At 67.8% G+C, this 55,093-nt stretch carries 51 protein-coding genes and 1 tRNA gene; 40 read left to right on the top strand and 12 right to left on the bottom strand.

Translation table 11 applies throughout. The features are described 5' to 3' along the window. The 23 genes from G6016_RS07905 to G6016_RS07795 form a co-directional block, all read left to right on the top strand. Positions 1-236: ATP-binding cassette domain-containing protein (locus G6016_RS07905; RefSeq protein WP_182632120.1), on the top strand; the 236-nt coding region annotated here is incomplete at its 5' end. Positions 237-352: 116 nt separating this feature from the next. Beyond that, entirely contained in the window at positions 353-1,726 is a 1,374-nt protein-coding gene (gene hisD / locus G6016_RS07900; protein WP_182632119.1) for a histidinol dehydrogenase, read from the top strand. Then, positions 1,723-2,862: a histidinol-phosphate transaminase gene (locus tag G6016_RS07895; protein WP_182632118.1), complete on the top strand. Its 1,140-nt coding sequence runs from the start codon at positions 1,723-1,725 to the stop codon at positions 2,860-2,862. Before hisD ends, G6016_RS07895 begins: the two co-directional genes overlap by 4 nt. Continuing rightward, complete coding sequence (gene hisB / locus G6016_RS07890) at positions 2,859-3,482, top strand: imidazoleglycerol-phosphate dehydratase HisB (RefSeq protein ID WP_182632117.1); 624 nt, start codon at positions 2,859-2,861, stop codon at positions 3,480-3,482. The genes G6016_RS07895 and hisB overlap by 4 nt, the downstream gene beginning before the upstream one ends. A 7-nt stretch (positions 3,483-3,489) precedes the next feature. Further along, positions 3,490-4,737: an MFS transporter gene (locus G6016_RS07885; protein WP_182632116.1), complete on the top strand. Its 1,248-nt coding sequence runs from the start codon at positions 3,490-3,492 to the stop codon at positions 4,735-4,737. Next, positions 4,734-5,399 carry an imidazole glycerol phosphate synthase subunit HisH gene (gene hisH / locus G6016_RS07880; RefSeq protein WP_182632115.1) on the top strand — a complete coding sequence of 222 codons (666 nt, stop codon included), beginning with the start codon at positions 4,734-4,736 and terminating at the stop codon, positions 5,397-5,399. The genes G6016_RS07885 and hisH overlap by 4 nt, the downstream gene beginning before the upstream one ends. A 130-nt stretch (positions 5,400-5,529) precedes the next feature. Beyond that, positions 5,530-5,682, top strand: coding sequence for a hypothetical protein (locus G6016_RS17210; protein ID WP_241729937.1), 153 nt, complete (start codon positions 5,530-5,532; stop codon positions 5,680-5,682). Between the two features lie 5 nt (positions 5,683-5,687). Further along, positions 5,688-6,437 carry a bifunctional 1-(5-phosphoribosyl)-5-((5-phosphoribosylamino)methylideneamino)imidazole-4-carboxamide isomerase/phosphoribosylanthranilate isomerase PriA gene (gene priA, locus G6016_RS07870; RefSeq protein ID WP_182632113.1) on the top strand — a complete coding sequence of 250 codons (750 nt, stop codon included), beginning with the start codon at positions 5,688-5,690 and terminating at the stop codon, positions 6,435-6,437. A 55-nt stretch (positions 6,438-6,492) separates the two neighbouring features. After that, positions 6,493-7,407, top strand: coding sequence for an inositol monophosphatase family protein (locus G6016_RS07865; protein WP_182632112.1), 915 nt, complete (start codon positions 6,493-6,495; stop codon positions 7,405-7,407). Positions 7,408-7,414: 7 nt separating this feature from the next. Continuing rightward, positions 7,415-8,188 carry an imidazole glycerol phosphate synthase subunit HisF gene (gene hisF / locus G6016_RS07860; protein ID WP_182632111.1) on the top strand — a complete coding sequence of 258 codons (774 nt, stop codon included), beginning with the start codon at positions 7,415-7,417 and terminating at the stop codon, positions 8,186-8,188. Then, positions 8,185-8,538 carry a phosphoribosyl-AMP cyclohydrolase gene (gene hisI, locus G6016_RS07855; protein WP_182632110.1) on the top strand — a complete coding sequence of 118 codons (354 nt, stop codon included), beginning with the start codon at positions 8,185-8,187 and terminating at the stop codon, positions 8,536-8,538. The genes hisF and hisI overlap by 4 nt, the downstream gene beginning before the upstream one ends. A gap of 6 nt (positions 8,539-8,544) precedes the next feature. Continuing rightward, positions 8,545-8,724, top strand: a complete 180-nt coding sequence (locus G6016_RS07850; protein WP_182632109.1) for a tautomerase family protein — start codon at positions 8,545-8,547, stop codon at positions 8,722-8,724. Then, complete coding sequence (locus tag G6016_RS07845; protein ID WP_182632108.1) at positions 8,721-10,265, top strand: anthranilate synthase component I; 1,545 nt, start codon at positions 8,721-8,723, stop codon at positions 10,263-10,265. The genes G6016_RS07850 and G6016_RS07845 overlap by 4 nt, the downstream gene beginning before the upstream one ends. 2 nt (positions 10,266-10,267) lie before the next feature. Then, positions 10,268-10,915, top strand: a complete 648-nt coding sequence (locus G6016_RS07840; protein ID WP_338403549.1) for a TIGR02234 family membrane protein — start codon at positions 10,268-10,270, stop codon at positions 10,913-10,915. 99 nt (positions 10,916-11,014) lie between these two features. Then, entirely contained in the window at positions 11,015-11,827 is an 813-nt protein-coding gene (trpC, locus tag G6016_RS07835; RefSeq protein ID WP_182632107.1) for an indole-3-glycerol phosphate synthase TrpC, read from the top strand. A 67-nt stretch (positions 11,828-11,894) separates the two neighbouring features. After that, positions 11,895-13,190: a tryptophan synthase subunit beta gene (gene trpB / locus G6016_RS07830; protein WP_182632122.1), complete on the top strand. Its 1,296-nt coding sequence runs from the start codon at positions 11,895-11,897 to the stop codon at positions 13,188-13,190. Beyond that, positions 13,187-13,978 carry a tryptophan synthase subunit alpha gene (trpA, locus tag G6016_RS07825; RefSeq protein WP_182632106.1) on the top strand — a complete coding sequence of 264 codons (792 nt, stop codon included), beginning with the start codon at positions 13,187-13,189 and terminating at the stop codon, positions 13,976-13,978. The genes trpB and trpA overlap by 4 nt, the downstream gene beginning before the upstream one ends. After that, positions 13,975-14,961 carry a prolipoprotein diacylglyceryl transferase gene (gene lgt / locus G6016_RS07820; RefSeq protein ID WP_182632105.1) on the top strand — a complete coding sequence of 329 codons (987 nt, stop codon included), beginning with the start codon at positions 13,975-13,977 and terminating at the stop codon, positions 14,959-14,961. The genes trpA and lgt overlap by 4 nt, the downstream gene beginning before the upstream one ends. Positions 14,962-15,073: 112 nt before the next feature. Then, the gene (gene pyk / locus G6016_RS07815) at positions 15,074-16,492 is read left to right on the top strand and encodes a pyruvate kinase (RefSeq protein WP_182632104.1); all 1,419 of its coding nucleotides are present in this window, start codon (positions 15,074-15,076) and stop codon (positions 16,490-16,492) included. A 176-nt stretch (positions 16,493-16,668) separates the two neighbouring features. Continuing rightward, a complete protein-coding gene (locus tag G6016_RS07810) occupies positions 16,669-17,397 on the top strand; it encodes a M23 family metallopeptidase (RefSeq protein WP_182632103.1) in 729 nt (242 codons plus the stop codon). A gap of 170 nt (positions 17,398-17,567) precedes the next feature. Further along, positions 17,568-18,653: an S-(hydroxymethyl)mycothiol dehydrogenase gene (locus G6016_RS07805; protein WP_182632102.1), complete on the top strand. Its 1,086-nt coding sequence runs from the start codon at positions 17,568-17,570 to the stop codon at positions 18,651-18,653. Beyond that, a complete protein-coding gene (locus G6016_RS07800; protein WP_182632101.1) occupies positions 18,650-19,309 on the top strand; it encodes an MBL fold metallo-hydrolase in 660 nt (219 codons plus the stop codon). The genes G6016_RS07805 and G6016_RS07800 overlap by 4 nt, the downstream gene beginning before the upstream one ends. Before the next feature lie 141 nt (positions 19,310-19,450). Beyond that, on the top strand, positions 19,451-19,900 hold the full coding sequence (locus G6016_RS07795; RefSeq protein ID WP_182632100.1) for an SRPBCC family protein: 450 nt from the start codon (positions 19,451-19,453) through the stop codon (positions 19,898-19,900). Positions 19,901-20,074: 174 nt separating this feature from the next. Here the strand turns inward: G6016_RS07795 and G6016_RS07790 are convergent. Continuing rightward, positions 20,075-20,148, bottom strand: a tRNA-Leu gene (locus tag G6016_RS07790). 161 nt (positions 20,149-20,309) lie between these two features. Between G6016_RS07790 and polA the strand changes: the two genes are divergently transcribed. From polA to G6016_RS07770, 4 genes are all read left to right on the top strand, one after another. Then, complete coding sequence (gene polA / locus G6016_RS07785) at positions 20,310-23,072, top strand: DNA polymerase I (RefSeq protein WP_182632121.1); 2,763 nt, start codon at positions 20,310-20,312, stop codon at positions 23,070-23,072. Between the two features lie 121 nt (positions 23,073-23,193). Continuing rightward, positions 23,194-24,093, top strand: a complete 900-nt coding sequence (locus tag G6016_RS07780; protein ID WP_182632099.1) for an ABC transporter substrate-binding protein — start codon at positions 23,194-23,196, stop codon at positions 24,091-24,093. A 7-nt stretch (positions 24,094-24,100) separates the two neighbouring features. Beyond that, positions 24,101-25,096 carry an ABC transporter permease subunit gene (locus tag G6016_RS07775; RefSeq protein WP_182632098.1) on the top strand — a complete coding sequence of 332 codons (996 nt, stop codon included), beginning with the start codon at positions 24,101-24,103 and terminating at the stop codon, positions 25,094-25,096. Further along, positions 25,093-25,854 (top strand): amino acid ABC transporter ATP-binding protein, encoded by a 762-nt coding sequence (locus tag G6016_RS07770; RefSeq protein WP_277815126.1) that lies wholly within the window; start codon positions 25,093-25,095, stop codon positions 25,852-25,854. The genes G6016_RS07775 and G6016_RS07770 overlap by 4 nt, the downstream gene beginning before the upstream one ends. A gap of 49 nt (positions 25,855-25,903) precedes the next feature. Here the strand turns inward: G6016_RS07770 and G6016_RS07765 are convergent, their stop codons facing one another. Continuing rightward, entirely contained in the window at positions 25,904-26,725 is an 822-nt protein-coding gene (locus G6016_RS07765; RefSeq protein WP_241729942.1) for a class I SAM-dependent methyltransferase, read from the bottom strand. Positions 26,726-26,801: 76 nt separating this feature from the next. Between G6016_RS07765 and rpsA the strand changes: the two genes are divergently transcribed. Further along, positions 26,802-28,274: a 30S ribosomal protein S1 gene (rpsA, locus tag G6016_RS07760; RefSeq protein WP_182632095.1), complete on the top strand. Its 1,473-nt coding sequence runs from the start codon at positions 26,802-26,804 to the stop codon at positions 28,272-28,274. A 294-nt stretch (positions 28,275-28,568) separates the two neighbouring features. Here the strand turns inward: rpsA and G6016_RS07755 are convergent, their stop codons facing one another. After that, positions 28,569-30,113, bottom strand: a complete 1,545-nt coding sequence (locus G6016_RS07755) for a glycoside hydrolase family 183 protein (RefSeq protein WP_182632094.1) — start codon at positions 30,111-30,113, stop codon at positions 28,569-28,571. Between the two features lie 62 nt (positions 30,114-30,175). On the opposite strand from G6016_RS07755, the gene coaE reads away from it, so the two are divergent. Next, entirely contained in the window at positions 30,176-31,258 is a 1,083-nt protein-coding gene (gene coaE, locus G6016_RS07750; protein ID WP_182632093.1) for a dephospho-CoA kinase, read from the top strand. A 98-nt stretch (positions 31,259-31,356) separates the two neighbouring features. Here coaE and G6016_RS07745 read toward each other — a convergent pair whose 3' ends face one another. Together G6016_RS07745 and G6016_RS07740 are read right to left on the bottom strand one after the other, a co-directional pair. After that, positions 31,357-32,958: a glycoside hydrolase family 183 protein gene (locus G6016_RS07745; protein ID WP_182632092.1), complete on the bottom strand. Its 1,602-nt coding sequence runs from the start codon at positions 32,956-32,958 to the stop codon at positions 31,357-31,359. A gap of 3 nt (positions 32,959-32,961) precedes the next feature. After that, on the bottom strand, positions 32,962-34,401 hold the full coding sequence (locus G6016_RS07740; protein ID WP_182632091.1) for a glycoside hydrolase family 183 protein: 1,440 nt from the start codon (positions 34,399-34,401) through the stop codon (positions 32,962-32,964). Positions 34,402-34,520: 119 nt separating this feature from the next. Here G6016_RS07740 and uvrB point away from each other — a divergent pair, with 119 nt between their 5' ends. Together uvrB and G6016_RS07730 are read left to right on the top strand one after the other, a co-directional pair. Then, complete coding sequence (gene uvrB, locus G6016_RS07735; RefSeq protein WP_182632090.1) at positions 34,521-36,650, top strand: excinuclease ABC subunit UvrB; 2,130 nt, start codon at positions 34,521-34,523, stop codon at positions 36,648-36,650. Between the two features lie 92 nt (positions 36,651-36,742). Next, entirely contained in the window at positions 36,743-37,192 is a 450-nt protein-coding gene (locus tag G6016_RS07730) for a universal stress protein (protein WP_182632089.1), read from the top strand. Positions 37,193-37,229: 37 nt separating this feature from the next. On the opposite strand, the gene G6016_RS07725 is transcribed toward G6016_RS07730, so the two are convergent. The 4 genes from G6016_RS07725 to G6016_RS07710 form a co-directional block, all read right to left on the bottom strand. Beyond that, complete coding sequence (locus tag G6016_RS07725) at positions 37,230-37,652, bottom strand: DUF732 domain-containing protein (protein ID WP_241729935.1); 423 nt, start codon at positions 37,650-37,652, stop codon at positions 37,230-37,232. A 23-nt stretch (positions 37,653-37,675) separates the two neighbouring features. Then, positions 37,676-40,162 (bottom strand): ATP-binding domain-containing protein, encoded by a 2,487-nt coding sequence (locus G6016_RS07720; RefSeq protein WP_182632087.1) that lies wholly within the window; start codon positions 40,160-40,162, stop codon positions 37,676-37,678. A gap of 150 nt (positions 40,163-40,312) precedes the next feature. Next, positions 40,313-41,461: a DoxX family protein gene (locus G6016_RS07715; RefSeq protein WP_182632086.1), complete on the bottom strand. Its 1,149-nt coding sequence runs from the start codon at positions 41,459-41,461 to the stop codon at positions 40,313-40,315. Positions 41,462-41,659: 198 nt separating this feature from the next. Further along, entirely contained in the window at positions 41,660-42,361 is a 702-nt protein-coding gene (locus tag G6016_RS07710; protein WP_182632085.1) for an MBL fold metallo-hydrolase, read from the bottom strand. Positions 42,362-42,496: 135 nt separating this feature from the next. On the opposite strand from G6016_RS07710, the gene uvrA reads away from it, so the two are divergent. Then, positions 42,497-45,556: an excinuclease ABC subunit UvrA gene (gene uvrA, locus G6016_RS07705; RefSeq protein WP_182632084.1), complete on the top strand. Its 3,060-nt coding sequence runs from the start codon at positions 42,497-42,499 to the stop codon at positions 45,554-45,556. A gap of 24 nt (positions 45,557-45,580) precedes the next feature. On the opposite strand, the gene G6016_RS07700 is transcribed toward uvrA, so the two are convergent. Then, the gene (locus G6016_RS07700; RefSeq protein ID WP_182632083.1) at positions 45,581-45,979 is read right to left on the bottom strand and encodes a DUF1844 domain-containing protein; all 399 of its coding nucleotides are present in this window, start codon (positions 45,977-45,979) and stop codon (positions 45,581-45,583) included. 322 nt (positions 45,980-46,301) lie between these two features. Between G6016_RS07700 and infC the strand changes: the two genes are divergently transcribed. The 5 genes from infC (at position 46,302) to G6016_RS07675 (ending at position 50,256) form a co-directional block, all read left to right on the top strand. Next, positions 46,302-46,928: a translation initiation factor IF-3 gene (infC, locus tag G6016_RS07695; protein ID WP_182632082.1), complete on the top strand. Its 627-nt coding sequence runs from the start codon at positions 46,302-46,304 to the stop codon at positions 46,926-46,928. Between the two features lie 100 nt (positions 46,929-47,028). Continuing rightward, a complete protein-coding gene (rpmI, locus tag G6016_RS07690) occupies positions 47,029-47,223 on the top strand; it encodes a 50S ribosomal protein L35 (protein WP_182632081.1) in 195 nt (64 codons plus the stop codon). A gap of 69 nt (positions 47,224-47,292) precedes the next feature. Continuing rightward, positions 47,293-47,673: a 50S ribosomal protein L20 gene (rplT, locus tag G6016_RS07685; RefSeq protein WP_182632080.1), complete on the top strand. Its 381-nt coding sequence runs from the start codon at positions 47,293-47,295 to the stop codon at positions 47,671-47,673. 10 nt (positions 47,674-47,683) lie between these two features. Then, positions 47,684-48,598 (top strand): TrmH family RNA methyltransferase, encoded by a 915-nt coding sequence (locus tag G6016_RS07680; RefSeq protein ID WP_182632079.1) that lies wholly within the window; start codon positions 47,684-47,686, stop codon positions 48,596-48,598. Then, positions 48,595-50,256 (top strand): ABC-F family ATP-binding cassette domain-containing protein, encoded by a 1,662-nt coding sequence (locus G6016_RS07675; protein WP_182632078.1) that lies wholly within the window; start codon positions 48,595-48,597, stop codon positions 50,254-50,256. Before G6016_RS07680 ends, G6016_RS07675 begins: the two co-directional genes overlap by 4 nt. A 5-nt stretch (positions 50,257-50,261) precedes the next feature. Here G6016_RS07675 and G6016_RS07670 read toward each other — a convergent pair whose 3' ends face one another. Together G6016_RS07670 and G6016_RS07665 are read right to left on the bottom strand one after the other, a co-directional pair. Then, a complete protein-coding gene (locus G6016_RS07670) occupies positions 50,262-51,068 on the bottom strand; it encodes an alpha/beta-hydrolase family protein (RefSeq protein ID WP_182632077.1) in 807 nt (268 codons plus the stop codon). After that, positions 51,062-51,607 carry a phospholipase A2 family protein gene (locus G6016_RS07665; protein WP_182632076.1) on the bottom strand — a complete coding sequence of 182 codons (546 nt, stop codon included), beginning with the start codon at positions 51,605-51,607 and terminating at the stop codon, positions 51,062-51,064. Before G6016_RS07665 ends, G6016_RS07670 begins: the two co-directional genes overlap by 7 nt. A 150-nt stretch (positions 51,608-51,757) precedes the next feature. Here G6016_RS07665 and G6016_RS07660 point away from each other — a divergent pair, with 150 nt between their 5' ends. Genes G6016_RS07660 through pheS form a run of 3 tightly spaced genes read left to right on the top strand, consistent with a single transcriptional unit; the run spans position 51,758 to position 54,881 of the window. After that, positions 51,758-53,065 carry a sensor histidine kinase gene (locus G6016_RS07660; protein ID WP_182632075.1) on the top strand — a complete coding sequence of 436 codons (1,308 nt, stop codon included), beginning with the start codon at positions 51,758-51,760 and terminating at the stop codon, positions 53,063-53,065. A 5-nt stretch (positions 53,066-53,070) separates the two neighbouring features. Then, a complete protein-coding gene (locus G6016_RS07655) occupies positions 53,071-53,724 on the top strand; it encodes a response regulator (RefSeq protein ID WP_182632074.1) in 654 nt (217 codons plus the stop codon). A 50-nt stretch (positions 53,725-53,774) separates the two neighbouring features. Next, positions 53,775-54,881: a phenylalanine--tRNA ligase subunit alpha gene (pheS, locus tag G6016_RS07650; protein WP_187354423.1), complete on the top strand. Its 1,107-nt coding sequence runs from the start codon at positions 53,775-53,777 to the stop codon at positions 54,879-54,881. Positions 54,882-55,093 lie beyond the last annotated feature (212 nt).

The following is a 55,093-nucleotide window of genomic DNA, read 5'->3' as shown; positions in this document are numbered from 1 at the left end:
CCGGTGGGCAGCGGCAGCGCGTCGCGGTCGCCCGCGCGCTGATGGGCCAGCCGTCGCTGCTGCTGGCGGACGAGCCGACCAGCGCGCTCGACTCCGAGTCCGGCGCCGCCGTGATGGACCTGCTGATCGGCACCGCGCGCGAGGAGGGCGTAGCGCTGATGCTCATCACCCACGACGCGGGGATCGCGGACCGCGCCGACGCGCGGATCCACCTCGTCGACGGGGCCGTGGTCTGACCGGTTCACAGGCTGGCCGGGTGCGCGCGCCCGCACCCGCTCAGGTGTGCCGGATCGCTCAGGAGTTCTGCGCAACTAGACTGTCCCGCGGTACACCCCGAGGAAAGGCCACACCCATGCTGACCCGCATCGACCTGCGCGGTCGTACGCTCGGTACCGCCGAGCTGCGACGCACACTCCCGCGCGGCGCCGCCGATGTCGACTCCGTCGTCGACACGGTGCGCCCTGTGGTCGAGGCGGTTCGCGACCACGGAATCGGCGCCGCACTGGACTACGGGGAGAAGTTCGACGGCGTCCGGCCGGCATCGGTGCGGGTGCCCGCCGAGGTGATCGAGCGCGCGGCGCGGGAGCTCGATTCCGACATCCGCGACGCGCTTTCCGAGGCGATCCGTCGCGCCCGCATCGTCCACTCCGCGCAGCGGCGCAGCGACACGGTCACCGAGGTCGCCCCCGGCGGCTTCGTCACAGAACGCTGGGTTCCCGTGGAGCGTGTGGGCCTCTACGTTCCGGGCGGCAAGGCGGTCTACCCGTCCAGCGTCATCATGAACGTCGTCCCCGCGCAGGTCGCCGGCGTCGGATCACTCGTGGTGGCGTCGCCGCCCCAGGCCGACTTCGGTGGCTGGCCGCACCCCACGATCCTCGCGGCATGCTCTCTGCTCGGGGTCGACGAGGTGTGGGCCGTCGGCGGCGCCCAGGCCGTCGCACTGATGGCCTACGGCGGGCAGGAAGCGGGCCGGGACGTGGACAGCGGCGGCGCTGACGGCGACGTCGTGGAACTGGAGCCGGTCGACATGGTGACCGGACCCGGAAACGTCTTTGTGACGGCCGCCAAGCGACTGTGCCGCAGCGTCGTGGGCATCGACTCCGAGGCGGGTCCGACCGAGATCGCGGTGCTGGCCGACGACACCGCCGATCCGGTTCACGTGGCCTACGACCTCATCAGCCAGGCCGAGCACGACCCGAACGCGGCGAGCGTCCTGGTCACCGACTCCGAATCCTTCGCCGACTCCGTCGACGCGGAGATCGACGTCCGCTACGAGGTCACCCTCAACGCCGACCGAGTGCGCGAGGCCCTGGAGGGGCCGCAGTCCGCGATCGTCCTGGTCGACGACATCGATGCCGGGCTGCGGGTGGTTGACGCCTACGCCGCCGAGCACCTGGAGGTCCAAACCCGCAACTCCGCCGCTGATGCCGCGCGCGTGCGCAACGCCGGCGCGATCTTCGTCGGCGCCTACTCGCCGGTGCCGCTCGGCGACTACGCCGCCGGATCCAATCACGTCCTGCCAACCTCGGGTACCGCCCGGCACTCGTCCGGGCTGAGCGTGCAGACCTTCCTGCGCGGAATCCACGTGGTGGACTATGACGAGGCCGCGCTCAAGGAGATCGCACCGACCGTGATCGCACTCGCCGATGCCGAGCGCCTGCCCGCACACGGCGAGGCGATCAGGGCCCGGTTCGAGGATCTCGCGGCAGGGGAGGGCCAGCAGTGACCGCCGCCCCGCGTCCCGGTGTGGGACTCGATGCTCTCCCGCTGCGTGAGAACCTCCGGGGTCGCAGTGCCTATGGCGCGCCACAGCTCGAGGTTCCGGTGCAACTCAACACCAACGAGAACCCGCACCCGCCCAGCCCGGAGCTGGTGGCGGACATCGCCGCCGCGGTGTCCGACGCCGCCGCCGACCTGAACCGCTACCCCGACCGTGACGCCGTCGCCCTGCGGACTGAACTGGCCGCATACCTGACGGGTCAGACCGGGGTGTCACTTGACGTCGACATGCTGTGGGCTGCCAACGGGTCCAACGAGATCCTGCAGCAGCTCCTTCAGGCGTTCGGTGGCCCGGGCCGTAGTGCGATGGGATTCGTGCCCAGTTACTCGATGCACCCGCTTCTCGCAGCCGGGACCGACACCGAGTGGATCCCCGTCGAGAGGGCGTCGGACCTGTCGATCGACATCGACGCCGCCCTGGCCGCGATCGCCGAGCACCGACCCGACGTGCTGTTCGTCACCACCCCCAACAATCCGACCGGACACGCGGTCGATCACGATGACCTCCGACGGTTGCTCGATGCGGCTTCCGGGATCGTGGTGGTGGATGAGGCCTACGCCGAGTTCTCCCCGTCACCGAGTGCCTGCGTGCTGCTGGCCGAGTACCCCACGAAGCTCGTGGTGAGCCGGACCATGAGCAAGGCCTTCGCCTTTGCCGGAGGGCGGCTCGGGTACTTCGCCGCAGATCCCTCGTTCGTGGAGGCCGTGCTTCTGGTGCGGTTGCCGTACCACTTGTCGATGGTCACGCAGGCAGCCGCGCGGGCCGCTCTGCGCCACGCCGAGGAGACTCTCGCGTCGGTTGCGCTGCTGGCGGATGAGCGTAAGCGGGTGACCGCCGTGCTCGAGGAACAGGGGTACGAGGTCCTTCCGAGTGAGGCCAACTTCGTCCTGTACGGGCCCTTTGTCGACGCGCCGCGAGCCTGGCAGCGGTATCTCGACGCCGGCGTGCTCATCCGTGACGTGGGCATCCCGGGGCGGCTTCGTGCGACCATCGGACTCGAGCACGAGAATGATCGGCTACTGCAGGTGAGCGCTGAACTGGCGGCCGAGGAGATCGGGCCACAACTTGAGGAGAAGCGATGAGTGAGCAGACCACGCGGCGCGGCCGGGTCGAACGGACCACCAAAGAGTCCTCGATCGTGGTCGAGATCGACCTCGACGGGACCGGTCAGACCGACATCGACACCGGTGTGCCGTTCTTGGATCACATGCTCACCGCCTTCGGGCAGCACGGCGCATTCGATCTGACCGTCCGGGCCACCGGCGATATCGAGATCGAGGCACACCACACGGTGGAGGACACGGCCATCGTGCTCGGACAGGCCCTCGGCCAGGCGCTCGGTGACAAGCGCGGAATCCGTCGATTCGGACAGTGCTCACTGCCGATGGACGAGACGCTCGCCGAAGCCGTCGTCGACGTGTCGGGTCGTCCGTACTGCGTCCACACCGGTGAGCCCGACATGATGATCGGCTATGTCGTGGTGGGTCACGACAGCGCGCCGTACGGAACCGTGCTCAACAAGCATGTCTTCGAGACCCTGGCCTACAACGCACGGATCGCCCTGCACGTGATCGTGCATTACGGGCGCGACCCGCACCACATCACCGAAGCCGAGTACAAGGCGGTCGCGCGGGCGCTGCGCGCGGCCGTCGAGCCGGATCCGCGTATCACCGGGATCCCCTCGACCAAGGGCGCACTGTGATGTCGGCGTGACCCGCGGTGGCACCGAGCCCGGGGCGCTCTCCCAGCTGACCCGAACGCCGGGCATCCTCGCCGCCTTCGCACTGGTCCTGCTCGCCTTCGGCGGGTTCTCCCTGCTCCTTCCCGTCGTGCCGCTCGCGGTCGTGCGCGGTGGTGGCAGCGAGTTCGTCGCCGGGGCGACCACCGGTGTGTTCATGACGGTCACCGTCCTGTTCCAGCTGGCGACCCCTCGGATCACTGCGGCGATCGGATATCGCTGGGTCCTGGCGGTCGGCAGTGCACTGCTCGGCCTGCCGTCCGGCCTTCTCGCCGTGTTCGACGTGTCGTTCGGTGTGCTCGCGATCAGTGCCGTTCGCGGTGCCGGATTCGGCATGATGACCGTCGCCGGTTCGGCACTGGTGGCCGAGCTCGCGCCTGCGGGAATGCTCGGCCGGGCCACCTCCCTGATCGGCCTGGCGATCGGAATCTCCGAGGCGCTGTTCCTACCGGCGGGACTGTGGCTCCTCGAGGCGTTCGGACTGCCGGTGGTGGCGTGGAGCGCGACAGCATTCGGCGTCGTGGGACTGTTCGCGGCCGCACGTCTACCGAATGTGTATCCGACCCCGACCAAGCCGGCGGACAGGGCCGCGCTGAGTACGAAACAAGTGCTCATCCTGCTGGTGGGTCCGTTCCTGGTGATGCTGGCCGTGTCACTTCCGTACGGCGCGGCCGCCTCGTTCCTGTCTCCCGCGCTCGATGAGATCGTCCACGGCAGCGGCGCCGTGGTGGCGGGTGTCGGGCTCGGACTACTCGGCGCGGGCGTCATCGTGGGCCGAACCTTTGCAGGCAACATCTCCGATCGCCGGGGGCCCGGTGCCATGGTGTGGCCGGGTCTGGGACTGGCGGCACTCGGCATGATCGGCATCGCGGTGCTGCTGACAGTGGAAGTGAATCCCTGGTGGTTCCTCGTTCCCACCATGGTGTTCGGCCTGGGATTCGGCGCTGTGCAAAACGACGCCCTGGTGGCATCGTTCGAGAGAATGCCACGGTCACGACTGGGGACGGCGTCAGCGTCGTGGAACATTTCCTTCGACACCGGCACAGGACTCGGTTCGATCGTCATGGGCGGACTGGCCGGATTCGGATACGTGGTGCTGTTCGCCGTGTCCGCGGCAATCGTCCTCGTCGTGGGAGCGCCGGCGGCGATCTACGCCCGCCGCACCAGGCCCCCACGCGATCTGACTCAACTACAAACCGGCGATAAGGTGGACGGATGACGAAAGCGGCCACGCGGGTGGCAATTCTGGACTACGGATCAGGCAACCTGCGATCGGCGCAACGGGCATTGGAGCGCGTGGGGGCGAGTGTCGAGGTGACCTCGGATCCCCGCGAGGCCACAGAGTCCGAGGCTCTCGTGGTGCCCGGGGTCGGCGCCTTCGCCGCGTGCATGCAGGGACTCGAGGCCGTCAAGGGTCCTCGGATCATCGGCGAGCGTCTCGCGGGATCCCGGCCCGTCTTCGGGATCTGTGTGGGGATGCAGGTGATGTTTGACCGAGGGCTGGAGTTTGCCGACGGCGAGCACTCGGGCTCCGCCGGCGTCAAAGGATGCGGGGAGTGGCCCGGAGTCGTTGAACGACTCGAGGCGCCTGTCCTTCCGCACATGGGATGGAACACCGTCGAGGCGGCAGAACAGTCGGTGATTTTCGCCGGCATGCCGGCTGACGAACGTTTCTACTTCGTCCACTCCTACGGCGTTCGCGACTGGACGATGGAACCCTCCGATCACCTGCGTGCACCGGATGTGACCTGGGCGTCGCACGGTACGAGATTCGTGGCGGCGGTGGAGAATGGGCCGCTGACCGCAACCCAGTTCCACCCGGAGAAGTCCGGGGACGCGGGGCTGCAGCTGCTCGAGAACTGGATCCGGTCCCTTGGCTAGGCGGGACGGTGCTCCGGCTCCGGTGTCGTTCGCGACCCTCGCACTCTGGGTTGCGGGCGCCGGAGTTCTCGGACTGGCACTCACGGCGGTCCTGGTGGGCGTTCTACCGCTAAGCCCGGCAGGACGAGCCGTGGCGGCTTTCGTCGGAATCGTGCTGACCATTGTCGCCATGGGGGTGGCCTCAAACCGGATCACAGACCGCGCCATTCGGGCGGAGTACGGGGACGAGCCGGCGGACGGCGTGGGCGATGACGATGACACCGGCCGTGACGGACTAGGGTGACCACCGTGAGCAACGCTTCTTACCTCGAACTCCTTCCCGCCGTCGACATCGCCGATGGCCAGGCCGTCCGGCTCGTCCAGGGAGAGGCGGGGACCGAAACCTCCTACGGTTCCCCGCTGGAGGCCGCGCTGCAGTGGCAGCGCGACGGCGCCGAATGGGTCCACCTCGTCGATCTCGATGCCGCATTTGGACGAGGCAGCAACCGCGAGCTCCTCGCCGAGGTCGTGGGCACTCTCGACATCAAGGTCGAGATGTCCGGCGGGCTCCGCGATGACGAGTCTCTCGAGGCCGCACTGTCCGCCGGATGTGCACGCGTGAACCTGGGCACTGCCGCCCTGGAGAACCCCGAGTGGTGCCGCTCCGCGATCGCTCGTCACGGTGACCGAATCGCGGTGGGGCTGGACGTCCGCGTGGTCGATGGCGACCCCCGACTGCGTGGCCGGGGATGGGTGTCTGACGGTGGAAACCTGTGGGAGGTGCTCGAGCGTCTCGATCGTGACGGGTGCGCCCGCTACGTCGTGACCGACGTGTCCAAGGACGGCATGCTCGGCGGTCCGAACCTCGACATGTTGTCGCAGGTGTGTGCCGCCACCGATGCTCCCGTGGTCGCCTCGGGTGGCGTGTCCTCCGTCGCGGACCTCGAGGCCATCGCCTCTCTGGTGCCCCAGGGCATCGAGGGCGCGATCATCGGCAAGGCGCTGTACGCGGGGCGTTTCACCCTTCCGGAGGCGCTCGCCGCCGTGAGCAGCCGCTGAGTGCAGTGACCCTCTGGTAGTCACCCGCTGCATGACCTCGAGCAGGAGGCCCGAGATGACATTTTCGACCGGAAACACCCTGCCGACGGACCTTCCCGTCGACCCGGCGGAGGCGCTCGCACTGGCCACCCGGGTGCTCGACGAGGTCACGCCGCGCTTCATCGAGGGCGTCGGCGCCCCGGGAGTCCAGGAAAAAGGCAGCCGAAATGATTTCGCCACCGAGTTGGACCTGGAACTCGAGCGCCGGATCTCGGATGCGCTGCGTGAGGGCACCGGGCTGGAGGTTCATGGTGAGGAGTTCGGTGGACCTCCCGTCAACGAGGGGACCCTGTGGGTTGTCGACCCTATCGACGGCACCGCCAATTACTCCCTCGGGATCCCCACCGCCGGAATCCTGCTTTCTCTCGTCCATGAGAGCCAGCCAGTACTGGGACTGACCTGGCTGCCGATGCTCGGGCTGCGGTTTACCTCCGTCGCAGGCGGACCGCTGCGTGAGAACGACGAGATCGTCTCGGCGCTGCCCGACGTGTCGATGAGGGACGTGGCTCTCGGTCTCGGTTCCCTCAACACTGGCGGCAGGACCACGTACCCGCCGGCGTATCGGCGCGAGGTGTTCGAGCGGCTCACTGTCCATGCGGCTCGGACCCGTAAGTTCGGCTCCACCGGGGTGGACCTGTCGTTCGTGGCCTCCGGCAGGCTGTCCGCCGCCGTGAGCTTCGGGAACTTCGCCTGGGACAACGCAGCGGGAGCCTCACATATTCGCGCTGCCGGCGGTGTGGTGACTGACCTGGCGGGTGAGCCGTGGTCTGTCGAGTCCCAGTCGATGCTGGCTGCCGGCTCGCGTGCCCACGCCGAGGTGTTAGACACGGTGACACAGCTCGGTGATCCGAGCAATTTCTTCGAAGCGGGTCGTCGACGGGCGACCCCGGAACCAGAGAGCCCGCGCCCGTGGCTCGAAGAAGGACGATGAACCGATCATGACTCTTGCAACCCGAGTGATCCCTTGTCTCGACGTCGACGCCGGCCGTGTAGTCAAGGGCGTCAATTTTCTTGATCTACGCGACGCCGGAGATCCCGTGGAGTTAGCCGCGGCCTACGGCGAGCAGGGTGCCGATGAGCTGACTTTCCTCGACGTGACCGCGTCGTCATCGGGGCGGGGAACGATGATCGATGTGGTCGAGCGGACCGCCGAGCAGATTTTCATTCCGCTCACCGTCGGTGGCGGCGTCCGGACCGAGGACGACGTGAACCAGTTGCTGCGTGCGGGTGCAGACAAGGTGAGCGTGAACACCGCCGCCATCGCGCGCCCTGAACTGCTGGCAGAGCTCAGCCGTCGCTTCGGCTCACAGTGCATCGTCCTGTCTGTCGATGCGCGCACAGTTCCGGAGGGCGAGAGGTCGACCCCGTCCGGGTGGGAGGTCACCACTCACGGTGGGCGACGTGGAACCGGAATCGACGCGGTCGAGTGGTCACAGCGTGGCCAGGAGCTTGGAGTGGGGGAGATCCTGCTCAACTCGATGGATGCCGATGGCACCAAAGCCGGCTTCGACCTGTCGATGCTGCGAGCCGTGCGCGAGGCGGTCACCATTCCGGTCATCGCCTCGGGCGGTGCCGGTGCGGTGGAGCATTTCGCTCCCGCGGTTCAGGCCGGCGCCGATGCCGTGCTCGCCGCGAGTGTCTTCCACTTCGGTGAGATGACCATCGGAGACGTGAAGAAGGCGATGGCCGCCGAGGGGATCACCGTCCGATGAGTGACTTCACCCTCGATCCGGAGATCGCCGATCGACTCTCCCGGACGGCAGACGGCCTCGTCGCTGCAGTGGTGCAGGACGCGACCACTGGCCGGGTGCTGATGATGGCGTGGATGGATGACGCCGCACTGGCAGAGACGCTCGCGACCAGGCGGGGTGTGTACTTCTCGCGCTCCCGCGGCACGCGGTGGGTCAAGGGCGAGACCTCCGGTCACGTTCAGCACGTGCGCAGTGTCGAGATCGACTGTGACGGCGACGTCGTACTGCTGCGCGTGGACCAGACCGGCGCGGCATGCCACAACGGCACCACCAGCTGCTTCGACACCGCCACACTTCTCAGGGAGGACTAGAGCGACATGCCCTTCATCCAGATCAATCAGCTCGCTGGAATGCCCGCGGAGGACCGGGCCCGAGTTATCGAAGCGGTCACCACGGCGTATGCCGACGCCGCGGGCAAGGACCCGGCCAAGGTGTGGGTCCACGTCGCGGACATGCCGCATGAGTCCTTCGGGGTGGGCGGCCAGGTTTACGGATGAGTACCCGCACCACCACTTTCGAGCAGTTCCGCGCACTGGCGGCTGGGCATCGTGTGGTGCCGGTCGTGCGTACCGTCCTCGCCGATTCCGAGACGCCGCTGTCGGCGTACGCCAAGCTCGCCAATGACAGGCCGGGCACCTTTCTGCTCGAATCGGCGGAGCACGGCAGGTCGTGGTCGCGATGGTCGTTCATCGGCTGTGGGGCCGCCGCCGCGCTGACGGTCGACGAGGCGGGCGAAGCGACCTGGTGGGGGACCGCACCGGCCGGAGCCCCGACGGGTGGGGACCCCTTGGAGGCACTGCGCCGCACGCTCGAGCTGCTGCGCACCGATCAGATCGACGGCCTGCCCCCGTTGACCTCCGGGATGGTGGGCTACCTCGGCTACGACATCGTCCGCAGACTCGAGCGGATCGAGACCGACACGATCGACGACCTGCAGGTGCCCGAACTGGTGCAACTGCTCGCCACGGACCTGGCGGCATTCGATCACCACGAGGGCCGCATTCACCTCATCGCCAATGCCGTGAACTGGGACGGCAGTGATGAGCGCATCGAGGAGGCCTACGAGGACGCCGTGGCCCGGGTGGAGTCGATGACCGCCCGACTGGCCGCTCCCGCGCACGGTGGGGTGAGCGTGTTCGATGCCGCCACGCCCGACATCAGGCGTCGCACCGATGAGGAGACCTACCACTCGCGGGTGGCGAACATCATCGAGCAGATCCACGCCGGTGAGTCGTTCCAGGTGGTCATCAGCCAGCGCTTCGAGGTGGACACGTCAGCTTCGCCGCGCGATGTGTACCGGATCCTGCGCACGACCAACCCGAGCCCGTACATGTTCCTGATGACGATCCCGAATGGTTCGGGACCGGATGGGTTCGGGGGTACGGCGTTCACGATCGTCGGTTCGAGCCCCGAGGCGTTGGTGACGGTCACCGACGGCATGGCGACGACGCACCCGATCGCGGGGACGAGGCCGAGGGGCGACGACGACGAGCACGATCACCTGCTGGCCAAAGATCTGGTCGAAGACGTCAAGGAGAATGCAGAGCATCTCATGCTGGTCGATCTCGGCCGCAATGACCTGGGCCGGGTGTGCGAGCCTGGCACGGTGACGGTGACCGAGTTCCGGCAGGTGGAACGCTACAGCCACGTGATGCACCTGGTCTCGACGGTGACCGGCCGGTTGGCGGAGGGACGCACCGGCTTGGATGCGGTGACTGCATGTTTCCCTGCAGGCACGTTGTCCGGGTCGCCCAAGCCCCGCGCGTTGCAGATCATCGAGGACCTCGAGGACACCCGGCGCGGCGTGTACGGGGGAGTGGTCGGCTACGTCGACTTCGCCGGCAACACCGACCAGGCGATCGCGATCCGATCTGCGGTCATCAAGGACGGCACGGCCTATGTCCAGGCCGGTGCCGGGATCGTCGCGGATTCCGTCGCGGCCGCCGAGGACGAGGAGTGCCGGAACAAGGCGATGGCGGTGCTGCGTGCGGTTGCGGCGGCGGAGACGCTGCGTGACGCGACCGAGGGGACGGCGTAGCGGTGAATCAGCGCTCCCGACTCATGGTCCCCGTCGTCCTGCTGCTCGTCGGCGCGGCTCTGCTGTGGCTGGCGTCCCGGATGACGTGGCTCGAGGTGGTGGCCTTCAACGATCAATCGGGAGAGGTCGCACGCACGCTCAACGGCAGCGATTGGCAGCCGGCGTTGATGCCACTTGCGCTCGGTGCCGTGGCGGCGATCTTGGCCGTGGCGCTCGTCAGGGGCGTGGGTGCTCGGGTGATCGGGGCGGTCATCGCCCTCCTCGGGGTGGCAGCCGGGGCACTTGTGTGGTCCGCTGTCGGCAGTGTCGACGCTGACCGCGTGCACTCGGTGATCACCAGTAGTGAGGGCCCGGCCCGGACCAATGCGGGCCCGGGGGCCGAGGGCTCGGCGGCGATCCCGGAGTGGTCTCAGATCACGGAGATCTCCACCAGTTCGGCCGGCCCGGCGGTCACCGGAGTGGGAGCACTGGCGTTGCTCGCCGCCGGTGTCGTGGTGATGGTCCGCCCATCGCGTGCCGTTCGCCGCGATGACCGGTACGTGACGCCGGCCGTCCGACGTGAGGAGGCCGCTACAGCTGTCGAGCGTGACCCGGATTCCGGTCGTGACCTGTGGCAAGACCTCGATGAAGGGAACGATCCGACAGTGTGACTTCCGCAACAGGAGTCCCCGATTCGGGAACGCCGCTGCGGCCCTCTATTGTTGATCTCGATCACACTTTTTCCGCCAACTCTGCTGAGGGAGGTCACGGTGGGCACCGTGCTCGACTCGATTCTCGACGGGGTCCGCGAAGACGTCGCGGCCCGCGAGGCGGTTCTCGACCTGCAGTCGGTGAAGAAGGCGGCCAAGTCCGCCCCGCCGCCACGTGACGCGCTCAAGGTACTGCGTGAACCCGGTGTGGGTGTCATCGCAGAGGTCAAGCGTGCGAGCCCGTCCAAGGGGCAGTTGGCCGATATCCCGGATCCTGCGGACCTGGCACGGATGTATGAGGACGGCGGAGCACGGATCATATCCTGCCTGACCGAGGAGCGTCGCTTCAACGGCAGCCTGGCAGATCTCGATTCGGTGCGTCGCGCCGTAGACATTCCTGTATTGCGAAAGGACTTCGTGGTCGGTCCGTACCAGATCCACGAGGCCCGAGCCCACGGAGCGGACCTCGTCCTGCTGATCGTGGCCGCGCTGGAGCAGGAGGCCCTGGTGTCGCTGCTCGACCGCACCGAGTCGCTGGGGATGACAGCTCTGGTCGAGGTGCACACCGAGGAGGAGGCGGACCGTGCCCTGGAGGCCGGTGCGACCGTCATCGGCGTCAACGCCCGCAACCTCAAGACTCTCGAAGTGGACCGGAACGTCTTCTCCCGCATCGCGCCCGGCCTGCCGTCGGATGTGGTGAAGATCGCCGAGTCCGGTGTCCGCGACGCGTCCGATCTGCTCGCGTACGCCAGTGTGGGCGCGGACGCCGTCCTCGTCGGTGAGGGACTGGTGACACAGGGCGATCCGCGCGCCGCGTGTAACGCGCTGGCCACGGCGGGTGCACACCCGTCCTGCCCGCAGGGACCCCGCTAGTCCCCGGCTTCGCGCTTCCGGCAGACTGGGAGATGTGACTTCCAACGATCTGCCACCGATTCCCACGATGGGGGACGTCCTGCGGACCCCCACCGGCAATGAGCCCGATGACAAGGGGCACTGGGGGTTGTTCGGCGGTCGATACGTCCCCGAGGCGCTCATGGCGGTGGTCGACGAGGTGACGGACGCGTACGCCAAGGCACGCGTCGACGAGGAGTTCCTCGCAGAGTTGGACCGGCTCCAGCGCCACTATTCGGGTAGGCCGTCGCCGCTGTATGAGGCCGAGCGGTTCGGCGCCGAGATTGGTGCCCGGGTGTTCCTCAAGCGCGAGGACCTCAACCACACGGGCTCGCACAAGATCAACAACGTGCTCGGCCAGGCACTGCTCGCCAAGCGGATGGGCAAGTCCCGTGTCATAGCGGAGACCGGTGCCGGCCAACACGGGGTGGCCACAGCGACGGCGTGTGCGCTGCTGGGCCTGGAGTGCAAGGTGTTCATGGGCGCGGTCGACGTCCGTCGCCAGGCGCTGAACGTGGCCCGGATGCGACTGCTCGGCGCGGAGGTGGAGGCCGTGGAGATCGGTTCGGCCACTCTCAAGGACGCGATCAACGAGGCCATGCGGGACTGGGTCTCGCGGGCCGATGACACCTATTACGCGTTCGGGACCGCGGCCGGGCCGCACCCGTTCCCGGCGATGGTCCGCGACTTCCAGCGGATCGTTGGCGCCGAGGCGCGCTCGCAGATCCTCGAGCAGGCCGGGCGCCTACCGGACGCGGCGGTCGCCTGTGTCGGCGGCGGGTCCAACGCGATCGGGCTGTTCCATCCTTTCCTCGACGACGAGTCGGTGCGGCTCGTCGGCTGCGAGGCCGGGGGAGACGGGGTCGAGTCTGGCCGGACTGCGGCCACCGTCAACGCCGGTCGACCCGGCGTGTTCCAGGGCTCGTACGCGCACCTCATGCAGGACTCCGACGGCCAGACCATCGAGTCCCATTCCATCTCCGCGGGGTTGGACTACCCGGGGGTCGGGCCGGAGCACTCCTACCTCTCGGAGATCGGCCGCGCGGAGTACCGTCCGGTCACCGATTCCGAGGCCATGGACGCCTTCGCGCAGCTCTGCCGCACCGAGGGGATCATCCCGGCCATCGAGTCGGCACACGCGATCGCCGGCGCCGCGAAGCTCGCCGCCGAGGGGGTCGGAATGATCCTGGTGAATGTGTCCGGCCGAGGTGACAAGGACGTTGACACCGCCGCCAGGTGGTTTGGCCTGTTGGGCGGGGGTGCCCCGCCCGAGGCGGGGGTTGATGCCAATAGGGGCGACGACGACGGCGAGGGTGCCTACGCAGACGGGGGAGTCGAGGGATGAGCGTTCTCAGTGACGTGTTCGAGAAGTGTCGGGCCGAGGGGCGGGCAGCGCTCATCGGCTACTACCCGGCCGGCTTCCCGACCCTGGAGGGCTCGGTCGAGGCCGTCCGGACGATGGTCGCCAACGGATGCGATGTGGTCGAGGTGGGGATCCCGTACTCCGACCCGATGATGGACGGACCCACCATCCAGGCGGCCGCGAACACCGCTCTCGAGGCGGGTTTCCGTGTCGCCGACGTCTTCGAGGTCGTCCGGGCCGTTGCCGAGGCCGGCGCCGTGCCCGCGATCATGAGCTACTGGAATCCGATCCTGCAGTACGGGGTAGAGCGGTTCGCCGCCGACTTCGCCGCAGCAGGCGGGGCCGGGGTCATCACCCCGGACCTCATCCCGGAAGAGGCCGACGAGTGGATCGCGGCCACCGACGAGCACGGGGTCGACCGGGTGTTCCTGGTCGCGCCGTCGTCCACGCCGGAACGCCTCGCCTCGACGTTGGCCCAGACCGGCGGGTTCGTCTACGTCCAGGCGGTCATGGGCGTGACCGGCGCCCGTGACGTCGTCACCGACGCGCCGCGTGTCCTCACCGCCCGGGTCCGCGAGGTCTCCGACCTGGCGTGCGGCGTCGGGCTGGGAGTGCGCAGTGGGGATCAGGCCGCGGAGATCGCCTCGTATGCCGACGGCGTGATCGTCGGCTCCGCGCTCATCACCGCCGCGACCGAGGGGCTCGACGAGTTGGGTCGGCTCACGGCGGAGCTCGCCGAGGGCGTGCGGCGTCCCGGGAGCGCGTCATGATCCCCAGTCCTCCCCAGGGCGTCTGGGAGCTCGGGCCACTGCCGATCCGCGCCTACGCGCTGTGGATCATCCTCGGGATCGTCGTGGCGATCTGGTGGGGAGAAAAACGCTGGGTGGCTCGTGGAGGTAAGGCCGGCGTTGTCATCGACACCGCCCTGTGGGCCATCCCGTTCGGCCTCATCGGCGGCCGCATCTACCACGTCGCCACGGACTGGTACCGCTACTTCGGTGACGGCAAGAACCCCGTCGACGCCTTCAAGATCTGGGACGGCGGACTCGGGATCTGGGGCGCCGTCGCATTCGGTGCACTGGGCGCCTACATCGGCCTGCGACAGCAGGGCATCCGTGCCCTCGGTGCGTTCGGCGACTCGGTGGCACCGGGCATCGTCCTCGCGCAGGGGATCGGCCGCCTCGGCAACTACTTCAACCAGGAGCTGTACGGCCGGGAGACCGACGTCCCGTGGGCCCTGGAGATCTATCAGCGCTACGACGAGGTCTACGGCTACTCACAGACCCTCGGGCGGTCCACGGGACAGGTACTGGCGACCGTTCATCCCACGTTCCTCTATGAGCTGCTGTGGAACGTCCTCGTCGCGATCGTCCTGGTGATCGTCGACCGGAAGTTCCGGCTCGGCCACGGCCGCGTGTTCGCGTTGTACGTGGCCCTGTACTGCTTCGGCCGTTTCTGGGTGGAGTTGCTGCGCGCCGACGAGGCGACCCTGGTGTTCGGGCTACGCATCAACACCATCGTCGCGGTGGTCGTCATGATCGCGGCGCTGATCTACTTCGTGCGCGTTCGCAAGGGCCGCGAGGATCCGTCGGAACTGCGGGCCGCGGGTGACCCCGGGCGGGATTCCGCCGATCCCGACGACACCGCTGCATCGGACACCGCCACCGGTGCCGCCGCCACTGACACCGACGAGACCGGCACCGACACCTCCGGCGCACCCGGCAGGAACTCGGCCTCCGAAAGCTCCGATTAGCCGACATTGACGGGGCGTGCCCGGCCCGAACCGCCGGGCCAGGCACCCCCGTTGGCCGGTCGTTGACGTCCGGTTCACCGGCAGTCCGGTCAGGAGGACTAGATTGGTTGGAGTGAACCGTCGTACGAAGATCGTCTGCACCCTGGGTCCCGCCGTCGCCTCCGAAGCCGGCATACGTGAACTCGTCGACGCCGGAATGGACGTCGCAAGACTCAATTTCAGCCATGGCGAGCACGCTGATCATGAGGCGAACTATCGCTGGGTCCGCCAGGCCTCGGATGAGTCCGGCCGCGCCGTGGGTGTGCTGGCCGACCTCCAGGGGCCGAAGATCCGGCTCGGTCGCTTCATCGAGGGCAGCCACGTCTGGGCTGAAGGTGACCGGGTGGTCATCACCGTCGACGATGTCGAAGGCACCAAGAACCGTGTCTCCACCACCTACAAGGACCTGGCGAATGACGCCCGCCCCGGCGACCGCCTGCTCGTGGATGACGGCAATATCGGTCTGACGGTCGAGAACGTCGAGGGACCGGATGTGCACTGCCTCGTCACCGAGGGAGGCAAGGTCTCCAACAACAAGGGCGTCTCGCTGCCCGGGATGAACGTGTCCGTGCCGGCCCTGAGCGAGAAGGACGTCGCCGATCTGCGTTTCGCGCTCAAGCTCGGGGTGGACTTCATCGCCCTGTCGTTCGTCCGTTCGCCGGCGGACGTCGACCTGGTGCACGAGATCATGGACGAGGTCGGTATCCATGTGCCGGTCATCGCCAAGCTCGAGAAGCCGGAGGCCATCAAGAACCTCGAGTCGATCGTGCTCGCCTTCGACGCGGTGATGGTGGCCCGCGGTGACCTCGGTGTGGAACTGCCGTTGCAGGAGGTCCCGCTGGTCCAGAAGCGGGCCGTCCAGATCGCTCGCGAGAACGCCAAGCCGGTAATCGTCGCAACGCAGATGCTCGAATCGATGATCGGAAACTCTCGTCCGACGCGTGCCGAGGCCTCGGACGTGGCCAATGCGGTGCTCGACGGTGCAGACGCGGTGATGCTGTCCGGTGAGACCTCCGTGGGCAAGTATCCGATCGAGGCGGTCCGGACCATGTCGTCCATCGCGCTCGCGGTGGAGACGGATTCCACCGCGGCGCCGGATCTGGTTCATATCCCGCGCACGAAGCGAGGGGTGATCTCCTACTCGGCCCGCGAGATCGGGGAGCGGCTGGGAGCCAAGGCGCTCGTCGCGGTCACCTCGACCGGCGACACCGTGCGCCGACTGGCACGCCTGCACAGCCACCTTCCGCTGATCGCCGTCACCAGCGACCCCAGGATTCGTAGTCAGCTCGCCCTCACGTGGGGAACGGAGACATTCCTGACGGACCGGATCAATGACACCGCCGAGGTCGTCAAGGTCACCGACGAGATGCTGCTCCCACTCGAGGGATATAACGAGGACGATCTGATCGTGCTCGTCGCCGGCAACGTCCCGGGCGTCGAGGGCTCGACCAACTTCATCCTCGTGCATCGGATGGGCGAAGCCGACCACTGATCACTGCCAGATAACGTCTCGAAGACGCCGGTCAGCACCCCGCTGACCGGCGTTTTTGTACCAGTTTGTTTTTTGGGCGTGACAGCGTCGATATAGTTCTGTTACCTTCTTGGAGGCCACCGGGGAAGCCGGTCGGCCCACTGCTTTACCCCGGAACAGACTTTGAGGTTCTCCTGATGACCGACGCCACTCGTATCACCTTCGCTGAGCTTGCCGACCGTCTCGGCGTTGACGGCTCCGCCTCGGCCGCCGGCCGTCACCGTGCAGTTCGCTCCTCGGCCCGGATGGGCCGTCTCGTCGCGGGTGCCGTTGCCGGCGCCGCACTCTCCGGTGGCGTTGCCATGGCGGCCGCCCCCGCCGCTTCCGCCCAGTCGGCCGAGGTCAACCCTGACCAGCTCGCCGAGATGGCCCAGGGCGTCGTGCAGGGCATCGGACTGACCGACCAGCAGCTGCGCGATTACGCGAACGACTTCGCGATCGATCCGTCGATGCTCGGCTCGCTCGGCATCCCGGGTGTCGGCGGCGCACACGCACCCACTCACGGCCCCATCACCTCGGGCTTCGGACCGCGCTGGGGTACCTTCCACAACGGCACCGACTTCGGAGCGCCCGTCGGAACCCCGATGTACGCAGCGAAGTCCGGCAAGGTCGTCGCCGCGGGCCCCGCCTCCGGGTACGGGCTGTGGATCCGAATCCAGACTGATGACGGTGAGCTGCTCGAGTACGGCCACAACGACGCCAACTACGTCTCGGTCGGACAGCGCGTCAACGCCGGTCAGGTCATCGGCACCGTCGGTAACCGCGGCTACTCGACCGGCCCGCACCTTCACTTCGGCGTGCGCAACGCGGCCGGCCAGTGGATCGACCCGGTGCCGTGGCTTCGCTCCAACGGTGTAGTCGTCTGATAGACGGGTACACATAGCCCCCGGCTCGCATTGACGAGCCCGGTCTCAGAGATCTCTCTCGCGCCCCATCTCCCACCAGGGAGGTGGGGCGCGAACTCGTTGTCACGTCGTGCGTCGGGGCTTTCTGACACAGTGGGGTGGAGCAATCAGATCTAGCGGAGAGGCGATCAATGTCGCAGACCGTCAAGGGCGTTATCGCCCGAAGCAAGGGGGCCGGGGTCGAGTTGGTCGACGTCGTGGTCCCTGATCCCGGACCTAACGATGTCATCGTCCGCGTGCAGGCGTGCGGTGTCTGTCATACCGATCTGGCCTATCGGGACGGTGGCATCAATGATGAGTACCCGTTCCTGCTGGGGCATGAGGCCGCGGGCATCGTCGAGACCGTGGGTGAGCGGGTGACCCATGTCGAGGAGGGTGATTTCGTCGTTCTCAACTGGCGTGCGGTGTGCGGGGAGTGCCGCGCCTGCAAGCGGGGGGAGCAGCAGTACTGTTTCGCCACGCACAATGCGTCTCAGAAGATGACGCTGACCGATGGCACCGAGTTGACGCCGGCGCTGGGTATCGGGGCGTTCATCGACAAGACCCTGGTGCACGAGGGTCAGTGCACCAAGGTTGATCCGGCTGCTGATCCGGCTGTGGCCGGGCTGCTCGGTTGTGGGGTGATGGCCGGGATCGGCGCGGCCGTTAATACCGGTGGGGTGAGCCGTGGTCAGTCCGTTGCCGTCATCGGGTGTGGTGGTGTGGGTGTGGCCGCGATTGTCGGTGCTCGCCTGGCCGGTGCTTCGACCATCGTGGCCGTTGATGTCGATGACACCAAGCTCGAGTGGGCAAAGGACTTCGGTGCCACCCATACGGTCAATTCGAAGGGCACCGACCCCGTTGCGGCGATTCAGGAACTCACGGGCGGTTTTGGCGCGGACGTGGTGATCGATGCGGTTGGTCGACCGGAGACGTACGAGCAGGCCTTCTATGCCCGTGATCTTGCGGGCACGGTTGTTCTGGTGGGTGTTCCGACGCCGGAGATGCGGCTGGAGTTGCCGCTGCTGGACTTCTTCGGTCGTGGTGGTTCGCTCAAGTCGTCCTGGTACGGCGATTGTTTGCCGGAGCGTGACTTCCCGATGCTCGTCGACCTGCACCTGCAGGGCCGGCTCCCGTTGGAGAAGTTCGTGTCCGAGCGGATCGGGATCGATGCCGTTGAGCAGGCCTTCGATGCGATGAAGGCAGGCTCTGTTCTGCGATCGGTGGTGACGTTGTGAACGAGACCTACACCAGCGCCGGATACAGCGGCGGACTTCGTATCGAGAAGGTTGTCACCAGCGGAATTTTCGCGCTCGACGGCGGCGAGTGGGAGGTGGACAACAACATCTGGATACTCGGTGACGACTCCGAGGTGTTCGTGATCGATGCCGCCCACACCGCCCAGCCCGTCATCGACGCGGTGGCAGGACGCACGGTGAAGGGCATCCTGTGTTCCCATGCCCACAATGACCACATCACGGTCGCGCCAGAGCTTTCCGAGAAACTCGACGCCCCGATCCTGGTGCATCCAGGTGATCAGATGCTGTGGGACGAGACCCACCCGGAGGTCACGCACGGTGACCTGTCGGACGGGCAGAAGTTGGAGATCGCGGGAACCCGTATCGACGTGATGAACACTCCCGGGCACTCGCCGGGTTCGTGCGTGTTCCACGTCCCCGAGGCGGGGGTGTTGTTCTCCGGCGACACCCTGTTCTCCGGCGGGCCCGGCGCCACCGGCCGTTCGTACTCGGATTTCCCGACGATCATCACCTCGATCCGTGATCGGATCCTCACCCTGCCCGCCGAGACCCTGGTACACACCGGTCACGGTGACGGCACCAAGGTCGGAGACGAGTCCCCGCACCTGGAGGAGTGGATTCGCCGCGGCCACTAACCGCGGTTGCGGATGCTGTCGCGCACACGGAGGCGGGCAGTCGGGCAGGATGGACACGTCCGACGCGCCCGCCCCGTGGGCGCACGCCCGGTGACCGCCGGGCGAACGCCGATCGGACGTGCCGAGGAGGACCAGAACACCATGGCTAGGGTCACCGCCACCAACACCACCGTCATCGAGGCGCCAGTCGAGGCCGTGACCGCGGCGATCGCCGATTACGCGGGGGTGCGCCCGCGGATCCAGCCGGAGCAGTTCAGTGCCTACCGGCTCATCGAGGGCGGCCAGGGCGAGGGCACTGTCGCCGCGTGGCATCTCCAGGCGACGAAGAAGCGCAGCCGCGACGTCAAGGTGAGCGTGACCGTCGAGCAGGCGTCCGGGCACTGGTCGCTGGTGGAGAAGGACGCCAACTCCACCATGGCCACCACCTACACCGTCCGTGAGGCGACCGGCGGCTCGCTGGTCGAGATGACCACCTCATGGGAAGGCGCTACAGGAGTCGGCGGATTCTTCGAGCGCACTTTCGCCCCCGGCGGTCTGAAGAAGATCCAGCACGAGTTGCTGTCCAACCTCGCCGCCGACCTCAAGGCCTGACGCCGCACGCGGCCGGCAGAGCCGACAGATCGAGCAGACAGTCAACAGCCGCCTGTCCCTCCCGCATAAGCGGGGCGGGAAGGCGGCTGTTGTCGTGGGGCGGTGCCGCCCTGCCGGACCGGGGGCACACAGGGAGTTCAGCGATCTGCTGACTGGATGTCTTGTGACGTCGGGTGCCCCCGGTCGGACTCGAACCGACACTGGACGGGTTTTGAATCCGTTGCCTCTGCCAATTGGGCTACGGGGGCGCGCGGCGAACCGCTGGTGAGAAAGTCTAACCGACGACCCGTGAACGCCTGTCGGATGCCCGCCCTAGAGTGGCTGTGTGAGTACCTCGAGTGAGACCGTGGACGCAGAGACAGTAGACGCAGGAACGACGTCCGGTGATCGGACTGATCCTGCAGCAGAGCTGGAAGCAACGAGCGGCAGCCCCGCACCGGGTGCGGAGGACGGGCCGGCCCGACTCCTGCTGCTGGACGGGCATTCATTGGCGTTCCGCGCGTTCTACGCGCTGCCGGCAGAGAACTTCTCCACCGCGTCAGGGCAGCACACCAACGCGGTCTACGGTTTCCTGTCGATGGTCGCGAACCTCGTCACGGAGGAAAAGCCCACCCACCTGGCGGTCGCCTTCGACGTGTCGCGTGCGACGCTCCACCGCACGGCCGAGTACCCGGAGTACAAGTCCACTCGATCGGCGGCGCCCGAGGAGTTCAAGGGGCAGGTCGAGCTCATCCAGGAGGCGCTCGTAGCGCTCGGTGTGCGGACGCTCTCGCTCGAAGGACATGAGGCGGACGACATCATCGCGACCCTAGCGACACAGACGTCTGACTCGGAGCCGGAGTCGAGCACGTTCATCTGCACCGGTGACCGGGATGCACTGCAACTCGTCACCGACTCGGTCACCGTTCTCTACCCGGTCAAGGGAGTCTCGGAGCTGGCCCGCTACACCCCGGACGCCGTCGAGGCGAAGTACGGCGTCACGCCCACGCAGTACCCGGACGTCGCCGCACTGCGCGGGGACACCTCCGACAACCTGCCGGGCGTGCCCAAGGTCGGTGACAAGACCGCCGCGAAGTGGATCACGCAGTACGGATCGCTGTCCGAGCTCATCGCCCACGCGGACGAGGTCAAGGGCAAGGTCGGCGAGAGCTTCCGAGAGCACCTGCCGCAGGTTCAGCTCAACCGGCGCATCACCGAACTGACGCGCGACCTGGACCTGGGAGTCACGCTAGCCGACCTGATCCGCAATATCCCCGAGCGTGCTGACGTCAACGCGTTGTTCGACCGTCTGGAGTTCGGCCCGCAGGCCCGCGATCGCTTCCTCGGTGCATTCCTCCCGCAGGGCGCGGCCGAGCCTGTTGTGGAATCCGAGCTCGAGCAGGCCTCCGTCCTGCACGCAGGTGAGGTCTCCGATTGGCTGGCCGCCCATGCGCCGGCGGGGAAACGGCACGGCGTCGTCGTCGTCGGACCCTCCGGCCCCGCCCGGGGTGACGCGCAGACCATCACCATCGCCGCCTCCGGCGGCGCCTCGGGCCACATCGACCTGGGCTCGATCGGGCCCGACGACGAGCAGGCACTGACGGCGTGGCTGGCCGATGACGCGGTGACCAAGGCCCTCCACGATGCCAAGGCCGCCACCCACGCTCTCTCCGGCCGTGACCTCACCCTCGGCGGGGTCACCATGGACGTGGCGCTCGCCGCCTACCTGGTCCGCCCCGGGCAGCGCAGTTACGGACTGTCCGAGCTGTACCAACGACATCTCCAGCGGGAACTGCCCGAGGTCGAGTCGGGGGAGAAGCAGCTCTCGTTGCTCGACGAGGAGGACGATGCCGCAGCCGAGCAGAAGAACGCCGACGCCGCCGCGACCCGAGCCCGGGCCGTACTGGACCTCGCCGACCGTCTCGACGTGGAACTCGATCAGGTTCACGGAGCCGGACTGCTCGCCGAGATGGAACTCCCGCTCGTGCCGGTGCTGGCGCGCATGGAGGAGCGCGGGATCGCCGTTGACGGTGCCGCGCTGGACGACCTGCGCGACGGGTTCGCCGACCGAGGTCGGCAGGCGCAGGACGCCGCCTATGCGGCAATCGGCGGCGAGCAGATCAACCTCGGCTCGCCCAAGCAGTTGCAGGTCGTACTGTTCGAAACCCTCGGGATGCCGAAGACCAAGAAGACCAAGACCGGCTACACGACCGACGCCAAGGCGCTCGAGGATCTGCTGTCCAAGGAGACCGGGGAGACCCCGGGGCGCGCATTCCTTGAGGCGCTGCTGCTGCATCGCGAAACCACCAAGATGCGCACGACGGTCGAAGGCCTGATCAAGACGATCGGCGACGATCGCCGTATCCACACCACCTTCAACCAGACCGTCGCCGCCACCGGGCGACTGTCCTCGACCGATCCGAACTTGCAGAACATCCCCGTCCGAACCGAGGACGGTCGACGCATCCGCAAGGCGTTCATCGTGGGTGAGGGCTATGACTGCCTCCTCACCGCCGACTACAGCCAGATCGAGATGCGCGTGATGGCGCACCTGTCCGGCGACGAGGGGCTCATAGAGGCGTTCCGGACGGGCGAGGATCTGCATTCGTTCGTGGGGTCGCGGGCGTTCGGAGTGCCGATCGACGAGGTCACCCCGGAGCTGAGGCGCCGGGTCAAGGCCATGAGCTACGGGCTGGCCTACGGGCTCAGCGCATTCGGTCTGGCCGCACAGCTCGGGATCAGCCAGGGTGAGGCACGCGAACAGATGGACGCCTACTTCGCCCGGTTCGGCGGGGTGCGCGACTACCTTCAGGCCGTGGTCGAGCAGGCGCGTCGGGACGGGTACACCGAGACGCTGTTCGGTCGGCGCCGCTACCTGCCGGAGCTCAACTCGGACAACCGGCTTAAGCGGGAGAACGCGGAGCGGGCCGCGCTCAACGCGCCGATCCAGGGGACCGCTGCCGACATCATCAAGGCAGCCATGCTGAAGGTTGACGCCGATCTGACTGAGCGCGGGCTGACCAGCCGACTCCTGCTGCAGGTGCATGACGAGCTCGTCGTGGAAATCGCTGAGGGGGAGCTGGATGAAGTGCGCGACCTGGTGGTCGACCACATGTACTCGGCGATCGAACTCGACGTGCCACTTGACGTGTCGACCGGCATCGGACCCGACTGGGACTCGGCCGCGCACTGACCGGGTCCGGAGCAATTAACTCGGCGGACACCGGGTCGATACGGCCAGTTCGTTTTGTCGGGGTCCCCGCATGCCCTAGGTTCATTGCAGATTCGGCTAACTACGCCTGAAAGGCCCTGCCATGACCTTTTCTTCACGGCGCGGTGTTCGTGCCGCCCTGGCCATGTCCGCCACCGCAGCTCTTGTGCTCGCCGGTTGCACCACCAACACCGAAGGGACCGAGGAAGCCACCGAGTCCCGTGAAGAGGTGACGGTCGAGGTAGACGACGAGATCGCTGAGCTCGTCCCCGCGGAACTGCGCGAGCGCGGGGTGATCGTGATCGGGACGAACACGCCGTACGCGCCCAACGAGTTCAAGAACGAGAACGGCGAGATCGTCGGATTCGACATCGACGTGATGGACGCCGTCGCCGCGGTGATGGGGCTGGAGGCCGACTTCCGCGAGTCGGACTTCGAGAAGATCATCCCGGCGATCGAGGGCGGCACCATGGACATGGGCGCCTCCTCGTTCACGGTTAATGCGGAGCGGCTCGAGACCGTCGACTTCGTGACCTACTTCGAGGCCGGCATCCAGTGGGCCGCCGCGGCGGGCAGCGACGTGGACCCCGATGACGCCTGCGGGCTGAGCGTCGCGGTTCAGCGCACGACCGTCTCCGATCAGGAGGATGTGCCCGCGCGTAGCGAGGCCTGCGTGGCGGCGGGTAAGCCGCCGATCGAGAAGGTCCAGTTCGACACCCAGGACGAAGCCTCTACAGCCGTGGCGTTGGGCAAGGTCGACGCGATGTCGGCGGACTCGCCGATCTCCGCGTATGCGGTCAAGCAGTCCGACGGCAAGATGCAGCTCGTCGGAGAGGTGTTTGATTCCGCCCCGTACGGCTGGCCCGTGCGTAAGGGCAACGAGTTGGCCGTCGCCCTCGAGGCCGCCGCGAACAAGCTCATCGAGTCCGGTGACTTCGAGACCATCGCCACCAACTGGGGTGTCGAGAACGGGATGATCTCGCAGTCCGAGATCCGGAAGTGATCGCCCGGTGAGCAGTACTGGAACAGGTGCCGAGGCCTCGACCGAGGCCTCGGCACCGGAGCCGATCAAGGCGGTGCCGCTGCGGCATCCCTGGCGATGGGTCTCCGCCGCCGTCGTCCTCGTCCTGGTGTTCTTGTTCATCTGGGGTGCCGCTACCAATCCGGCCTACGGGTGGGGCACCTACGGCCGTTACCTGTTCGACACCCGCTTCGGTACGGCGGCGTTCTACACCATCGCACTGACCCTGCTGTCGATGGTCTTGGCCGTCATTCTCGGCGTCATCCTCTCCGTCATGAGGATGAGCAGCAACCCGGTCCTCAAGTCGGTTGCCTGGGTCTACCTCTGGATCTTTCGAGGGACGCCGGTCTACGTCCAGTTGCTCTTCTGGGGACTGGTCTTCACCATCTATCGGCAGGTCCAGTTCGGAATCCCCTTCACCGATATCCAGTTCATCCGGTTCGACGACACCATGGTCCTCTACTCAGCGTTCTGGCTTGCCGTGGTGGGCCTGGCGATGAACGAGGCCGCCTACATGGCGGAGATCGTGCGCGCGGGCATCTCGTCGGTGCCCGAAGGGCAGGCCGAAGCATCGACTGCGCTCGGGATGACGTGGGGGCAGACCATGCGTCGGACCATCCTGCCGCAGGCGATGCGGGTCATCATCCCGCCCACCGGCAACGAGTTCATCTCCATGCTCAAGACGACCTCGCTCGTGGTGGCGATCCCGTTCTCCGGCGAGCTCTACGGACAGGCTCGCGATATTTCGGGAGTTAATTTCGAACCCATCCCGCTGCTACTCGTGGCGGCCACCTGGTACCTGGTCATCACCAGCGTCCTGATGGTGGGTCAGCACTTCCTCGAGAAGCGCTTCTCCCGCGGCGCCACCAGACAACTGACCGGCAAGCAGTTGGCGGCTCTCGCCGACGCGGACGGTCTGACCCCGTCGGGCCTCGCCGCCGTCGAACAGACCGGGCCCACCGACCCGACCGGAGGGAAACCATGACGCCGATGATCAAGGCAGATCAGGTCTGCAAGAACTTCGGGTCCCTGCAGGTGCTCAAGGGCATCGACCTCGAAGTAGGTTCCGGTGAGGTGCTGTGCCTCGTCGGGCCGTCCGGATCGGGCAAGTCGACGTTCCTGCGCTGCATCAACCACCTGGAAAAGGTGAATGCCGGCAGGTTGTACGTCGACGGTGAATTGGTGGGCTACCGCCAGAAGGGCGACAAGCTCTACGAGATCTCGCCGAAGCAGGCCGCCCGGCAGCGCCGGGACATCGGGATGGTGTTCCAGCACTTCAACCTCTTCCCGCATCGCACCGCACTCGAGAACGTCATCGAGGCGCCGATCCTGGTGAAGGGCGAGTCCCGGGCCGAGGCCACGAAGCGAGGCCGAACGCTGCTGGAGAAGGTCGGACTGTCGGCGAAGGTTGACGCGTACCCGGCGCAACTCTCGGGCGGCCAACAGCAGCGTGTGGCTATTGCGCGAGCATTGGCGATGGAACCGAAGCTGATGTTGTTCGACGAGCCCACGTCCGCGCTCGACCCGGAACTGGTCGGGGAGGTGCTCTCGGTGATGCGAGACCTCGCCGAGGCTGGAATGACGATGGTCGTGGTCACCCACGAGATGGGATTCGCCCGGGAGGTCGCAGACGCTGTTGCCTTCATGGACAACGGAGTGGTCGTCGAGGCGGGTCAGCCGGATCAGGTCCTGGGGGCTCCGACGCATCAGCGGACCCGGGATTTCCTGTCGAAGATCCTCTAGACAGTCTCCGCACGACCCCATTCCGGTGCATCGCCGGGGTGGGGTCGGGTCAGGGGAGAGTGGCGACGAAGATCGCGGTGCCGGGGAAGATCTCCCCACGCAGAGGACTCCACTGTCCCCACTCGCGCTCGAGCCACTCCGGCCATTCGGGCTCGATGAGGTCCTGCACGAGAAAACCGGCGGCGACGAGCTCCCGGATGCGGTCGCCGACCGTCCGGTGGTGTTCGACGTAGGTGAGCTCGCTGCCGTCGCCGTACTCGGCGTATGGAGATCGGTCGAAGTACGGGAACACCGCGACCAGGCCCTCCACCCCGGGATCATCGCGGAAAATCCACCGCATCGGATGATTGACCGAGAAAACGAAGCGGCCGCCGGGGCGGATGACCCGTGCGGCCTCTGTCATCACTCCGGCCGAATCCGCGACGAACGGGATTGCGCCGAAGGCGGAAAAGGCGACGTCGAAGCTATTGTCGGCAAATGGCAGACGGCCCGCGTCGGCCTGGATCAGTGGAACTTCCGCAGCCGGGCCCGTCGATTGGGCGGCGGCCTCGGCGCCCACGCGGAGCATGCCGGAGGAGAGGTCAAGGGCTACGGACCGGGCGCCACGGCCGGCCAGCCAGCGTGAACACGGTGCCGACCCGCACCCTATTTCCAGCACGTCGAGGCCGTTCACGTCGCCCAAAAGGTGCCAGTCACCTTCGTGAAGACCCTCGGGGCACCATACGAACTCGCCGTCAGGGGACCGGGCGCCGAGAAAGTCCCCATGGGTCTCGTGATAATCGTCAGCTTCCGAATCCCACCACGTTCGGGACGCGCGGACAGACTCTCCATGTCCAGGGGGGTTTGTGGACGTCACGCTGGAAGCGTACAGTTGACGGTCGCGTGCGTACACGCCCGCGTTTTCCCGTCCACCTACGATTCCTATCCACCTCGGAGCATCCCACCCTATGACCACCAACACCACGTCCCCGCAGGTAGCCGTCAATGACATCGGCTCTGCTGAGGACTTCCTCGCCGCAATCGACGCCACGATCAAGTACTTCAATGATGGTGACATCGTCGAGGGCACGATCGTCAAGGTCGACCGCGACGAGGTTCTGCTCGACATCGGCTACAAGACCGAGGGTGTGATCCCCTCCCGCGAGCTGTCCATCAAGCACGATGTCGACCCGGGTGAGGTCGTCGAGGTGGGCGACGAGGTCGAGGCCCTCGTCCTCACCAAGGAGGACAAGGACGGCCGTCTGATCCTGTCCAAGAAGCGCGCCCAGTACGAGCGCGCCTGGGGCACCATCGAGGAGCTCAAGGAGAAGGACGAGGCCGTCAAGGGCACCGTCATCGAGGTCGTCAAGGGCGGCCTCATCCTCGACATCGGCCTCCGTGGCTTCCTCCCGGCATCGCTGGTGGAGATGCGCCGCGTCCGCGACCTGCTGCCCTACGTGGGCAAGGAGCTCGAGGCCAAGATCATCGAGCTGGACAAGAACCGCAACAACGTCGTGCTCTCGCGCCGTGCGTGGCTCGAGCAGACCCAGTCCGAGGTCCGTTCCGAGTTCCTGCACCAGCTGCAGAAGGGCCAAGTCCGCAAGGGCGTCGTGTCCTCGATCGTCAACTTCGGTGCGTTCGTGGACCTCGGCGGCGTCGACGGCCTCGTCCACGTCTCCGAGCTGTCCTGGAAGCACATCGACCACCCGTCCGAGGTCGTCGAGGTGGGCCAGGAGGTCACCGTCGAGGTCCTCGACGTCGACCTGGATCGCGAGCGCGTCTCGCTCTCGCTGAAGGCCACCCAGGAGGATCCGTGGCGGCACTTCGCCCGGACCCACGCGATCGGCCAGATCGTCCCGGGCAAGGTCACCAAGCTCGTCCCGTTCGGTGCGTTCGTTCGCGTCGAGGAGGGCATCGAGGGCCTGGTGCACATCTCGGAGCTGGCGGAGCGCCACGTGGAGGTCCCGGACCAGGTCGTGTCGGTCGGCGACGACGCCATGGTCAAGGTCATCGACATCGACCTCGATCGTCGTCGTATCTCGCTCTCGCTGAAGCAGGCGGACGAGGACTACACCGAGGAGTTCGACCCGTCGAAGTACGGCATGGCCGACAGCTACGACGAGGCCGGCAACTACATCTTCCCCGAGGGCTTCGACCCCGAGACCAACGAGTGGCTCGAGGGCTTCGAGAAGCAGCGTGAGGAGTGGGAGGCCCGGTACGCCGAGGCCGAGCGTCGTCACAAGATGCACACGGTTCAGATCGAGAAGGGCCGTGCCGCTGCCGCTGAGGCCGCCGAGGCCGCACCGACCAACTACTCGTCGGAGTCCGCCCCGGCCGCACGCCCGGCCGCCGAGGCCAGCCCGGCCGAGTCGACTGGCGGTTCGCTGGCATCGGACGAGCAGCTCGCCGCCCTGCGAGCGAAGCTGGCCGGCGGCGAGTGATTCTCGCTGCCATGAGGCGCTAGCCGTCTCGTAGCACGGTGCAACGGCCCCGGCCACGCTCCACCTCGAGTGGAGCGCAGGCCGGGGCCGTGCTCTATTTCCCGGGTAGCCGGGCGCTCGATGTCGCGCGCTATAGATGTGTGGACACCGGGGAGATCACGGTGGTGGACAGCTTCGACCTCGCTGACCGAGGCGCCGTGAGAAGCCATATGGCCCCGGTTGACGCACGAACTCACCGGCGTCCGGGGCGCTATCCCCGGACGCCGGTGTGTAGTTGGTCGTGCGGACTTACGGTCAGCGTCCCGCTGGCTCCGCAGCCGGCTCGGCTGCTGCAGGGGCGACCTCGGCGACCTCTTCGAGCTTCTGCTCGTCGATCACACCCTCGTCGTCGATCACGCCGGCCTCGACGGCATCGGTCACCTTGACCCGGGACTCCACGACGGTGTGCGTATCTGAGTTGGGGGCCTGGAAGTTGAACTTGCTGAGGTCTGTACGCAGAAGGAAGACGTTGTAGGCGTCCCACGTCGACAGTGTGTAGTAGAGATGCTCACCGTCCGAGGTGATCGATGCCGGGTGGATCATCGGCGCGTAGGCGTTGGGGAACATCCGACGGTCCACGAGGGTCTGGGGCGGGGACCAGGGGCCCTGCGGCTCGTTGGCCACCCGCATGGAGACGACGCCGGACGCCATCGAGGTGAGCGCGACGAACTTGCCCAGGTGCTCGTTGTAGGAGACCGACAGCTCCTCGACCGGGCGCGGCAGGATTTCGTGACCGGTGGGCTCATCGGCCCAGGTCGTGCCGCCCGCGAACCATTCGTAGGCGTCGGGGTCCTCGACGTTCTCGATCTTCACGCGGGCGATCGTGGCGGGGCCGCGTCGCCCGGACGGGGTCATGTACTCGTACAGGTAGCCGTCATGTTCGACGAACGCGCTCATCTGCATGCCGTACCAGCCATCGGCATCGACCGGGGGCAGGTTCTCGGGCGTGGCAGGCGGGACGAAATCGACCGATCCGTTCCACTTGTTGAAGTCGGTGACCCGTCGCATCGAGTCGGTGAGTACCTCCCAGGTGGTTCCGTCGTCCTCGGAGCGGACCAGCGCGGAGTAGTTGGTGTTCCAGCCACCCGGCGCGTTCCAGTCCCGAACGGACATGACGCGCATGTACATGGTGTCGCCGAGGCTGATCGCGGCGGTGGGGATCACCGTCACCTCGCCCACGCCGTTGGCCTGGTGCGCGCCCTGGACCAGCGCGGCGGCGTAGCCATTGTTGTCCTTGGGGCGTGCGCCCGTGATCTTCAAACCGTCGGTGGGGACGCCACTCTGGGCGGTGAGCATGACGTTGGAACGCCAGTCATTGCCGCTCGGCACGCAGTCGCCGAAGGTGTCGCCGAACATCACCATGGTTTCATTGCCATGGTTGAACATGATCCCGAGGTCGGTGCCGTAGATGTTGTACGTCGAATCGGTCTTGGCGGGGCTGGTGGGGCCGGTGACGAGCTGCAGCACGGACGTGGCGCCCTTGAGGACTGGAATCGTGCCCTGATCGCTGGTGATCCACCGGGGGAATTCGCGTATGGACGAGGCGGCGGTGCCGGCCACGGAGTTCGCGGCGTTCGCGAGAGATCCGGTGGTCATGTTCACCCCCAGGGAGTTCGGGGCGAAGTTGCCGAGGAAGTTGTTGCACGGTCCACTCTGGGAGCCGGTGGAGCCCGCCGATCCCAGTGACCCTGCGGACCCTGAAGATTGAGCAAGTGAGGTGGCGGGTGCGATCAGTGCGGTCGACATAGAGGCGACGGACAATGCAGCGAGTAGGCCTGTGGCGAAAGACTTTCGAGACATAAGTGTGACTTTATAGAAATATCGCTGGAAGGTACACCCCTGCGGTCACTTAGACTCCAGTCATGCTGATGGTGGGTCTGACCGGTGGTATCGGTGCCGGCAAGTCAACGGTGACCGCGGTTCTCGAGGAAGCCGGGGCGGTGATTGTGGATGCCGACAAAATCGCGCGCGAAGTCGTGCAGCCGGAATCGCCGGGCCTCGCGATGTTGGTCGCGGAGTTCGGGGAAGGGATCCTCGGACAAGACGGGTCGCTGGACAGGGCGGCTCTCGCCTCGCTGGCGTTCGTGGACGCCGACCGCACGGCCGCTCTCAATGCGATCACACATCCACTGATCGGTCAGCGCACCGCAGAACTGTTCACCGCCGCGCCACAGGACGCGATCGTCGTGCACGATATGCCGCTTCTCGTGGAGGGCGGGCTGACGCCGGGCTACCACCTCGTCGTCGTCGTCGACACGCCGGCGGACATCCGACTGGAGCGACTGGTGGGGCAGCGCGGAATGCCGGAGGATGATGCCCGCGCACGGATGTCGCGGCAGGCGACCGACGAGCAACGCAGGGCTGTCGCGGACGTTCTCATCGACAACTCGGGGGAGCGCGAAGCCGTCGTGGAGGCCACGCGCGCCCTGGTCGAGTCCCGGTTGGTTCCGTTCGAGCACAACCTGCGGACCGCGACCCCGGTGATCGGAGACCGGACGGTCGTCCCGTTCCGTCCCGAGTGGGCGGCGGAGGCGGAGAGGGCGACAGCGCGAGTGCGGCACATCCTCGGTGAGGTCGCGGTACGGATCGACCACGTCGGACCGACCTCCGTGGGAGACCTCGATGCGCCGGACATCATCGACCTGCAGGTCACCGTCCGCGATGAGACGGGGGAGGACTCAGCGCTGCGAATGCTCCGCGACGCGGGATGGGTGCGCGACACGACCAGCGTTCGACCGCTGTTCCACTGGTGCGACCCCGCCCGGCCCGTCGAATTGTCGGTCATCGCGGAGGACGACCCGGAGCACGAATTCTCCCTGATGATGGCCGAGGTGATCGCCGACGACCCCTCTGCCCGCACCGAGTATGCGGAGATCCTCCAGCGCGCGGACCGAGAGGAAACCCGGCAGTGGGAGCGCGCACGGTGCGGCGCCTCGCGGTCGTGACCGTAGGCGTAGCCGCAGTCGGCGACTGACGCCCGCACACAGCAACAAACAACTGGAGGCCCGGCGTCATGCCGGGCCTCCAGTTGTCTTTCAGGGTGTCATTCGGTGGGGACGATTCCGTTCTCGAGCTCGGAGATCGGCACCTGTCGCACCACCTCGGTCTCGGCGGGAACGTCGTCGGAGGCTCGTCGCAGGGCGGAGGACGCCGGGAAGAGCGAATCCAGGTCGGTGCGCACCAGGAACACGTTGTAGGCGTTCCAGGTGGTGACCAGGTAGTACAGGTCGCCTTCCTGCGCCCACGGATGCATGAACCCTCCGTAGACGCCGGGCAGCATGGAGTAGTCGATCAACGTGGTGGTGGGGCTCCACGGTCCCTCGGGGCTGTCGGCGGTGCGCACGACGATGGAGTCAAAGCCGCGGGAGTACATGGCGACGTACTTGCCCAGATGCTCGTTCCACATCGTCGACAGCTCACTCGCGGGCGCCGAGATCACGGTCGTGGCGTCCTCGATATCGGAGACCCACTTCCCGGCGTCACCATCCCAGTACTCGTAGCCAGCCGGGTCGAGAACCCCGGACAGGAGCACGTCGTCGGCGACGTTCTCGTCGTCCAGTTCGTCGGTGGTCGGGGAGTCGGCCATCGCGACGCGGGCCACGATGGCCGCACCCTGACGGCCCGACGGCGTCAGGTACTCGTACAGGTAGTCGCCATCGTCGTCGTTGCCCTTGACGAACGAGCTCATCTGGGCGCGCTTCCAGTCGCTGTCGACGCCGGGTGCGCCGTCGCCGACCGGGACCGCATCGGTGATCGGCCGGGCGAGCTCGGGGACCGGGGTCCAGTTCTCCCCGTTGTCGGTGGAGTAGGCCATCCCGGAGTAGTTGGTGGTCCACGATCCGGGCTGGCCCCAGCGCGCCACGGACATGTAGCGCAGGTACTGGACCCCGTTGACGGAGATGCCCGCGGTGGGGATGATCGTCACCTCGCCGGGCTGGTCGATGCGGGGGATGATCGACTTGGCGAGGTTGTCGGAGTCCATCGCGGCCGAGTCGATGGTGATGCCGTCGGTGAGATCAGCGTCGCCGGAGCGGAACAGGACGTTGGAGCGCCACTGGTTCCCCGGGATGCTGCAGTCGCCCATGGTGTCGCCGAAGGCCAGGAGGATCTCGGGGTCGGCGGTATTGCCGTTGTCCCACATGATGCCCAGGTCGGTGCCCGCGACGCCGAACCTGGCGATCGACTCCGTGGGGCTGGTGGGGCCGGTGACCAGCTGCAGGAACTGGGTGGGGCCGCGCAGGACGGGCACGGTGCCCTCCTCGCCGGTGATCCACGGTGGCATCCCGTACACGGAGCCGATCATCGGATCGAGCGACCCGGAGAGCCCGTTGCCGAGGGACCCGGTCTCGAGCTCCTGTATCAGAGATCCCGAGCGATCGGCCGAGCCCAGCGATCCGGACACCGAGCCCAGGGAACCGGAATCCCCGGAGGAGCCGAGGGACCCCAGGGAGCCGGTGGCCATGCCGGCCCCGGTCCGGTGCTCGAGCAGCGAGCCGAAGTTGCCGAACATCTCGCTGCAGGGTCCGGCGTTGGCCGTGCCAGCACCGAGGGTGCTGACGACGGTCACCGTGGCGGCGGCGGTCACGGCCGCCGCCACGGCGGAGGTGAGACGCCGGGCTGGTGAGGGGGAGAGGGGGCGGGTCATGTACTAGGCCTCCGGGATGGGGATTCGGTCGACGAGGACGGTCTCGCCGGTGTCTGCGGGGTCGGGGGAGTCGGGGGTCCACGTGTCCGCCCCGCGCATGCGGGGATCGGGAAGGGACCGGGCGGGGAGCTCGCGCAGGTCGGTCTTCATGAGGAAGACGTTGTAGGCGTCCCAGGTGGACAGCGTGAAGTACAGATCATCGCCGTTCGCCTCGATCGCGGGGCTCCAGGGGTGTGCAAAGGCCCCGTACAGGGTGGGCAGGTGCTCGAAGGACAGGAGGGTGTCCTTGCCGGACCAGTCGCCCTCGGGGGACGGGGCCTGCCGCATCACCACGTCGTTCTTCTCGTCGGTGTACAGCGCGATGAACCTGCCCAGGCGCGGGCTCCAGGTGACCGAGAGCTCACTGACCCTGCCGTCGAGGACGACCTCCGCCTCGTTCTGCTCGGTTACCCAGCCGGTGCCGTCCCAGTACCGGTAGGCGTCCATGTCCTCGATCTGCGCCTCGGGCACCCGGGCGAGGATCGCCGAGCCGTTGCGGCCCGACGGGGTGAGGTACTCGTAGACGTGACCGTCGTGCTTGAGGAAAGCGCTCATCTGGCCGGCCACGTGGTGGGAGTGCGCGGGCGCGAGCTCGGCCGGGACCAGGGCGCGGTTCCCGGTCCCGGTGCGTGCGGTGCCGCCTACGGGGATCCATGTGTCCCCGTTGTCGGTGGACCTGGCCAGGGCCGAGTAGTTGGTGGTCCACTCGCCGGGGGCGCCCCAGGCCTCGACGGACATGTAGCGCAGGTACTGGGTGGTGCCCACGGCCACGCCCGCGGTGGGGATCACCGTGGTCTCGCCGGGCTGGTCGGTGCGGGGGAGGATCGACGCGGCCATGCCGGGGCCCTCCATGGGGGCGTCGTCGACGCGCATGCCGTCCGCCAGGTCGCGGTCGGAGGAGCGGAACAGGATGTTGCTGCGCCACTCGTCGCCGTCCACGCTGCAGTCGCCCATGGTGTCGCCGAGCGCCATGTGCACCTGGTCGGTGCCGCCCGCGCCTCCGTTCTCCCACAGGATGCCCAGGTCGGTGCCTGTGATCCCGAAGCGCTCGACCGTGTCGTTGGGGCTGGTGGGGCCGGTGAGGAGTTCGACGGTGGTGGTGCGTCCCTCCAGCACGGGGATGTAGCCGGACTCGCCGTTGTGCCACGGGGTTGCGGGGGTCGACGGGGCGAGCGGGGAGCCCCCGGAGCCGCTCGAGCCGCTCCCGCTGCCCCCGCCTGTGGCGGTCGGGGGCCAGGGGTCGCACGGGGCGGCCGCGGCGATCGGCGCGGCGAGGGTGAGAAGCCCGACCACGAGGGAGGTGGCGGTGGTCGTGGCCACGATCCGCGCGCCGGGGCGGCGCCCGAGGTCGAAAATATGACGACGACGACGAGGCTCGCCAGTCAGGCGAGGTTCACTATTCATGGGGCTTCTCCAGGACGGCGGGCCAGAGTGGCACGGATCATGGCAAGCGTAATGGCTGAGAGCGGCCAGACGTAACTGTCGACGAGCGGGGACCGGCGGGTGCTCGTAGGCTGGTCGGCATGGCATTCGCGACCGAGATTCCCGACGACGGAGTCCCCGCTGACCCAACTGTTTTGTCGTACTCGGAGTTTCGCCCGATCGGCGATGTCGAACGCAGTACGGATCGCTTCGAGGTGGTCAGCGAATTCACGCCGTCGGGGGACCAGCCCACGGCGATCGCCGAGTTGACCGAACGGCTGGGCAGGGGCGAGAGGGACGTCGTCCTCCTCGGTGCCACGGGTACCGGTAAGTCGGCCACCACCGCGTGGCTCATCGAACAGGTGCAGCGGCCGACATTGGTGATGGCCCCCAACAAGACGCTCGCCGCGCAGCTCGCCAACGAGCTCCGGGAGATGCTGCCGAACAACGCCGTGGAGTACTTCGTCTCGTACTACGACTACTACCAACCCGAGGCGTATATCGCGCAGACGGACACCTTCATCGAGAAGGACTCCTCGATCAACGACGATGTGGAGCGCCTCCGGCATTCGGCCACGTCCTCGCTGCTGTCGCGTCGCGACGTCGTCGTCGTCAGTTCTGTCTCGTGCATCTACGGCCTCGGCACCCCGCAGTCCTACCTCGACCGATCGGTGGCCCTGTCCGTCGGGCAGGAGGTCGACCGCGACCAGCTGCTGCGGCTACTCGTCGACGTGCAGTACGAGCGCAACGACGTCTCCATGACCCGTGGCACCTTCCGCGCCAAGGGCGACACCGTGGACATCATCCCCACCTACGAGGAGCTCGCCGTCCGCATCGAGTTCTTCGGCGACGAGGTGGACGCGTTGTACTACATCCACCCCCTCACCGGGGACGTGGTGCGCAAGGTCGACGAGGTACGCATCTTCCCGGCCACCCACTACGTCGCCGGCCCGGAGCGCATGGCCAAGGCGATCGCCTCCATCGAGGAGGAGCTGGAGGTGCGGCTGGCCGAGCTGGAGAACCAGGGCAAGCTGCTCGAGGCCCAGCGGCTCCGTATGCGCACCACCTATGACATCGAGATGATGCAGCAGGTCGGGTTCTGCTCCGGCATCGAGAACTACTCCCGCCACATCGACGGACGCGAGGCGGGCAGTTCCCCGGCCACGCTCATCGACTACTTCCCGGAGGACTTCCTCACCGTCATCGACGAGTCCCACGTGACCGTCCCGCAGATCGGTGCCATGTACGAGGGTGACGCCTCGCGTAAGCGCAACCTCGTGGACTTCGGCTTCCGGCTGCCCTCCGCGCTGGACAACCGGCCCCTGACCTGGGAGGAGTTCTCCGAGAGGGTGGGGCAGACCGTCTATCTGTCCGCCACCCCGGGCAACTACGAGATGGGGCAGACCGGCGGGGAGTTCGTGGAGCAGGTGATCCGCCCGACCGGCCTGGTCGACCCGAAGGTGGTGGTCAAGCCGACCAAGGGGCAGATCGATGACCTGATCGGGGAGGTCCGGAGCCGCGCCGAGCGTGACGAGCGGGTGCTGGTCACCACGTTGACCAAGAAGATGGCCGAAGACCTCACCGACTACCTGCTCGAGACGGGGATCCGGGTGCGGTATCTGCACTCGGAGATCGACACCCTGCAGCGTGTGGAACTGCTCCGGGACCTGCGCCGTGGCGACTACGACGTGCTGGTGGGCATCAACCTGCTCCGCGAGGGACTCGACCTGCCGGAGGTGTCACTGGTGGCGATCCTCGACGCGGACAAGGAGGGCTTCCTGCGTTCGAGCACCTCGCTCATCCAGACCATCGGTCGTGCCGCCCGCAACGTCTCGGGCGAGGTCCACATGTATGCGGACCGGATCACCGACTCGATGCAGCACGCCATGGAGGAGACGGACCGCCGGCGCGAAAAGCAGCTCGCCTACAACACCGAGCACGGGATCGATCCGCAGCCACTGCGGAAGAAGATCGCGGACATCCTCGACCGGGTCGGGGAGGAGCGGAGTTCCTCGGACGACGCGTCGGACCGTCCCGAACTCGTCGGGGCACGCGCCGTGGGCGACGCCGCGCGCCCACGGCAGGAACTCGAGAAACTCATTGAAGAGATGACCGAGCAGATGGTTTCTGCGGCTACAGATCTCCGGTTTGAACTGGCAGGACGCCTACGCGACGAGATCGCCGAGCTTCGTAAGGAGCTCAAGGGCATGCGCGAGGCCGGAATCGACTGACTCCTCACCTGTGATGTGACACTCTTACCCCCTACGGGACCAGCGCTCGCGGTCTACGCTGGGTAAAACGTGTTCCCGAGGAGAGGACAGCAATGAGCGCCTACACCAAGGTGATCGTGGGTACGGATGGGTCAGAGTCGTCCTACCGCGCGGTTGAGCGCGCCGCCGTTCTGGCCGCCGATGCGTCGGCGACCCTGGTCATCGCCTGCGCCTACGTGCCGGCCGATCCGCGGTCCGTCAGCCAGGCCGCAGACCAGTTGGGCGAGGACGCCTACCAGATCCGGGGCGACAACCCCGCCGTGGACATCGTCCGCGGAGCGAAGGACCGGGCACAGGCCTCCGGTGCGACCGAGATCGAGGTGCGGACCATCAAGGGCGCCCCGGTGGAGTCGCTGATCGCCCTGGCAGACGAGGTCGGCGCCGACCTTCTGGTCGTGGGCAACAAGGGGCTCAACTCGCTCACCGGACGCCTGCTGGGCTCGGTTCCGGCCGACGCCGCGCGCCGCGCCACCTGCGACGTGCTCATCGTCCACACGGTCTAGACGACACCGGCCGGGCTCCCTCGGCGGCTGACGAGCGTCAGTCGCAGAGGTGGGTCCGGCTCGCGTCGACCAGTGCGCGTCCGACCCCGGCGGTGTCGATGTCCTCGATCTGGGAGGCGATGGCGCTGCTGAGCGGCCGGATCTCATCGAGGATCGTCTCGTCGTCGACCCCCTCGGCGATCTTGAGGCAGATCCCGATCCCCACCTCGACCGTGGTCTCAGCACTCATCCCGGTCGGAAGTCCGAACTCGGTCAGTTCGTCGAGAAACGCCTGTTCGTCGTTAGTGCGTGACTCCGAGGTCGAGCCGGACGGATTCGGCGCTTGGCCGGCGCCGCCAGTGCTGCCGGTGTCGCCGGAACCGCCGGAGTCAGAAGCCTCAACGGAGGACTCCGGGGCCTCGTCGGCGGACTGACCGCACGCACTCACGACCACCGTGAGGGCGAGGAGAGCCGGCGCCATCAGAGCGCGCCCTGGCACGAGCCTCATGCGGTCAGGTCCTCTCGTTTGTCGGTTGCCCCATCGCTCGGGGGCAACCCGTCGTTGTCCGGTTCCGCGTCACCGTCCGCCAACGCGTCCCTGATTCCCGCGAGCAACGTTCCGAAGCCGCCGGTCTGGACCAGGACGAGCCTCTGGGTCGCACGGGTGGTGCCCACGTACAGGTCCTGCAGGCCCTGAGGTGAGCGAGCGAGGACCCGTTCGGGATCGACCACCACCACGACATCGAACTCAAGCCCCTTGGCCAAGGCCAACGGCAGCACGGACGTGCCCGGGCGGGCGCTATCAACGGCCTCGCGAAGAGCAGGATAGCCGTTCGCCGGCGCCGAATCGTGTGCCCCGCCGCGGTGTGCCGAGTCGTGACCGTCCGCGGAGTCGACGCCGTTGTCGTCGTCGTGGTCGTGGTCCGGGAGCACCACCGCGACGGCTCGTTCCGGCGGGACCGCGGTGATCCGCTCCGTCACCACCGTCGCCACGGACGCGGCGTCGGTCTCGGCCCATTCCACCGGATGCCGGCCCTGACGCACGGGACGCGGCGACGTGGCTCGCGGGTCGATCTCGGTGAGCAGCGCCTCGGCCACAGCTGACACGGTGGCCGGGGTCCGGTAGTTGACGGTGAGCTCGCACAGCACCCAGCGGTCGTCCACGTAGGGCGACAACGCGTCGTCCCACGAGTCGATCCCGGCGGGACTCGAGGTCTGGGCCACATCGCCCACCAACGTCATCCACCGGTTGGGGGAGCGGCGCATCAGAGTGCGCCACGCCATCGCCGACAACTCCTGCGCCTCGTCGACAATCACGTGACCGAAGGCCCAGGTACGGTCCGCCCCCGCGCGGTCGGCGACCGTGAGGTCCGTGTCGGCGCTGTGGCGGCGGGCCAGCGATTCCGCGTCCACGACGTCGTACGCCATGAGCACTTCGGGATCCAGATCGTCCTCGATGTCCTGCACCGCGGAACCGGTGAGGATCTCGAGAGCCTCCTCGGCCTGCCGCACCTGCTCGGCCCACGCGCGATCCGCCTCGGTGCCGTCGGCCGCCGGGTCCTCACCCAGGAGTTCGGCCAACTCGTCGAGTAGGGGGACATCGGCCACGGAGAACGCGAAACCGTCCTGACGGAACAGCGCGTCCTGGTCCTCGGCGACATAGTCGCCCGCGGCCTCGGTGATCCGGTCGCGGCTCGAGAGGAACTCGGCGAGGAGCTGTTCCGGCTGGAGAACGGGCCACCACTTATTGATCGCCTCGGCGACCTCGACCGACTCCTCGACCTCCCGCTTCAGCGCGGCGCGGTCGTCGGCGTCGAGCAACGGGCGTGCGGGGTCTCCCAGGTCACCCAGTCCGTCGCCCCGGGGGGCCCACGCCTGGTCCTCCGCCTGGCCCACCGGATCGGTCAACGCTGCCACGTATTGCTCGGTCAGTGCCTCGACGATCCGAGTGGCGAACGCCTCGCGCGCCTGGTTGTGTGGACGGCGGGTCATGCGGGCCCGACCCCGAGCAGCCCGGACCGACGCCGGATCAAGGACCAGTCGGTGACCGTCTACCAGCACCTCCACGTCGTCGGTGGGGGCCGTTTGACGGGACCGCACAGCCGCCTTGAGGATGTTGACCATCGCCTCGGAGCCCTTGACCTCTTCACCCCTCAGGGACTCAGGACCGGTCGCCCGGACGCCAGGGTAGAGGTCACCCAACGTGCGCAGCACGACGCCCGACTCGCCCAGGGACGGAAGGACCCGCGCGATGTAGTCGAGGAACCGTGCGTTGGGCCCCACGATCAGCACGCCACTGCGGTCGAGCCGCTGGCGATGGGTGTAGAGCAGATAGGCGGCGCGGTGCAGTGCCACCGCGGTCTTGCCCGTGCCCGGCCCGCCCTGGACCACGAGCACGCCGGCGTGCGGGTTTCGGATGATCTCGTCCTGCTCCCGCTGAATGGTGGCCACGATGTCGGTCATGTGACCGGATCGCGCCTGCTCGAGGGTCTCGAGGAGTGCGGACTCGCCCACCACGTCGTCATGATCCTCGGGAACGTTCCCGTCGGTCGGGGCGGTGAGGAACTCGTCATGGACGCCGATCACGCGGCGTCCGATCGTGCGCAGATGCCGGCGCCGATGCGCGCCCTCCGGGCGGGCCGTGGTGGCCAGATAGAACGGGCGGCTGTGGTCGGCGCGCCAGTCGAGCAGGAGCGTCGTGAGGTCCTCGTCGTCATCCCTGAGCCCGACGCGGCCGATGCGGCGCACCTCGCCGTCCTCCATGTCCAGACGTCCGAAGTACAGGCCAAGGTTCGCGGCGTTGTACGCCGCCAGTTCTGAGTTGTACAGACGGGCGAACGACTCCCGCTCCGACCGGGCCTGCGGTGTACCCCCGGTTCCGCGTAGGACGGCGTCCAGGCGCGCGCGGGTGTCCCGGCGCAATTCCTCGAGGCGATCGAGGAGACGACCGAGGTGCTCTTGCTCCTCGGCGAGGGGATCGTGTCCCGTCACGGGTGCTCCTTCGGACGGTTGGACGGCTCATGGCAGGACGTCCAGGTTACCGATAATCGTGACGGGCCTCTGACGACGACGACCCCGCCCGGGTGTCGGGCGGGGTCGACGTCGATTGCTTCGCGGCGCCGGTGGGGACCGGCGAGGCTGTCAGGGCGCGATGACCTGGGCGGCCTTCTCGCGGAGCTCGTCACTCTTCTTCCGTGCGTCGGCGCCCTTCCGGCGCGCCTGCTTCTGGGCCTTCTTCGTGGCGTCGGCACCGGCCTTGCGTGCCTTCTTGTCGGCCTTCGCACGGCGGTCCGCTGCGGCCTGTCGAACGTCGTCGGCGGCCTTGCGCACGGCTGCGGTGTCGATCTCCTCGACCCTGCCGGCCACATCGCTCGCCACCGACTCGGCACGGTGGCGGGCCTGCGCCGCCAGCGGAGCGGCCTCCTCGGCAGCCACATGCGCAGCCGTCGCGACCCGCTCACGGGCCTGCTCGACAACCGGAGCGGCCTGTTCACGTGCCTCGGCCACACGGTCTCGAACTCGAGCGGCGACGACCGGAGCCTTGGCCATCACCAGACCGGCCAGGCCTGACGCCTGCTCGCGCACCTGCTCGGCGACCTCGGGAGTCCGCTCGCGCACCTGCTCGACGACCTCCGGGGCCCGGCCACGGACGGTGTCCGCTGCCTCACGGACCTGCTCGGCCACCTCGGGAGCCTTCTCCCGGACGGTTCCAGCGGCGTCGCGCGCCTGGTCGGAAATCGAATGGGCGACGCCGGCGACCGCAGAACCCGCGGTGACGGCCTCGGCCTTCGCGCCGGGAAGCTTCGCGGCGACCTTGTCCTTGGCCTTGCCGGCCCGCCACGCCAGACCGGGCTGGCCGGCCGTGTCGACGGTCGCCAGGGCCAGGGCTCCGAGCAGGGCGACGTCGGTCGCCAGGCCGGTGGTCTTGCGGCTACGCGCGGCCGGATCGGACTCCGTCCAGAACGCATGACGGCTGACAGTCGAGGGCAGGTGGGCCGCGGTCAGGGCCAGAGCCGACAGCCGCGGCGCCTTGCCGAGTGCGAACAGGGCTCCCGCACCGATCTTGACACCGGCGAGTGCCTTTACCAGCGTTTCGGTGTCCTTGGGCACGGGTGGGACAGACGTCGTGACGCGCTCATTGACCACCTGCTCTCCCTTTTCCACCAACGGGGCTGCCTGCTCGACGAGCGGCGCCGCATTGTCGACGTGGGCCTGGGGGTTGCGCAGCGTCTCGATGCCGTCGATGACGAAAACCGAGGCGAGCATGGGTCGAGCGAGACGTCGGATCATCGTTCCTCCTGGATAAGTGGGAGTGCGTGGTCGAACCTAGTGCGAACTCGGGCGGCATGCCTCCGATCGCGTCAATTCGGCGCTGAGCCGAGGGTTGCCGATCGTGGGGTGGTCTGCGGTGATCGGGTGGTGAGCGTCAAAGATAACGATTCGGAATCGACGGTCATGCGCGGGCCGACGGGACGTGTGTTCGGCGGCTCACCAGCCCCGCTCACGCCACTCGGGCAGGCTCGGACGCTCGGCGCCCACCGTGGTGTCGTCGCCGTGCCCGGGATGGACCACCACGTCGTCGGGCAGGACGTCGAAGACCCGTGATTCCAGATCGTTCATGAGGGTGGCGAACTCTTCCGGGGAGCCGGTCTTTCCGGGCCCGCCAGGGAACAGCGAATCGCCCGAGAACAGATGCGTCCCCTCGTCGGTCCGCAGCAACAGAGCGATGCCATCTGGAGTGTGGCCACGCAGTCCGATCACCTCGAGCCGAAGGTCCCCGACCTCCAGGTGGTCGCCGTGGGAGACGTGGCGGTCGGTCGGGATGTCGATCGAACCGGCGTCACCGGGGGAGGCGATCGTCGACAGGCCGAGGGACTCCACCGTCTCCGCGAGACCTATCCAATGATCCGCGTGCAGATGCGTGGTGAGGACCTCCTTCAGAGATGGTGCGTGCTCGCGGAGGTGCGCGACCAGCTGCGGGGCGTCGTTGGCGGCGTCGATGAGCAGTACATCGCCGGTCGCGATGGACTCGACCACGTAGACGTTGTTGTCCATCTCGCCGACGGAGATCTTGGTCAGACGGGCGGGGCCGACGGTCCACCGCTGGCCGGTGAGTCGACCGTCGAGGTGGCCGGTGTAGCCCTCGGTGAGGGTGATGCGGTTTGGGACGGAAGTGGCTTCATTCGACATACCTGCAGGCTACCGACGTCGTCGGAGCCCGGGGGCCGGAAGCGTGTCGGAGATCGTTGGTACCTTCGTGTGCGGGAACGGCGGCCTATCGGTACCTACGGCGATGTGGCGACCTCCCCCCTGGAAGGAGAACCCATGGTGGACCGGTTGGTCGTCCGCGGTGCACGTGAGCACAACCTCAAGGGCGTGGACATCGATGTCCCCCGAGAGGCACTGATCGTGTTCACCGGACTGTCGGGGTCGGGCAAGTCCTCCCTCGCGTTCGACACGATCTTCGCGGAGGGGCAGCGGCGCTATGTCGAGTCGCTGTCGGCCTATGCGCGGATGTTTCTCGGCCAGATGGACAAGCCGGACGTGGACTTCATCGAAGGCCTTTCCCCGGCGGTGTCCATCGACCAGAAGTCCACCAACCGCAACCCGCGCTCGACCGTCGGCACCATCACCGAGGTCTATGACTATCTGCGTCTGCTCTACGCGCGGGCGGGAGTCCCGCACTGCCCGACCTGTGGTGAGGTCGTCTCGCGGCAGACGCCGCAGCAGATCGTCGACCAGATCCTGGCGGGGGAGGAGGGCGCCCGCTTCCAGGTCCTGGCGCCAGTAGTCCGCACCCGCAAAGGCGAGTTCGTGGACTTGTTCGCCCAGCTCGCCGCCGACGGATACAGCCGTGTCCGCGTCGATGGAGAGCTGCACACCCTTGCCGAGCCGCCGACACTGAAGAAGCAGGAAAAGCACGATATCGAGGTGGTGGTGGACCGCCTCGCCGCCAAGGCGACCGCCCGCCAGCGTCTGACCGATTCGGTGGAGACCGCACTCGGCCTGGCCGACGGCGTGATCGTGATCGACTATGTGGACCTCGAGGAGTCCGACCCCGGTCGGCGTCGCCGTTTCTCCGAGCACATGGCCTGCCCCAACGGGCACCCCATCGCCCTCGACGACATGGAGCCGCGGGCGTTCTCCTTCAACTCGCCGTACGGAGCGTGCCCGGTGTGCGACGGGCTCGGATCCCATCTCGAGGTCGATCCCGACCTGGTGGTGCCGGACCCGGAACTCTCGCTCGCCGACGGTGCCATCGCCCCGTGGGCCGGCGGACAGAGTGCGGATTATTTCCAGCAGCTCCTGACCGGTCTTGCCGAAGACCTGGGGTTCGACCTACGCACCCCGTGGCAGGATCTGCCCGCAAAGGTGCGTAAGGCGGTGCTCGGCGGTGCCTCGACGAAGGTCCGCGTTCGATACAAGAACCGCTATGGGCGGGTTCGGACCTACGACGCCAAATTCGAGGGCGTCATGGCGTTTCTCAAGCGTCGGCTCGAGCAGACCGAGTCTGAGTCGCAGAAGGAGCGCTACCAGGGCTACATGCGCGAGGTGCCCTGTCCGGCGTGTGACGGCACCCGCCTCAAGCCCGAGATTCTTGCGGTGACCATGGCCGGACCAGGCGGACAGGAACAATCGATCGCCGACATCAGCCGTATGTCCGTGTCGGACTGCGCGAGCTTCCTGGACGGGCTCGAGTTGACCGACCGCCAGGCCATGATCGCCGGTCGGGTTCTCAAAGAGATCCAGGCCCGGATGGGATTCCTTCTCGACGTCGGCCTCGATTACCTGTCGCTGGACCGCGTGGCAGGGAGCCTGTCGGGCGGTGAGGCGCAGCGCATCCGCCTGGCCACCCAAATCGGCTCGGGCCTGGCCGGAGTGCTCTACGTTCTCGACGAGCCGTCCATCGGATTGCACCAACGCGACAACCGGCGACTCATCGACACCCTCGTTCGGCTGCGGGATCTCGGCAACACGCTGCTCGTGGTGGAACACGATGAGGACACGATCAAGGCCGCCGACTGGATCGTCGACATCGGGCCACTCGCCGGTGAACACGGTGGCCGGGTCGTGCACTCCGGGAGTTACGAAGGGCTGCTGGCCAACAAGGAATCGTTGACCGGCGACTACCTCGCGGGCCGGCGGTCCATCGCTGTCCCCGAGACCCGTCGTGAGCGGGACCCGGACAAGCAGTTGCGGGTGCGGGGCGCCCGCGAGAACAACCTCAGAAACGTCGACGTGGTCTTCCCCGGCGGCGTGCTGTGTGCGGTCACCGGGGTGTCGGGATCAGGGAAGTCGACCCTGGTGAACGACATCCTCGCCACCTCACTGGCCAATCAACTCAACCGGGCCCGGCAGGTGCCCGGGCGGCACTCCGGGATCGACGGTGTCGAGTCCTTCGACAAACTGGTCCAGGTCGATCAGTCGCCCATCGGGCGGACGCCTAGGTCGAACCCGGCCACCTACACCGGCGTATTCGACAAGATCCGTACCCTGTTCGCCGCGACCACCGAGGCGAAGGTGCGTGGCTACAAGCAGGGAAGGTTCTCGTTCAACGTCAAGGGCGGCCGATGCGAGGCGTGTCAGGGTGACGGCACGCTGAAGATCGAGATGAATTTCCTGCCGGACGTCTACGTCCCGTGCGAGGTCTGCCACGGTGCGCGGTACAACCGCGAGACCCTCGAGGTGCACTACAAGGGTAAGACCATCGCCGAGGTGCTGGACATGCCGATCGAGGAGGCATGCGAGTTCTTCGAACCGATCACCTCGATTCACCGCTACCTCAAGACGCTCACCCAGGTCGGCCTTGGATATGTGCGACTCGGTCAGTCGGCACCCACACTGTCCGGCGGTGAGGCGCAGCGCGTCAAGTTGGCCGCTGAGCTCCAGAAGCGCTCGAGTGGCCGGACGGTCTACATTCTCGATGAGCCCACCACGGGCCTGCACTTCGAGGACATCACCAAACTGCTCCTGGTGATCCAGGGACTGGTCGACAAGGGCAACACCGTGATCGTCATCGAACACAATCTCGATGTCATCAAGAGTGCCGACTGGGTCATCGATATGGGGCCCGAGGGCGGCGCAGGCGGCGGCACCGTGGTCGCGGAGGGGACACCTGAACAGGTAGCCCGGATCCCGGAAAGCCACACCGGTCGGTTCCTGGCACAGGTGCTCCCCGTCGACGGGGACGCCGAGGCCGACTCGGTGGAACAAGGTGGAGGGACTGCAGCGGCGACGAAGTCGGCCGCGAAGAAGACCCCTGCAAAGAAGGCGCCCGCGACGAAGCAGGCGGCAAAGAAGGCCGCGCCGAAAACCGCTACCCAGAAGACCGCAGCTCAGAAGACCGCGGCCAAGGCGGCGCGCAAGGCCCGGTCGCTGCGTTGAGGACCGGACCCTGCGCGGGGGCGATCAGTAGACGGGGCCGGTGAACTTCTCGCCGGGGCCCTCACCGGGCTTGTCGGGGTAGGCGCTGGCCTCGCGGAAGGCGTGCTGCAGACCCTGGAGTCCGTCCCGCACGACGCCCGCCTGGGGGCCGAGGTACTCGGCGGATCCCGCCACGAGACCGGCGAGGGCTGTCACGAGCTTGCGGGCCTCATCCAGATCGAGGTGCGGGCTGCCGGTGGGCTCGTCGTCTGCCAGGCCCAACTTCTCGGCGGCGGCGCTCATGAGCACGACAATGGACCGGAAGATGATTTCCTGAGCGGAGACGTCGGCCAGATCGACGAGCTCGACCTCACGGGCATCGATGTGGTCCTCGAGGGAGCTCCCGGGGGCCTGGTCAGAAGAAGCTGGCTGGTCGGTGGTCATGGCGATAACTGTCCCACGGACGGACAATTGCCGGGTGTACGGGCACCGGTTTGGGGGTCCCCACAGATCCTGGTAGTCTGTTCTCCGACTGTGGGATTCCTTCACATGAGGGAATCCATCGTCCAAGAGGAGCCTGATCTCCCACCATCCGACGCCTACGGGTTGTTTGATGGTCACCACCCCCGGCGAGGGGTCTGCGCACTTGGGCAGACGTGTCTTCGGCGAAGGGTGAGGAGTGACAGGCCCCAGGCATTAGTGCCGTGGGGCCTTTCCGGTTTTCCCGCCATCCAGGTCGGGCCGGCCGGGGGAACCTCGAGGGCGGATGCGCGACCTGAGCAGTTGGTCGCGGACACATGCGCACCGTAACTACCGAGGAGGGCCCATCAGCGCCGAAGCACGTATCAACGAACGAATCCGTGTCCCCGAAGTCCGACTCGTCGGCCCCGGGGGCGAGCAGGTGGGGATCGTTCGCGTCGAGGATGCACTTCGTCTGGCCCTGGAGGCCGATCTGGACCTCGTTGAGGTCGCGCCCAACGCACGTCCGCCGGTCTGCAAGATCATGGACTACGGCAAGTTCAAGTACGAGGCCGCGCAGAAAGAGCGCGAGTCACGCAAGAACCAGCAGCAGACCGTGGTCAAGGAGCAGAAGCTCCGCCCGAAGATCGACACGCATGACTACGAGACCAAGAAGGGAAACGTCGTCCGTTTCCTGGAGAAGGGCTCCAAGGTCAAGGTCACGATCATGTTCCGTGGCCGCGAGCAATCCCGTCCCGAGCTCGGGTTCCGGTTGCTGCAGCGCCTCGCAGACGACATCACCGACCACGGATACGTCGAGACCAGCGCCAAGCAGGACGGCCGCAACATGACCATGGTCGTGGCCCCGCACAAGGGCGCCAAGACTCGCGCCAAGGCGCAGGACTCGAAGGTCACCGACCCCGCTTCGGAGTAATCCGACCGGCTTTTTAGCGCCGACCAGACCACGGACGCATCGCGTCCGCCCCCCGAGACCCCACCGGGCCCCGGGACGAACCATGTGAGGAAGACCGATCATGCCGAAGATGAAGACCCACAAGGGCACCGCCAAGCGCTTCCGGAAGACCGGAACCGGCAAGCTGGTCCGCCAGCAGGCCAACCGCCGCCACATCATGGAGAAGAAGCCCACCAAGCGCACCCGTCGTCTCGACGGCCGCACGGACGTCGCCCAGGCCGATGTGCCCCGGGTGAAGCGACTCCTCGGGCTCTGAGCCCACCCCAGACGTAGAACTTTCGGTCACCGCTCAAGGTGACCATCCCAGATCAGTGAGGATTGACCAGTGGCACGCGTGAAGAGAGCCGTCAACGGCCAGAAGAAGCGTCGGACCGTACTCGAGTCCACCAAGGGCTACCGTGGGCAGCGCTCGCGGCTGTACCGCAAGGCCAAGGAGCAGATGCTCCACTCGATGAACTACAGCTACCGTGATCGTCGCCAGCGCAAGGGCGACTTCCGCAAGCTGTGGATCTCCCGCATCAACGCGGCGGCCCGCGCCAACGACATGACCTACAACCGCTTCGTCCAGGGCCTCAAGCTCGCCGGCGTCGAGGTCGACCGCAAGGTCCTCGCCGACCTCGCCGTCACCGACCCGGCCGCGTTCACCGCACTGGTCGAGGTCGCCCGCAAGGCGCTCCCGGCTGACGTCAACGCGCCGGCGGCCTGACGTAGGCGACTTGACGCACAATTCCCGGCCCGGGCAGGGCACAGAGCGACCCGCGGATCCGTTCACCGAACGGACACCGCGGGTCGTTTCTGCGTCCAAGCTCCACCGTGCCGCAGCCAGGCGCAAGGCAGGCCGATTCCTCGCCGAGGGCGCCAACTCCGTGGAGGCCGCCCTGTCCACGGGCCACGCCCTCGAGGTGTTCTGCGCCGAGGACGCCCTCGATAGGTTTGACGACCTCATCGACTCCGCCCAGGCCGCCCACGCCGGCCGCGTCCGGGTGTCGACGGTGACTACGCGGGCCATGCGAACCCTGTCCGACACCGTGACCCCGGCCGGGATCGTCGCGGTGTGCCGCACACTCGTCCACGACGCCGCACAGGTCGTGGGGCAAGACGGTGCGCAGGACGTGGGGCAAGACGGTGCAGCGGACGGGTCCCGGGATGACGCCGCGCACCCACCGCGGCTGGTGACTATCGGGCAGGCGTTGGCCGAGCCCGGAAACGTCGGCACGCTCATCCGCGTCTCGGACGCGCTCGGCGCCGATGCCGTGTGGCTCACCGAGGGCGCCGTGGACCCCGAGAACCCCAAGGCCGTCCGCGCCTCCGCGGGCAGTCTGTTCCACCTGCCGGTCGTGCGGGGGATCGGCGAGTCGGATCTGGTGGAGCGCGCCCACGCCCGCGGCCTCCAGGTCGCCGTGGCGACCGCCGACGGTGAGGTCGACATCGAGCACGCCAATGAGCAGCTCGCCCGCCCCACCGCCTGGATCTTCGGCAACGAGGCCCACGGTGTGCCCGCCGACCTGGCAGCGGCCGCAGACCTGCGCGTCCGCATCCCCATCCGGGGCCGCGCGGAAAGCCTCAACATCGTCACCGCCGCCTCGATCTGCCTGCACACCAGCGCCCGGTTGCAGGCGGGCGGGTCATGATGGCCACCCTCACCGCGAGGAAGGTCGGTGCGGCCCGGGGCGCACGCACACTGTTCGAGGGGCTCGACCTCGTCGTCGCCACCGGTGACGTCTGGGGCCTGACAGGCCCCAACGGGGCCGGAAAATCGACGCTGCTCCACGCGCTCGCCGGAACCCCCGACGCGGAGATGTCGGGACAGGTCACCGTGAGCCCGCCCGAAGCCACCGTGGGATTGTTGCGACAAGAAATAGAATCCGACGACGACGAGGTCGTCCGCGAACTCCTGCATCGCGTCACCGGGGTCACTGACGCGCAGATCATCATGGACTCTCTCGCCGAGCAGATGGCGGACTCGGAGGAGGCCGCCGAGGCGTACGGCGACGCACTCGAGAGATGGCTTGCACTCGGCGGTGGCGACCTCGACGAACGGATCCCCGTGACCGCGGCCCGGCTCGGCCTCGACGGCTCGGTGCTGGACCTGCCCGTGGCGGCGCTGTCCGGCGGGCAGCGGGCCCGGGTCAACCTCGCGGCCGTGTTGCTGAGCCAGTACGACGTCCTGCTGCTCGACGAACCGACCAATGATCTCGACCTGGCGGGCCTCGAGGTGCTCGAGGAGTTCATGCAGGCCGAGCGTCGGCCGATGGTCGTGGTGAGCCACGATCGTGAATTCCTGGCCCGGTGCGTGACCGGCATCGTCGACCTGGACGCGGCGCAGCGCCAGATCACGGTCTTCGACGGCGGCTACGAGTCGTACCTGACCGAGCGGGCCCTGGCCCGTCAGCGCGCACGCGAGGCGTATGAGGAATACGCGGGCCGGGTCGACCAGCTCAAGGACCGAATCCAGACGCAGAAGACGTGGCTCGACAAGGGTGTGCGCAACACCATGCGCAAGTCGGGCGGCAAGGACGCCGAGCGGGACAAGCACATCCGCAACCGGGCCGGCCAGCGGTCGGAGAAGCAGGCCGCGAAGATCGCCCAGTCCGAGCGTGCGATGGAGCGGCTCGAGGTGGTCGCCGAACCCCGCAAGGAGTGGGAACTGCGGATGGAGATCGCGGCGGCCCCGCGGTCCGGCTCCGTGGTGGCGGTGCTCGACGAGGCGACGGCCCGGCGGGGAGACTTCCGGCTCGGACCCGTGACGCTGCAGATCGACGGGGGCGACCGGGTCCGGATCAGCGGCGCCAACGGGTCCGGCAAGTCGACGCTGCTGGCGATGATCCTGGGCGACCGGGAGCCGGACGAGGGCAGGGTCACCCTCGGTGCCTCCGTCGAGGCCGGGCGGGTCGATCAGGCGCGCGCCGCCTTCACAGGGCCGAACCAGTTGCTCGACGTGTTCTGCGCGGCGGCCGGTCCGGACGGGGCCGATCCCACGGAGGTCCGCACCCTGCTCGCCAAGTTCGGGCTGGGCGGAGAACACGTGTCGAGGCGGTGTGACTCGCTCTCGCCGGGCGAGCGGACCCGCGCGGCGCTGGCCCTCCTGCAGCATCGGGGAGTCAATCTGCTGGCGCTGGACGAGCCCACCAACCACCTGGACCTCCCCGCGATCGAACAGCTCGAGCAGGCCGTGGAGAACTTCGACGGCACCGTCCTGCTGGTGACCCACGACCGCCGGATGCGCGGGGGCTTCCGGTCGACACGCGAGCTCGTGGTCGACGCCGGCGAGGTGCGCGAACAGCGCTGACGCCGTCACCATCCGGGCGAGAGGCACCCCGCCGGCGGGAGGACCGGCCGGTAACGGTGCCCGATGCCGGGGGATTCGGAATCGGATCCCGGGAGCGCGGCGAGCACCCGCAGTGCGCGGGCGGGCTCGCCGAGCAGATCCCAGCCGAGGGCGGCGACCGGATCGTCCGGGTTGACCGCGGTGACGACGCACGGACCGGACGGCCGGCTCCGTTCAGCGGCGCCGGGCCGACCCTGCCACAGCGCCACGTCGACCAGCGCCGCGATCGCCGGGTCATCGAGCGCGAATTGACCGGCCTGGGCGCCGAGGCTCAAGCCGTGGACGACCAGCCGGGGACGGTCGTCGACCGGGACCGCGCGCAGGCGGGTGGCCACCTCGGCGAGGAGTGCGTGCGCGGACTCGGCCGCGACCTCCGGCCGGAGTGCGTACACCGCTGCGGAGGGGGCCGAGGAGTACCGCATCGCGACGGTCGCCACGTCCCCGGAAGCCCAGTCCTCGAACGCCTCGACCTGGTCGGCATCCACCCACCCCGAGCCGGTCGGGATGGTCACCACGAGCACGGAGCGGTCGAATCCGCCGGCGTCGTCGAGCGCGTCGGCGGTCAGTCGTGCAGCGTCACGCGCGTCGAGTTCGGGGTGGTCGCCGTACACGCGTACGGCCGGCGTCAGCGCCCGGTCGGCGAGGACCAGTCGTGGCTCCGAGGTCAGGGGTCCCGAGTCGAGTGCCCACCACAGGTGTGCGACCAGCGCGCCCAGCAGTGTGTACCCGGCGACGGCGAAGAACAGGATGCGTGCGGCGCGCCGGATCACCACGGCAGTGCCTCCTCGACGGGGGCGCCGTGACCCTGCCGCACGGTGTTGACCCGCACCGCCGCATGGGCGATCCGCGCCATGACCATGCACGCGGAGCGGCCGTCGCAGGACCGGAGCATCTGCCGCCCGAGGAGGTCGTCGAGGTCGGCGCGGAGTCCGTCCGGGATCGGCGTGTGGTGTCGGTGCGCCACGCGCAGCAGGTCGTAGCCGAGGTCGTGGACGCGGCAGGCCGGCTCGAAGGACCGGGGGAGCGGCACCGGCGACGAGCAATCACCCGTCTCCTTGGCGGCCAGCGACCGCTCGAGCTTCGGCGTGTAGCCGAGCTCCGCGATGAGGTCGCGCCCGATCGCGTCGGTGCCGGGACGGGCGTCCGCGAGGTCCCGGGCCGCGGCGAGCGCCGAGGCCGCCGGGTCGCCGTGGGAGCTGGTGTCGGTGGTGGTGGCGGACGTGGTGCCGCCGCTGCCGGCCAGGACGGTGGTGACGGAGAGAAGAAATAGGACGACGAAGACGGCGACACGGCTTACGGATACTCGGAACATGCCGGTCAAACTAGGAACGCAGAACCGGCGGCGGGATCCCCGCAGACAGTGATCTCGGTGTACCTCTGTCGCGGTAACCCGACGGGGGTACCCCGATGTCACTCCACAGGGGGATATCCCCGGCGGGCGGGGCGCAATACCTTTGACGGCATGCGATCGAGCAGCTCGGATCCCGCCCCAGTCGACCTCACCTCGCCCGATGACGCCGCCGGTGATGGACGGTCGGCGACGCGCGTCGAGCGCGGGCGATCCTTCCTCGGCATCCTCCGACCCGACTGGGTGGACCTGGCCCTGCTAAGCCTGGCGGCACTGTTCTTCACGGTGGCCTGGCCGACCTTCTTCGTGACGCATGACGCCTGGCCGGCGCTCGTACCGCTGCTGGCCGCACTGGGCACCCTGCCGGTGGCCGTGGCCCGCCGCTGGCCACTTCCCGCGTGGTGTGCGGTGGCGATCGCCTGTGTGGTGGCCGTGCCGCTGCGTACCGAGCCGGATTTTGCACTGGGCTGGCCCGTGGTGTTCCATCTCGCGCTGGCCGTGTGCCTGGGCGCGGTGATCCTGCTCGGTCCGCCGAGGAGGATCGCGGCGGCGGTGGCGGTGACCGTGGCCCTGATGGCGCTCAACCCCGGCCTCGAGGTCAGCGTGGGGTGGATGGTCGGCGCCGCCGTCTTCTCCACGGTGATGATCCTCGTGCGCTGGCTGCTCATCTCGCGCCGTCAGCTGGAAAGCTCCTCGCAGCGACTGGAACGCGAATCGCAGCGGTCCGCACAGCAGGCCGACCTGCGGGTGTTGGCCGAGGAACGCAACCGCCTGGCGCGTGACCTGCACGACGTGGTGGCCCACCAGATGTCGATGATCGTGGTGCAGTCGCAGTCGGCCCCGTACCGATTGCAGGGCGTCACGCCGGCCGTCCACGCGGAGTTCGATTCGATCGCCGAGACAGCCCGCGAGGCCCTGGACGAGGTCCGCGGCCTGCTGGGGGTCCTGCGCACGGACGCGGAGGAGCAGACCACCGAACCCGTCGGGGTCGACCAGATCGAGCCCACGCTCCGGGCGGCCCGCCGCTCCGGGATCGACCTCACATGGCAGCTGACCGGGGAGATGGACCGGATCGACGAGACCGCCGGCGTGGTCCTGCACAGAGTGCTCCAGGAGTCACTGGCGAACGCCTCCCGGCACGCGCCCGGCGGTGTCGTCGTCGTCACCCTCACCGCGGACACCACCTCCGACGGCGACGAACCGCCCTCGGCGACCCTCGAGGTGGACAACGGCCCGGCCGCACCCGACGCCCTCGTGGCGCCCGGCACCGGCGGTGGCTCCGGGATCGCGGGAATGTCGGCGCGGGTCCGCGCCGTGGGCGGCAGCTTCTCGGCGCTGCCCGCCTCGGACGGCGGGTTCACCGTCACCGCCACCGTCCCGCTGCGGTCCGGCAGGCGCGGCGGCTCCCGTCTTCTAGAGTGAGTCCCATGGCCATCTCCGTGCTGATCGTCGACGACCAGGCGATGGTGCGGCAGGGGTTCGCCGCGCTGCTCGACTCCCAACCCGACATCGCGGTGATCGGCGACGCCGCCGACGGGGCCGAAGGCGTGGCCAAGGCCGACGCACTGCGCCCGGACGTGGTGTTCATGGACGTGCGGATGCCGACCATGGACGGTCTCGAAGCGGCCAGGCGGATCCTCAGCGCCGGGCACGATCCCGCTCCGCGGATCATCATGCTCACCACCTTCGACCTCGACGACTACGTGTACGAGGCCCTGCGCATCGGCTGCTCCGGCTTCCTGCTCAAGGACGCGCCCGCCGAGGAGCTGTTCCGCGCCGTGCGGGTGGTGGTGACCGGCGAGGCGCTGCTCGCCCCGACCGTCACCCGGCGCCTGATCGAGGCGGCGGTCACCCACGAACGCCGGCCGCGCCGTGAACCGGCCGAGCTGACCTCGCTGACCCCGCGCGAACGCGAGACGGTCGAGCAGGTGGCCACCGGCCGGTCCAACGCCGAGATCGCCGAGGTCCTGTTCATCTCCGAGGAGACCGTCAAGACCCACGTGCGGCGGGTGCTGCAGAAACTCTCGCTGCGCGACCGCGCGCAGGTGGTCGTGTACGCCTACGAGAACGGGGTGGTCTGAGCCCGACACGGGCACGGGGCCGCCGGGGGAGATCGACTAGGATATGCCCGATGCCGCCGGCGGTCGCCGGAGCTGACCAGTACGGGGAGGACGCAGCACAGGTGAGCGAAGATTCAGGCGTGGCCGAGGTCAAGATCGACGAGGAGTCCCTGGCGGGATATGCCGCCGAGGCGGAGAGCGCCTTTGCCGCCGCCGCGGACCTCGACGCGTTGGCCGCGGCCAAGACGGCGCACCTGGGTGACCGCAGCCCCATCGCTCTCGGCCGCCGGACACTCGGCTCGCTGCCCAAGGAACAGAAGGCCGCGGCCGGCAAGGCCGTCAACGTCGCCCGCGGCCGCGTGCAGAAGGCCTACGAGGCGCGACTCGAGCAGCTGCAGGCCGAGCGTGACGCGGCCGTGCTGGTGGCGGAGACCCTGGACCTGACGGTCCCGGCGGCCCGTGGCCCGGTCGGCGCCCAGCACCCCATCACGATCATCACCGAGCAGGTCGCCGACGTGTTCGTGGGAATGGGCTGGGAGATCGCCGAGGGACCGGAGATCGAGGCCGAGCACTACAACTTCGACGCGCTGAACTTCCTGCCGGACCACCCGGCGCGCACCCTGCAGGACACCTTCCACATCGCCCCCGAGGGCAGTCGCCAGGTCCTGCGCACCCACACCTCGCCGGTGCAGATCCGGACGATGCTCGACCGGGAGCCCCCGATCTACGTCGCCTGCCCCGGGCGCACCTTCCGCACCGACGAGCTCGACGCCACCCACACCCCGGTGTTCCACCAGGTCGAGGGACTGGCCATCGACAAGGGCCTGACCATGGCGCACCTGCGCGGCTCACTCGACGCGTTCGCCCGCGCGCTGTTCGGCCCGGAGACCCGCACCCGCATGCGGCCCAACTACTTCCCGTTCACCGAGCCCTCCGCCGAGGTCGACGTGTGGTTCCCGCGCAAGAAGGGCGGCGCCGGCTGGGTCGAGTGGGGCGGCTGCGGCATGGTGCACCCCAACGTGCTCATCGCCTGCGGGATCGACCCCGAGGAGTACTCGGGATTCGCGTTCGGCATGGGCCTGGAGCGCACCCTGCAGTTCCGCAACGGGCTGTCCGACATGCGGGACATGGTCGAGGGCGACGTGCGGTTCTCGCTGCCCTTCGGCGTCCGGTACTAAACCCGCGGTACCGATCCACCCACGAGCTCACCCGACCACCGAGAAACACGAAGGACCCCACAGTGCACATCGCGCAGTCCTGGCTGACCGAGATCCTGCAGCGCGCCAACGACGGTTGGTCGGTGACGCCCGCCGAGCTCGACGCGGGCTTCGTGCGCGTCGGCCTCGAGGTGGAAGGCGAGCCGCAGACGCTGCCGGAGATCACCGGGCCC

It is taken from the genome of Dietzia aerolata (assembly GCF_014144865.1).
In the GTDB taxonomy this organism is placed as follows: domain Bacteria; phylum Actinomycetota; class Actinomycetes; order Mycobacteriales; family Mycobacteriaceae; genus Dietzia; species Dietzia aerolata.
This window is presented reverse-complemented; position numbering and strand designations above follow the sequence as displayed.

Bases quoted from the DNA above. Each gene is read 5' to 3' on its own strand.
- G6016_RS07745 (WP_182632092.1), bottom strand. From the start codon at position 32,958: ATGACCCGCCCCCTCTCCCCCTCACCAGCCCGGCGTCTCACCTCCGCC.
- trpA (WP_182632106.1), top strand. From the start codon at position 13,187: ATGAGCGTTCTCAGTGACGTGTTCGAGAAGTGTCGGGCCGAGGGGCGG.
- trpB (WP_182632122.1), top strand. From the start codon at position 11,895: ATGGGGGACGTCCTGCGGACCCCCACCGGCAATGAGCCCGATGACAAG.
- hisB (WP_182632117.1), top strand. From the start codon at position 2,859: ATGAGTGAGCAGACCACGCGGCGCGGCCGGGTCGAACGGACCACCAAA.
- G6016_RS07725 (WP_241729935.1), bottom strand. From the start codon at position 37,652: ATGGCGCCGGCTCTCCTCGCCCTCACGGTGGTCGTGAGTGCGTGCGGT.
- G6016_RS07850 (WP_182632109.1), top strand. From the start codon at position 8,545: ATGCCCTTCATCCAGATCAATCAGCTCGCTGGAATGCCCGCGGAGGAC.
- G6016_RS07865 (WP_182632112.1), top strand. From the start codon at position 6,493: ATGACATTTTCGACCGGAAACACCCTGCCGACGGACCTTCCCGTCGAC.
- G6016_RS07755 (WP_182632094.1), bottom strand. From the start codon at position 30,113: ATGTCTCGAAAGTCTTTCGCCACAGGCCTACTCGCTGCATTGTCCGTC.
- G6016_RS07845 (WP_182632108.1), top strand. From the start codon at position 8,721: ATGAGTACCCGCACCACCACTTTCGAGCAGTTCCGCGCACTGGCGGCT.
- hisD (WP_182632119.1), top strand. From the start codon at position 353: ATGCTGACCCGCATCGACCTGCGCGGTCGTACGCTCGGTACCGCCGAG.
- rpmI (WP_182632081.1), top strand. From the start codon at position 47,029: ATGCCGAAGATGAAGACCCACAAGGGCACCGCCAAGCGCTTCCGGAAG.
- G6016_RS07715 (WP_182632086.1), bottom strand. From the start codon at position 41,461: ATGATCCGACGTCTCGCTCGACCCATGCTCGCCTCGGTTTTCGTCATC.
- hisH (WP_182632115.1), top strand. From the start codon at position 4,734: ATGACGAAAGCGGCCACGCGGGTGGCAATTCTGGACTACGGATCAGGC.
- G6016_RS07810 (WP_182632103.1), top strand. From the start codon at position 16,669: ATGACCGACGCCACTCGTATCACCTTCGCTGAGCTTGCCGACCGTCTC.
- coaE (WP_182632093.1), top strand. From the start codon at position 30,176: ATGCTGATGGTGGGTCTGACCGGTGGTATCGGTGCCGGCAAGTCAACG.
- G6016_RS07770 (WP_277815126.1), top strand. From the start codon at position 25,093: ATGACGCCGATGATCAAGGCAGATCAGGTCTGCAAGAACTTCGGGTCC.
- G6016_RS07730 (WP_182632089.1), top strand. From the start codon at position 36,743: ATGAGCGCCTACACCAAGGTGATCGTGGGTACGGATGGGTCAGAGTCG.
- infC (WP_182632082.1), top strand. From the start codon at position 46,302: ATGCGCGACCTGAGCAGTTGGTCGCGGACACATGCGCACCGTAACTAC.
- G6016_RS07710 (WP_182632085.1), bottom strand. From the start codon at position 42,361: ATGTCGAATGAAGCCACTTCCGTCCCAAACCGCATCACCCTCACCGAG.
- G6016_RS07665 (WP_182632076.1), bottom strand. From the start codon at position 51,607: ATGTTCCGAGTATCCGTAAGCCGTGTCGCCGTCTTCGTCGTCCTATTT.
- G6016_RS07700 (WP_182632083.1), bottom strand. From the start codon at position 45,979: ATGACCACCGACCAGCCAGCTTCTTCTGACCAGGCCCCCGGGAGCTCC.
- uvrB (WP_182632090.1), top strand. From the start codon at position 34,521: ATGGCATTCGCGACCGAGATTCCCGACGACGGAGTCCCCGCTGACCCA.
- G6016_RS07675 (WP_182632078.1), top strand. From the start codon at position 48,595: ATGATGGCCACCCTCACCGCGAGGAAGGTCGGTGCGGCCCGGGGCGCA.
- pheS (WP_187354423.1), top strand. From the start codon at position 53,775: ATGCCGCCGGCGGTCGCCGGAGCTGACCAGTACGGGGAGGACGCAGCA.
- G6016_RS07795 (WP_182632100.1), top strand. From the start codon at position 19,451: ATGGCTAGGGTCACCGCCACCAACACCACCGTCATCGAGGCGCCAGTC.
- hisF (WP_182632111.1), top strand. From the start codon at position 7,415: ATGACTCTTGCAACCCGAGTGATCCCTTGTCTCGACGTCGACGCCGGC.
- G6016_RS07660 (WP_182632075.1), top strand. From the start codon at position 51,758: ATGCGATCGAGCAGCTCGGATCCCGCCCCAGTCGACCTCACCTCGCCC.
- G6016_RS07780 (WP_182632099.1), top strand. From the start codon at position 23,194: ATGACCTTTTCTTCACGGCGCGGTGTTCGTGCCGCCCTGGCCATGTCC.
- G6016_RS07655 (WP_182632074.1), top strand. From the start codon at position 53,071: ATGGCCATCTCCGTGCTGATCGTCGACGACCAGGCGATGGTGCGGCAG.
- lgt (WP_182632105.1), top strand. From the start codon at position 13,975: ATGATCCCCAGTCCTCCCCAGGGCGTCTGGGAGCTCGGGCCACTGCCG.
- hisI (WP_182632110.1), top strand. From the start codon at position 8,185: ATGAGTGACTTCACCCTCGATCCGGAGATCGCCGATCGACTCTCCCGG.
- G6016_RS07805 (WP_182632102.1), top strand. From the start codon at position 17,568: ATGTCGCAGACCGTCAAGGGCGTTATCGCCCGAAGCAAGGGGGCCGGG.
- uvrA (WP_182632084.1), top strand. From the start codon at position 42,497: ATGGTGGACCGGTTGGTCGTCCGCGGTGCACGTGAGCACAACCTCAAG.
- G6016_RS07740 (WP_182632091.1), bottom strand. From the start codon at position 34,401: ATGAATAGTGAACCTCGCCTGACTGGCGAGCCTCGTCGTCGTCGTCAT.
- rpsA (WP_182632095.1), top strand. From the start codon at position 26,802: ATGACCACCAACACCACGTCCCCGCAGGTAGCCGTCAATGACATCGGC.